General features: G+C 71.6%; 46 protein-coding genes (1 of these 46 running past the window's edge). 26 read left to right on the forward strand and 20 right to left on the reverse strand.

Translation table 11 applies throughout. The annotated features are described in order from the left end of the window. The first annotated feature begins 98 nt into the window (after positions 1 to 98). The 3 genes from AB0N63_RS08000 to AB0N63_RS08010 all read left to right on the forward strand — a co-directional run bounded on the left by AB0N63_RS08000 (position 99) and on the right by AB0N63_RS08010 (position 3,188). Positions 99 to 548: a hypothetical protein gene (locus AB0N63_RS08000; RefSeq protein WP_365525696.1), complete on the forward strand. Its 450-nt coding sequence runs from the start codon at positions 99 to 101 to the stop codon at positions 546 to 548. Positions 549 to 894: 346 nt separating this feature from the next. Then, the gene (locus AB0N63_RS08005; RefSeq protein WP_365525699.1) at positions 895 to 1,575 is read left to right on the forward strand and encodes a hypothetical protein; all 681 of its coding nucleotides are present in this window, start codon (positions 895 to 897) and stop codon (positions 1,573 to 1,575) included. Positions 1,576 to 2,111: 536 nt separating this feature from the next. Further along, the gene (locus AB0N63_RS08010; RefSeq protein WP_365525702.1) at positions 2,112 to 3,188 is read left to right on the forward strand and encodes a site-specific DNA-methyltransferase; all 1,077 of its coding nucleotides are present in this window, start codon (positions 2,112 to 2,114) and stop codon (positions 3,186 to 3,188) included. A gap of 3 nt (positions 3,189 to 3,191) precedes the next feature. Here the strand turns inward: AB0N63_RS08010 and AB0N63_RS08015 are convergent, their stop codons facing one another. From AB0N63_RS08015 to AB0N63_RS08045, 7 genes are all read right to left on the reverse strand, one after another. Further along, on the reverse strand, positions 3,192 to 4,424 hold the full coding sequence (locus tag AB0N63_RS08015; protein WP_365525705.1) for a hypothetical protein: 1,233 nt from the start codon (positions 4,422 to 4,424) through the stop codon (positions 3,192 to 3,194). A gap of 95 nt (positions 4,425 to 4,519) precedes the next feature. Beyond that, positions 4,520 to 5,497, reverse strand: coding sequence for an AAA family ATPase (locus tag AB0N63_RS08020; protein ID WP_365525708.1), 978 nt, complete (start codon positions 5,495 to 5,497; stop codon positions 4,520 to 4,522). Between the two features lie 31 nt (positions 5,498 to 5,528). Further along, positions 5,529 to 6,173, reverse strand: a complete 645-nt coding sequence (locus AB0N63_RS08025) for a hypothetical protein (protein ID WP_365525711.1) — start codon at positions 6,171 to 6,173, stop codon at positions 5,529 to 5,531. 588 nt (positions 6,174 to 6,761) lie between these two features. Continuing rightward, complete coding sequence (locus AB0N63_RS08030) at positions 6,762 to 7,145, reverse strand: XRE family transcriptional regulator (protein ID WP_365525713.1); 384 nt, start codon at positions 7,143 to 7,145, stop codon at positions 6,762 to 6,764. A gap of 485 nt (positions 7,146 to 7,630) precedes the next feature. Next, positions 7,631 to 8,311, reverse strand: a complete 681-nt coding sequence (locus AB0N63_RS08035; protein ID WP_365525715.1) for an RES family NAD+ phosphorylase — start codon at positions 8,309 to 8,311, stop codon at positions 7,631 to 7,633. 299 nt (positions 8,312 to 8,610) lie between these two features. Further along, on the reverse strand, positions 8,611 to 10,884 hold the full coding sequence (locus AB0N63_RS08040) for a hypothetical protein (protein WP_365525718.1): 2,274 nt from the start codon (positions 10,882 to 10,884) through the stop codon (positions 8,611 to 8,613). Then, positions 10,881 to 13,001 (reverse strand): AAA family ATPase, encoded by a 2,121-nt coding sequence (locus AB0N63_RS08045; protein ID WP_365526404.1) that lies wholly within the window; start codon positions 12,999 to 13,001, stop codon positions 10,881 to 10,883. The genes AB0N63_RS08040 and AB0N63_RS08045 overlap by 4 nt, the downstream gene beginning before the upstream one ends. 66 nt (positions 13,002 to 13,067) lie before the next feature. Between AB0N63_RS08045 and AB0N63_RS08050 the strand changes: the two genes are divergently transcribed. Continuing rightward, positions 13,068 to 14,555, forward strand: coding sequence for a hypothetical protein (locus AB0N63_RS08050; protein ID WP_365525720.1), 1,488 nt, complete (start codon positions 13,068 to 13,070; stop codon positions 14,553 to 14,555). 46 nt (positions 14,556 to 14,601) lie between these two features. Here AB0N63_RS08050 and AB0N63_RS08055 read toward each other — a convergent pair whose 3' ends face one another. Beyond that, positions 14,602 to 14,754 carry a hypothetical protein gene (locus tag AB0N63_RS08055; RefSeq protein WP_365526455.1) on the reverse strand — a complete coding sequence of 51 codons (153 nt, stop codon included), beginning with the start codon at positions 14,752 to 14,754 and terminating at the stop codon, positions 14,602 to 14,604. 411 nt (positions 14,755 to 15,165) lie between these two features. On the opposite strand from AB0N63_RS08055, the gene AB0N63_RS08060 reads away from it, so the two are divergent. Beyond that, on the forward strand, positions 15,166 to 15,636 hold the full coding sequence (locus tag AB0N63_RS08060) for a hypothetical protein (protein ID WP_365525723.1): 471 nt from the start codon (positions 15,166 to 15,168) through the stop codon (positions 15,634 to 15,636). A 440-nt stretch (positions 15,637 to 16,076) separates the two neighbouring features. Next, on the forward strand, positions 16,077 to 17,864 hold the full coding sequence (locus AB0N63_RS08065; protein ID WP_365525726.1) for a beta-ketoacyl-[acyl-carrier-protein] synthase family protein: 1,788 nt from the start codon (positions 16,077 to 16,079) through the stop codon (positions 17,862 to 17,864). 99 nt (positions 17,865 to 17,963) lie between these two features. Here AB0N63_RS08065 and AB0N63_RS08070 read toward each other — a convergent pair whose 3' ends face one another. Continuing rightward, positions 17,964 to 19,046, reverse strand: coding sequence for a Ku protein (locus AB0N63_RS08070; protein ID WP_365525729.1), 1,083 nt, complete (start codon positions 19,044 to 19,046; stop codon positions 17,964 to 17,966). A 109-nt stretch (positions 19,047 to 19,155) separates the two neighbouring features. On the opposite strand from AB0N63_RS08070, the gene ligD reads away from it, so the two are divergent. Further along, the gene (gene ligD, locus AB0N63_RS08075; protein ID WP_365525732.1) at positions 19,156 to 20,037 is read left to right on the forward strand and encodes a non-homologous end-joining DNA ligase; all 882 of its coding nucleotides are present in this window, start codon (positions 19,156 to 19,158) and stop codon (positions 20,035 to 20,037) included. Between the two features lie 292 nt (positions 20,038 to 20,329). On the opposite strand, the gene AB0N63_RS08080 is transcribed toward ligD, so the two are convergent. Then, the gene (locus AB0N63_RS08080) at positions 20,330 to 21,169 is read right to left on the reverse strand and encodes a nuclease-related domain-containing protein (protein ID WP_365525734.1); all 840 of its coding nucleotides are present in this window, start codon (positions 21,167 to 21,169) and stop codon (positions 20,330 to 20,332) included. Between the two features lie 101 nt (positions 21,170 to 21,270). On the opposite strand from AB0N63_RS08080, the gene AB0N63_RS08085 reads away from it, so the two are divergent. The 6 genes from AB0N63_RS08085 to AB0N63_RS08110 all read left to right on the forward strand — a co-directional run bounded on the left by AB0N63_RS08085 (position 21,271) and on the right by AB0N63_RS08110 (position 28,435). Further along, positions 21,271 to 21,777, forward strand: coding sequence for a dual specificity protein phosphatase family protein (locus AB0N63_RS08085; RefSeq protein ID WP_365525736.1), 507 nt, complete (start codon positions 21,271 to 21,273; stop codon positions 21,775 to 21,777). A gap of 131 nt (positions 21,778 to 21,908) precedes the next feature. Then, the gene (locus AB0N63_RS08090) at positions 21,909 to 22,727 is read left to right on the forward strand and encodes a hypothetical protein (protein WP_365526407.1); all 819 of its coding nucleotides are present in this window, start codon (positions 21,909 to 21,911) and stop codon (positions 22,725 to 22,727) included. Next, a complete protein-coding gene (locus tag AB0N63_RS08095) occupies positions 22,724 to 24,034 on the forward strand; it encodes a HAMP domain-containing sensor histidine kinase (protein ID WP_365525739.1) in 1,311 nt (436 codons plus the stop codon). The genes AB0N63_RS08090 and AB0N63_RS08095 overlap by 4 nt, the downstream gene beginning before the upstream one ends. A 550-nt stretch (positions 24,035 to 24,584) precedes the next feature. Next, positions 24,585 to 25,214 carry an SH3 domain-containing protein gene (locus AB0N63_RS08100; RefSeq protein WP_365525741.1) on the forward strand — a complete coding sequence of 210 codons (630 nt, stop codon included), beginning with the start codon at positions 24,585 to 24,587 and terminating at the stop codon, positions 25,212 to 25,214. A gap of 364 nt (positions 25,215 to 25,578) precedes the next feature. Beyond that, positions 25,579 to 26,886 carry an FtsW/RodA/SpoVE family cell cycle protein gene (locus AB0N63_RS08105; RefSeq protein ID WP_365526410.1) on the forward strand — a complete coding sequence of 436 codons (1,308 nt, stop codon included), beginning with the start codon at positions 25,579 to 25,581 and terminating at the stop codon, positions 26,884 to 26,886. Between the two features lie 79 nt (positions 26,887 to 26,965). Further along, positions 26,966 to 28,435, forward strand: a complete 1,470-nt coding sequence (locus AB0N63_RS08110) for a penicillin-binding transpeptidase domain-containing protein (protein WP_365525744.1) — start codon at positions 26,966 to 26,968, stop codon at positions 28,433 to 28,435. A gap of 127 nt (positions 28,436 to 28,562) precedes the next feature. Here AB0N63_RS08110 and AB0N63_RS08115 read toward each other — a convergent pair whose 3' ends face one another. After that, entirely contained in the window at positions 28,563 to 29,675 is a 1,113-nt protein-coding gene (locus tag AB0N63_RS08115) for a ferritin-like domain-containing protein (protein ID WP_365525746.1), read from the reverse strand. A gap of 151 nt (positions 29,676 to 29,826) precedes the next feature. Between AB0N63_RS08115 and AB0N63_RS08120 the strand changes: the two genes are divergently transcribed. The 4 genes from AB0N63_RS08120 (at position 29,827) to AB0N63_RS08135 (ending at position 34,249) form a co-directional block, all read left to right on the forward strand. Beyond that, on the forward strand, positions 29,827 to 30,765 hold the full coding sequence (locus AB0N63_RS08120; protein ID WP_365525749.1) for a diiron oxygenase: 939 nt from the start codon (positions 29,827 to 29,829) through the stop codon (positions 30,763 to 30,765). Between the two features lie 272 nt (positions 30,766 to 31,037). Then, entirely contained in the window at positions 31,038 to 31,697 is a 660-nt protein-coding gene (locus AB0N63_RS08125) for a TetR/AcrR family transcriptional regulator (RefSeq protein WP_365525752.1), read from the forward strand. Positions 31,698 to 31,707: 10 nt separating this feature from the next. After that, on the forward strand, positions 31,708 to 31,992 hold the full coding sequence (locus AB0N63_RS08130) for a hypothetical protein (protein WP_365525754.1): 285 nt from the start codon (positions 31,708 to 31,710) through the stop codon (positions 31,990 to 31,992). Between the two features lie 1,165 nt (positions 31,993 to 33,157). Next, on the forward strand, positions 33,158 to 34,249 hold the full coding sequence (locus tag AB0N63_RS08135) for a C40 family peptidase (protein ID WP_365525757.1): 1,092 nt from the start codon (positions 33,158 to 33,160) through the stop codon (positions 34,247 to 34,249). On the opposite strand, the gene AB0N63_RS08140 is transcribed toward AB0N63_RS08135, so the two are convergent. The 5 genes from AB0N63_RS08140 to AB0N63_RS08160 form a co-directional block, all read right to left on the reverse strand. Then, a complete protein-coding gene (locus AB0N63_RS08140; protein WP_365525759.1) occupies positions 34,210 to 35,475 on the reverse strand; it encodes a styrene monooxygenase/indole monooxygenase family protein in 1,266 nt (421 codons plus the stop codon). The genes AB0N63_RS08135 and AB0N63_RS08140 overlap by 40 nt on opposite strands. 137 nt (positions 35,476 to 35,612) lie before the next feature. Further along, on the reverse strand, positions 35,613 to 36,260 hold the full coding sequence (locus tag AB0N63_RS08145) for an ATP/GTP-binding protein (RefSeq protein ID WP_365525761.1): 648 nt from the start codon (positions 36,258 to 36,260) through the stop codon (positions 35,613 to 35,615). After that, positions 36,241 to 36,690 carry a DUF742 domain-containing protein gene (locus tag AB0N63_RS08150; protein WP_365525764.1) on the reverse strand — a complete coding sequence of 150 codons (450 nt, stop codon included), beginning with the start codon at positions 36,688 to 36,690 and terminating at the stop codon, positions 36,241 to 36,243. The genes AB0N63_RS08145 and AB0N63_RS08150 overlap by 20 nt, the downstream gene beginning before the upstream one ends. Positions 36,691 to 36,698: 8 nt before the next feature. Next, on the reverse strand, positions 36,699 to 37,202 hold the full coding sequence (locus AB0N63_RS08155; protein ID WP_365525767.1) for a roadblock/LC7 domain-containing protein: 504 nt from the start codon (positions 37,200 to 37,202) through the stop codon (positions 36,699 to 36,701). Continuing rightward, positions 37,199 to 40,339, reverse strand: coding sequence for a nitrate- and nitrite sensing domain-containing protein (locus AB0N63_RS08160; protein ID WP_365525769.1), 3,141 nt, complete (start codon positions 40,337 to 40,339; stop codon positions 37,199 to 37,201). The genes AB0N63_RS08155 and AB0N63_RS08160 overlap by 4 nt, the downstream gene beginning before the upstream one ends. A gap of 401 nt (positions 40,340 to 40,740) precedes the next feature. Between AB0N63_RS08160 and AB0N63_RS08165 the strand changes: the two genes are divergently transcribed. Next, positions 40,741 to 41,526 (forward strand): hypothetical protein, encoded by a 786-nt coding sequence (locus AB0N63_RS08165; protein ID WP_365525771.1) that lies wholly within the window; start codon positions 40,741 to 40,743, stop codon positions 41,524 to 41,526. 316 nt (positions 41,527 to 41,842) lie between these two features. Here the strand turns inward: AB0N63_RS08165 and AB0N63_RS08170 are convergent, their stop codons facing one another. Then, positions 41,843 to 42,334, reverse strand: coding sequence for a MarR family transcriptional regulator (locus tag AB0N63_RS08170; RefSeq protein WP_365525773.1), 492 nt, complete (start codon positions 42,332 to 42,334; stop codon positions 41,843 to 41,845). Positions 42,335 to 42,616: 282 nt separating this feature from the next. Here AB0N63_RS08170 and AB0N63_RS08175 point away from each other — a divergent pair, with 282 nt between their 5' ends. Beyond that, the gene (locus AB0N63_RS08175; protein ID WP_365525775.1) at positions 42,617 to 43,435 is read left to right on the forward strand and encodes a lysozyme; all 819 of its coding nucleotides are present in this window, start codon (positions 42,617 to 42,619) and stop codon (positions 43,433 to 43,435) included. 298 nt (positions 43,436 to 43,733) lie between these two features. Here AB0N63_RS08175 and lon read toward each other — a convergent pair whose 3' ends face one another. Together lon and AB0N63_RS08185 are read right to left on the reverse strand one after the other, a co-directional pair. Continuing rightward, positions 43,734 to 46,157: an endopeptidase La gene (gene lon / locus AB0N63_RS08180; RefSeq protein ID WP_365525778.1), complete on the reverse strand. Its 2,424-nt coding sequence runs from the start codon at positions 46,155 to 46,157 to the stop codon at positions 43,734 to 43,736. 178 nt (positions 46,158 to 46,335) lie between these two features. Beyond that, a complete protein-coding gene (locus AB0N63_RS08185) occupies positions 46,336 to 47,040 on the reverse strand; it encodes a rhomboid-like protein (RefSeq protein WP_365525782.1) in 705 nt (234 codons plus the stop codon). Positions 47,041 to 47,462: 422 nt separating this feature from the next. On the opposite strand from AB0N63_RS08185, the gene AB0N63_RS08190 reads away from it, so the two are divergent. The 7 genes from AB0N63_RS08190 to AB0N63_RS08220 all read left to right on the forward strand — a co-directional run bounded on the left by AB0N63_RS08190 (position 47,463) and on the right by AB0N63_RS08220 (position 56,878). After that, positions 47,463 to 48,140 carry a spermidine synthase gene (locus tag AB0N63_RS08190; RefSeq protein ID WP_365525783.1) on the forward strand — a complete coding sequence of 226 codons (678 nt, stop codon included), beginning with the start codon at positions 47,463 to 47,465 and terminating at the stop codon, positions 48,138 to 48,140. Positions 48,141 to 48,262: 122 nt separating this feature from the next. Next, complete coding sequence (locus AB0N63_RS08195) at positions 48,263 to 49,000, forward strand: response regulator transcription factor (protein WP_365525786.1); 738 nt, start codon at positions 48,263 to 48,265, stop codon at positions 48,998 to 49,000. 251 nt (positions 49,001 to 49,251) lie between these two features. Next, a complete protein-coding gene (locus AB0N63_RS08200) occupies positions 49,252 to 50,310 on the forward strand; it encodes an ATP-binding protein (protein ID WP_365526412.1) in 1,059 nt (352 codons plus the stop codon). Between the two features lie 281 nt (positions 50,311 to 50,591). After that, a complete protein-coding gene (locus AB0N63_RS08205) occupies positions 50,592 to 54,389 on the forward strand; it encodes a multifunctional oxoglutarate decarboxylase/oxoglutarate dehydrogenase thiamine pyrophosphate-binding subunit/dihydrolipoyllysine-residue succinyltransferase subunit (protein WP_365525788.1) in 3,798 nt (1,265 codons plus the stop codon). Positions 54,390 to 54,562: 173 nt separating this feature from the next. Then, entirely contained in the window at positions 54,563 to 54,742 is a 180-nt protein-coding gene (locus AB0N63_RS08210) for a DUF6104 family protein (RefSeq protein ID WP_014674941.1), read from the forward strand. A 212-nt stretch (positions 54,743 to 54,954) separates the two neighbouring features. Further along, positions 54,955 to 55,848, forward strand: a complete 894-nt coding sequence (locus tag AB0N63_RS08215) for a hypothetical protein (RefSeq protein ID WP_365525790.1) — start codon at positions 54,955 to 54,957, stop codon at positions 55,846 to 55,848. A 1-nt stretch (position 55,849) separates the two neighbouring features. Continuing rightward, the gene (locus tag AB0N63_RS08220) at positions 55,850 to 56,878 is read left to right on the forward strand and encodes a helix-turn-helix transcriptional regulator (protein WP_365525793.1); all 1,029 of its coding nucleotides are present in this window, start codon (positions 55,850 to 55,852) and stop codon (positions 56,876 to 56,878) included. 39 nt (positions 56,879 to 56,917) lie between these two features. On the opposite strand, the gene AB0N63_RS08225 is transcribed toward AB0N63_RS08220, so the two are convergent. Next, positions 56,918 to 57,671, reverse strand: partial view of a zinc-binding dehydrogenase gene (locus tag AB0N63_RS08225; RefSeq protein ID WP_365525795.1) — the 3' portion only. The gene runs 212 nt beyond the window's last position; 754 of the gene's 966 nt are visible here — the last part of the coding sequence; the start codon falls outside the window, past its right edge; it ends in the stop codon at positions 56,918 to 56,920.

The following is a 57,671-nucleotide window of genomic DNA, read 5'->3' on the forward strand; positions in this document are numbered from 1 at the left end:
GAGACGACACTCGGGACCTCAGCCTGCCCCGCCACAGCCCACGGTACGAAAACGGTCCACCGACTCCGTCGGCGGACCGTCATGCAAGATCGAGGTTAATGATCTGCAAGCCCTTAGTCAACGCCATGCAAGCAGAGCTGGAACAGCTACTTCAATCCGTATTTCCCTCCCCTGCCGCGCCCATGGATGCGCTGCGGTCCATGGCGCGCGAGCACCCGGAGGCTGCCATCATGGCCGCCTACCGCGAAGTTGACATGCGACTGCAGTCGTTGGTGCGGAAGACCATTCGCGCAGCCCACGCCAGAGGGGAGGCAGTCGACCGTCCCCGGACGGCCCGAAGTCAACTGGCGCTTCTGATGGCCTCTGGACTGCCTGCTGATGTTGCTGAGGTGATCACGGGGCTTTCACGACTGCGAAACGAAGTGACACACGGTGGCAGCGTGCAAAGCTCGGCTGCGATCGACTACATCAGCGCCTGTGCGGCGGCCCTGAACCTGTTGTCTCTGTACGAGCAACGCCTCATGCCACCCGATGAGGGTCAGTCTTGATCACTTCTTTGAAACGCTCCACTGACCTCGCGAACCCATGGTGCCAGCTCACAGCATGATGCGCGTCCTCGACTGGGGTGAGCCGTAGGTCACGGATCAGCGGGCGGTGAGCATGCACCGTGTCTCCCACGTGCCCGATCGGGCGGCGAACGGCGGGGAGTAGCGGGGAACACCGGAGAATGGCCCGAAAACCGCAGGTCAGCGAACTGGACCGGATCCACGTACGCGATCTTCCAAACTGGTGCTCCAGGATCCGAGCGCGGCGGGGCTTGACTGGATCGATGAAACTCCCCCGACATCGTTATTCGGCTGACTCCTGTAGGGGGCGAATGCCACACTACGTCTTATGGATGAGCTCGATCTATCGCTTTATAAGCAAGTTGGGAAACGGCTAGCGTGGGGAGTCGTAGATAGATGCATCAACAGCGGCGCAATCGATATAGAAGGGATGACCGACGAGGAAGTAGTGAGCGCTGCGCTGTTCGGCATCCTCAATGAACCAAAGTCCCGCGACTCGGCGAACGAACGGGAAGATGCACCCGACGACGAATTTTATTGGGTGACCGATTACTCTGGAGACCTACTCCTCAAGGCGACCGAGGCCATGGATGCCGAGGAGTACTGGTTTTCAATCCTCTTCTACGCCACGTGGGTCGAGCATTGGATAAACAATATCCTGATCAGCCTGAGTCGCCGCTCTAACGTCCCCGAAGGAGTAGCGATGGCGCTGGTCCGCAGCTGTAGCTTCCATCTGAAGGTGAAAGACGTGTGGACGTCATTGGGTGCGACACCAATCGAGAAAGACATCATACGCACCATGACCGACCTCATGGAACTAAGAAATGGGTTTGTGCACTATAAGTGGCAGACTCGAATGGCATCCAGCCAGGAACACGAGGATCAACGGTTGAAGCAAGTGGCATTCGAAGGACAAAAGCTCATTGCAGCGCTGCAGAAAATCGAGGACCAAGTCCTTTTCCTTGGGCGCCGAAAATCACTTCGCGCTCAACTCGGCCTCCACGACTGAGCCCCCCGGCTCTCCGGCGCCCATACAAAGCGCCCATGTGTCGTCAGCACTGCGACGGGGGGGCAGCGCGCGGACCAGCACCTGATCACACTCCTAAGGTGGCGGTCAGCGCGAGTGCTGGCGAATCAGCTACGGAACCGGGCTCGGCGCCTACCGCTGATGAGCGCAGTTCTGCTCAGCCCCCTTCCAAAACCCATGCCCGGCCCGCACGCAGGCATCGGCCAGGCCATGCACGACACCATCCGGTGTCTGCACCGCTTGGTATCCTCTCGAGTCGGGATCTAGGTAGAAGCAAGGAAGGGTGCCGCATGGCCTCTCAAGACACCTCCGCTACGGACGGGGACGCAACGCGCACGGCTGCCCGAGTCGTGCTCCCGCGGACCAGCCGAACGGAGAGCAGTGAGGCACTGTTTGAGGTCGACACCCCCGCTAGGGACGCAGTAGGCGAGCTGGACGCCCGGCTGGCCGTCGCCGACCCTGAGGCACCTGGACGACCTGAACGCCGTGTCATCCAGGGGGATGCTAGGCACATCCCCTTGGATGACAACACAGTTGATCTCGTGGTCACGTCTCCCCCGTACTGGCAGAAGCGTGACTACAAGGTCGCTGGCCAGATTGGCCAGGAACCCGACCCTGCAGGCTATGTGGCAGCGATGATGGACTGCCTCACTGAGTGGCGGCGTGTGCTGCGTCCCACTGGTTCCGTGTTTCTGAATGTGGGCGACACCTGGAAGAACCAGTCTCTCGCAGGCATTCCAGGACGGATTGAAGCAGCAGCCGCAGACGCTGGCTGGCTCATCCGCAATCGGATCATCTGGGCGAAGACTCGGGGCATGCCCGATCCCGTACAGACGCGCTTGGCCAGTCGGCACGAATACATCATTCACCTGACCCCGCAGCGCTCCTACTACTACGATCTTTTTGCGTACGCTCGCAAGTACGGACGAGCAGGCAGCACGGCTAATCCCGGAGACGTGTGGGACTTTCGCAATATCCCTTACGAGGAGGGTAGTTCACTCTGGGATGAGGAAAGCCCGATCTCCAAGGTGGACTGGGACCTCGATAACCCGGGTGACGTCTGGGACATTGATCTTGAGCGCAACATGGCTCGCCATCTCGCGCCATTCCCTAGCGAAATCGTCCAACGAGCAGTCACCTTGGCCTGCCCTCTCGTAGTTTGCACCGAGTGCGGACGCCCCCGCGAGAGGGTCGTGGAGAAAACAGCCGAACTCGACGCTTCACGCCCACAGGCTAAGCGTGCGATGGAGCTTGCGCGAGAGAAGCGACTCACAGCAGCGCACATCGCAGCCATTCAAGCTACCGGTATCTCCGATGCCGGCAAGGCACTCCATGTACAGACTGGAACCGGTCGCAATGCTGAGCACGTGCGCCAGCTAGCAGCGGAGGCGAAGGCGGCTCTGGGCGGCTACTTTCGAGAGTTCACCTTCGCCCCAAAGCGGACCGTGGCTTGGACTGACTGTGGCCATGACAGTTGGACCCACGGCACAGTGCTGGACCCGTTCCTGGGTACAGGCACGACGCTAAACGCCGCATACGACATGAGGCGCAGTGTCATCGGCATCGACCTCAACCCCGTCCCGATTAAGGACTAGCACTCACGAAGCAATGAGCTTGGCGACAGCATCTCCGAAGTTCCTTTCTTCGACTTCGGGATTATCTGCAGCCAAGTTGATTCGGTACTGAAACAGGCTAACCTCGCCAACGTCCCCAACTTTATACATCCCTGCCGTTTGATTCTCCTGAGCTGGATGGACAAGAACCACTCGATCGGTGGCATACCGCAGCGCATACGCGATGACCTGGTCCTCGCCATCACGATCTGAGCGTCGCTTAACGAGCTTATTCTTCACGTCCAGCACGCATGCTACATCTTGACCGTTTTCGCGAAGAATTACGATGTCGGGAGTAGCGAAGGAGTCGGCATAGTCGAGCTTATGCACTTCCGACCCGACATTTCGGTGGTGCGTGAACAAGACGCGCCTGGCCGTAGTGTTGCCATCAGCCACGACTTCGGACCAGCCAGCGCCAGCGCCGTGCATTTCCAAGGTTCGCCGAACATATCTCTCGAACAGATCGTTCATGTCGAACACGATGGAGGGAAGTTGCACTCCCCCCTTGGAACGATCCAGAAATATCTTCCGCTGCAGCAAAGCAGCCCTGGCTACGTCCAAAGCATCTCTGTAATACGCACGAAGGGATGGCAGGTCTCTTCGCCCAGTGACGAAATCGTCGTCCAGGAACCGAAGTGAATGATCCAGCGGGACGCCATCGAAGGCGCCGTAAAGCCTATTCAGCTGCTGTCGATTCCGCTTGACGCTAGGCACTGACGGATCTTGACTCTGTTGAGCTAGTCTCCAGAGTGCATACTTCAGACACCGATTAGCCGCGTTGTCCGCAGTCCGCTCGAAATGGCTCGACCACACCCTATGTGTCACGCCCCGCCCCTGCAGTCGAGCGGTCTGATTGACCAGAAGGCGCCCGGCGGGGAAGCTTGATTCCTCCTCAACTCGTTGATATTCACGAAATAGTCCCCCCTCCACGACTCGCTCCACATGATGGATGAGTGCTGCGGAGTAGAGGTCGAGGAGGAGTTCTTCTTTTGCATCCCCGGTCTCATAAGCACGAATTACAGGAAGCGGCAGGCGACTAGATCCGGAAATCTCCGCCATCCGGGTGAGATTAGAAACGGGAACACGCGGCTCTACGAAGATGGCAACCTTCTCGTTCAACGGGATCAACCCAATGAAACCGCGAGCCTGAAGGCGAAGCTTTCCGCCGCGAAAAGTAACAGTTAGGAAATCCTTTTTGCTAATCTCCGGATTGATCATAAGACCACCAGAGGCGTCCATGAGCTCATTTAGTGCAAGGTCGATCTGGCCTTGTTCAGAACACGGGATTACACGAGGCGTGGCTGAGTACGGCATCACGCTTGTTCCGCGTCGACTTGCCCACCGGCAGATACCTGCACCGAGACCTCCTCGACCGGGTCGCCTTCCTCAGGCGGGAAGATGGCCTGCCACCGACCCTGGACTTCTCGGAAGCCCTGCTGGTCGAGCCTGAACGCCTTCTCCAACAGAAAGCGGAGCTGGTACTCCCAAACCGCACGCAACGAATCTGCGTCGCTGACATCATGAAAGAAGACATGCCCCACAGCGGCGTGCGGATTGGACCGTGCACGCCTGTTGACAAAATCAAAGAATCGCAGCACCCCTTCGGCCAACGGCTCCGGGAGCCCGCTAATTTCCATGAACTGCTGCAGAGCATTCCTGCTCGGTTCCATCGAAACCTGAGCAAACCTCCGCCCGAATGCGGCATCAACCTCATCCACCCCGCGATCCAGGGGATTCATCGTAGCCAGAACCACTAGGTTCCTCGGTACCGAGATTTCCTCACCAGAAGCCAACTTGAAGGGGAGGTCTCGCTTCGAGGTTTCAAGGTAGGTAAGAGCCTCGCCGAAGATCCTGCCGCAGTCACCTCGACTCAACTCATCGATCACCAGAACATAATTATGCTTAGGATCACGCTGGGCTTCCTTGCACATGTAGACGAAGTGCCCATCTTCCATCTTGAAGCCGCCGCCCTCCTTGAGCGGCCTGAATCCCTGCATGAAGTCTTCATACTGATAGGAAGGGTGAAATTGCACATACCTAATCCTAGATGTGTCGCCACGAGTTAGCGCTTTGGCCACCTTATTTGCAGTCCAGGTCTTGCCCGTACCAGGAGGCCCGGTATAGATAATGCCTCCAAACCTTTCCAGAAGCCATAGAGCCTCTACGGCAAGAGGGTCATCGATGCCCACCTCAGGCTCATCAGGGCGGTTCGAAGCATGCCCGGCAGTCGCCGCAGCAATACCAATTCCCAAGTCATCCGCAGTAAGGATACGAATCGGCTTGAGGCTCATCGTTGTCGACAAGGTGATTCCCGTCCCGTCCTTAGTCTTGCGTAACCAGGGGTGTAAATATCTCAGTCATCGGTAGCGCATTGTGTTCCGTCGTGAAAATCACCGCAGCGTCTCCAGAAAGGAACGACCCTTCACCCTGTCGGAAGTTGAACTCAGCGAGAAACAACGAACACAGATGCCATTCGTTAGGGAGACCTTCGTCCGACTTGAAACCGTAGTTGCGCAGCATGAAAGCACTCAGGGCCAGAAGGAGCGCCGGCTCGCCATAGAGCAAGTGCTCCAGCACCAGCGTTGCGCTGTCTTCTTTGAGAAGGAAGTGACCATCGTCACTGACATCCACAATTCGTCTCGGCACTTGCCTAAGGGAACTGGGCGCATAGCTGCCAGCAAGGTTTGCGTTTAGCCAGTAACGCTCGGGCTTGCTTATCTCCTGAAAAAGGGGGCGATAGTAGGGCTTCTTAGGTGGACCGCCAGGCATCGTTAGATACTTGCCCAAATCCGTCCATATGGGCATCACCGGCGTGGGAGCGCCCTCATCAGGGGTCAGCCCGTGCAGGTAGAGATAGGCGAGGAAGAACGGGTGAATCCGGCGGGTGGTCAGCGTATCGATCGCCCACCGGACGACCTCGGTGCTCACCACGTAATCCTGTGTAGTGCTCACTTGCTCGTCAGTCACAGAGATCACTTTAGGGTGGCCGCCGTGAGCTGCGTGGCCCATTTGTGGACTGAAGGTGGCCAGTTGGGTCGCTCCAAGGCCCTGAGCTGCGAACGCTCTCAGGGTGCAAGCCCCCTCCGGAGCCGTGTGCGCAGGTTCGAATCCTGCCGGGGGCACACTGTGTGTGCCGAAGACCCCGCCATCAGCGAGTTCGCTGAGTGCGGGGTCTTGTCGTATGTGCAGGCGGATGCCGCCGGGAGCAGCCGTTTCCTACCGGGCCGCGACCTGGAAGTGTCGTTTCGGCTGCGGCACAGCCGACTTGGCCGGGCTTTCTCCAGCCATTTCCAACAGCTCCGTCGAGGGACGGACGGGACGGCGAACGAGCACCGCTCGACCTGCCGAAGGCCCTGTTCCTCAGCGGTGCCGCCGAGAGGAGCAGGGCCTTCCGTGCGGGTACAGCTGGGCGCGTCCCCGAGCGAGCCCGGGAAGGGGTGTGCGGGTTCGGGCGCTCACGATGTCTGGCCCTGAGTTTCGAGTCATTCGAGTCGGGTGGGGCCCCGAGCGTCCCCCCGGGGAGCGGGCAATACGCCGGCGGCGGCGTAGGTGTTGTCAGAGGTCGCCCTGGCGGTAGGAGCGGGCTGCGGCCATGACTTCCTTGAAGTGGTCGTCGGCGATGGCCTGCAGGGGGGAGCTGTCCTCGAGCTGGGGGTTCATCCCCATCATCCAGGCGCGTGCGACGTGCCGGTTCTCGCACTCCTCGATGTACCGGAAGACCTGGAACGCGGTGCGCAGGCGGAACTCGGAGTCGAAGCGGGGGTTGTTCTGCCCCCGGCACCACCGGCCGACCTGCTTGGCGTCCTCGATGCCGGCGACGTAGGCGACGGTGCGCTGGCTGAACTGTTCCTGAAGGAAGCGGGCGATCTCGGGGATGCCCAGCTCTGCTGTGTCGCGGTGGGCTCGGTCCTCGGCGGTGATCTCTCGCTGAGTGGACATGGTCTCCTCGTTTCCTCACCGCTCGCTGGTGTCGCCTGTGGAGCGGGAGATGTCACGCCGTGCGCGGCGTGAAGGCTGTGTGTGGTGGTGACCGCGGGGGTTCAGCTGGGGCGGGGAGCGCCACGCGTGCTTGCGTCCGGGTCGCTGCGATGGGCAGCACACTGTGTCGGCCTGGAGGAGGCGCAGATGCGCAGGAACGTACTCGGTGCGACGTGCTCTGATCGCGGTCCAAGCCCGGCTAACCGGCCTATCGATCTTCCCAACATCGGTCCCCCTCTTGGCTGTTGGGTCGATGGTACCCGTTTTGCAGCTCTAAAATCCATGGCTTTCCCCGGTGAAAACACCCCTGAATCCCCCCTTCGGTGCCGCTCGAACATCGCTGACCTGGCACTATGCGGGCCACGCGGGTTGCTGAAGTGTGACGCGCGGAACGCCGGGCGGACCTGAACGAGTGATGGTGGATACGTCCAGTTGACGCAACATGCTCACCTGACGGTCAGTCCGTACTCCCGCGCCACTTCCTGCAACTCGGCCGTCTCGGCCCGGATGGCGCGGCGTTCCTCCTCCCTGAGCGGCGTGTCGCGCAGGATCGCCCAGCACTGGCACCCGCCGTACAGCGAGCGGTAGGTGATGCCCTGGTACTTCTGGCCGCCCTCGCTGTCGCGCTGGGCCACCGCCCAGGCGGCGATCTGGCGCGCGATACGGCGGTCCCTGCCGTAGATGTCGCGGTCGGTGAGGGGGCCGGTGACGCCCCACTTGGCGAGTTCCGCCTCCAGCTCGTCGGCCAGCGCCTTCCTGGTGTCCTCGGAGTCGACGTCGAGGAAGGCCGCCTCCGCCGTCGGGACCAGCCGGACGAGGATGCGCTCGTCCCGCCAACTGGAAGGGACCTGGCCGATCCCCATGAGGTCGGAGTTGGGCTCGGCGTCGCTCATGAGGGCGCGGATCACCGGATCGACCCGGAAATGCGCCAGTGCCTCGGCGAAGCAGCCGGCGAGATCGCTGGCGCAGTAGAGCATGCCGTAGGAGAAGAGGCTGAAGCGGCCGGCTGACGAACCGCTGAACGTATCGGGCTCCACCTGGTTGTACCGGACGGGGTCGTGGGCCCAGCCCAGGCGCCACACACCGTCCGGGGGCGCGGGGACGCTGGTGACGGAAGGCGTCGTCATCGGCGGTGTCCTCCGTCCCGGCCGGCCGCCGTGGTGGACGGCCGGGCGTCGCCGTCGGCCGTCACGGGGACCGGACCACCAGGGCGGCCGGCGGATCGGGTTAAGGCAGCGGTCATGGCTCCTCACCGGTTTCGCGTGTTACGGGTGTCACAGGTATGACGGGTGACTCATCGAACAGTCGTGGCCCCCAGGCACTGGGCGGAACATTCTCCCGAACCGCTGCCGCTCCTCAGGGCTGTTGGGGGGAGCGCACGGGGCGCATTCGCAGTGCGTGGGCGCATAGGGCAGGCGCACGGTCCTCAGAGACGGTCGTGATCCAACCGGAAGACGGAGGTCTCCCGCTCACCGGTCGCCAACAGGAGCAGGGCCCCTTCGCGGGTGTGGTCACGGGCGGTCTTCAGGGTGCCGACGGGCTCCGCGGTGACGATCTGGAGCAGCCGCCGGTCCGCGTCCGGGTCCCACAGGTGGATGCTGGTCCTGCCCGCCGCGGCGAAGAGCCGGCGGCCGGAGGGCAGGGTCAGGGACGTCACCGCGGTCAGTTCACCGTCACCGGGGCTGAGCTGTGCGGTCTGCTCGCCGGTGTCGGCCCGCCAGAGTTTGAGGGTCCCGTTCTGGCCCGCGCTGGCCACGAGCGACTCGTCGTCGGGTCCCAGGGCGAAGGCGAGGTCGTTCACGAAGTGCTGTCCGCACCTGATGGTCGGACCGCACTGCTGGAGGGTCCGCACGTCCCACACCCGTACGTTGCCGTCGCTGCCGCCGGAGGCGACCCGGAAGCCGTGCCGGCGGCGGTACTGGGTGGCCAGGCAGCGCACGCTGAACTGATGGTCGGGGAAATGAGCCAGGCGCCGGCCGGACGGCAGGTCCCACACGCACACCCGGCCGTCTGGGCTGCCGCTGGCGAGGAGTTCGACACCGTTCAGCGGCACCATCGTCAGCGCGGGCAGATGGTGCCCGGGCAGCTCCAGCACGGGTTCACCGTGCGGCTTCGCCGGGTCCAGCAGGATGATCCGGCTGTCCTCCAGCGCGACCGCCAGATGCAGCCGGCCCTTCAGCCGGGGCCAGGCCAGAGCGGTCACCGCCTGCCCCTCGTGAACGGTCCGGAGATCGGTGGAGCGGTGGATGTCCCCGACGGCGATCCGGCCGCCCCGGGCCGTGGCCAGGAGATGCGGCTGTGTGGAGGAAAGGGCGCTGGCCGTGATGCGGTCCCGGCGTTCGGGGGCGTCGTGGAAGGTCCGTGCGGTCAGGGGCCAGCTCCGTACGGTGGCATCGGCTCCGGCGGTGATCAGGCGGGGTCCGGCCGCGCCGGTCGGGCAGGTGAGGGCGTTGAGTGCGGCGGTGTGGGCGGGCAGCGGCCTGCCGACGGGTTCGAGACCGGGCAGGCTCCACAGGCGGGCGCTGCCGTCGCCGCACGCCGTCACCAGGGCCCAGCCCTCGTCGACCCGGGTGAGCAGCAGCGAGGTGATGGCCGAACCGCTGCCGGGCGCCCGGTCGACCGTGTCCCCGGAGCGGGTCGCGTCGTGCACGGAGAGGTTCCCGTCCTCGTCGGCCACGGCGTACCGGCCCGGCCGGGGCAGTGCGGCGACGGCGCGCACGCGCGCCCGGTGCTCCGAGAGCAGCCGGGTGCGGCGGCCGTCGTAGAAGTGGACGCTGTCGCGCTGGGCGCACAGCAGCCCCTGGCCGCCACCTGGCATCGGCAGGGGACTCAGCAGAGGGCTGTCCGTGAGGCGGGGGAGCGGGATGTCCACGGGGCGGAGCACGACCGGATGGAGGGCGGCGACGTACCCGTCGCTGAACGCCGCCAGCAGGGCCGGAGTGTGGTGTGCGGGCCGGTGCAGGGCCAGGGAGCTGACCCAGGTCCCCGGCCGGCGCGGCACGGCCCGGAGTTTCAGCCGGCCGTGCAGGGCGTCCACGACGGTGACGGAGCCGTCGCTGCTGCCGGTCGCCACCAGGCCGCCGGGCAGGGCCAGCAACTGGGTGATCTGACCGCGGTGGACGCGCAGCGGTGCGTAGGCGTTGCTGCCGTCGTGGCGCAGGGCGTGCAGGAAGCCGCGGTCGTCGCCGGCCATGACGAGGGCGCGGTCGTACGGGGCGTCGACGGCGGCCAGCGCGGTCACGGCGACCTCGTTGACGAGCCACACGTTGTCCGGGGCGGCCCCCTCGCTCCAGACGGGGGTCACCGGTGACCGGTCGAACGCCTGGGGCTCGGGCACCCCGGCGGGGGTGGCCTGGGTGGTGTGCCGCGCCAGGCGGAGGCTGGTCGCGCGGGACAGCGGGTCGACGTCGCGCACGAACGGCTCGAGCCGGGCCCAGGCCTGGAGCCACTGGCTTCCGGCGGCGTCGGTGGGGTGTGTCGCCAGCAGCCGGCGCACCCCGAGACTCGATTCCCACGGCAGCAGTGCGGGCGGGACATGGGCGTCGTCGAGGACACGGCCCCGCGCGGCGTGCTCGGCCAGGTGCCGGCGCAGGTAGGGGTGCGGCGGCATGGTCGAGTCGTCCGGTACGAGTTCGGCCAGCGCCTCGGCGATCCGGCGGTGGATCTCGCTGTGGCCGCTGCGCTCGATGGGGTCGCTCACTGCTCGCTCCCGGCGTCGGACGCGACGTCGTCGGCCGGGAGGTCGTCGTCGGCCAGGTCGTCGTCGGTGTTCGTCAGCAGGTCCACGAGGGCTTCGTGGGCGGGGCGGTAGACGAGCCGGTTGTCCTCGTGGTCGTGGGCGAGATAGCCGCTGAGCCGGCCGGCGAGAAGTCTGGCGATCATGGTGTCCCATTCGTCGGCGGGCAGCCGGCGCCGCAGGAAGACCCCCGCGACCTGGGGCCAGATGTCCGACCAGGGGACGCCGGCTCCCTGGGCGAAGGCGGCGGCCCGCAGCAACGCCAGGGCGACGTCGCGGGGCAGCCCGTCCTGGTCCTCCTCGACGAGCCGCAGGTCCTGGACGAGCAGGCCGCGGATGCCCTGCCTGAGTCTCTTCTGCCACCTGGGATGCGCGGCCAGCTGTGCCGGATCACGGGCCTTGCGCAGGTGCTCTCCCGCCACCCTGGCGTCGATGAAGGACGGCGCGAGGACGGGGGCGACCAGTCGCGCGGCGGCCCGGGCCGTGCCGCGGTGGCCGCCGGCGCTGATCAGGGCGTGCAGGTACTCCTCGATGTCCCGCCGGGCGTCCTCGCCGTCGGTGCGCTGCACCTCGGCGGTGCGGAAGACCTGCCTGAGCACCTGCAGCAGTTCGTGTTCGTCGCCGGCGGCCGACGGGTCGGGGCGGGAGGAGGGGCGGGTGGAGCGGATGCCGATCAGCAGCCGCGCCGCGGGCCGCGCCGCCGGTGGGCCGTCGTCCGTCCGCTGGCCGGGCACGCCGGGGGACGGCGCGCAGAACCCGCTCAGCGGCGCCAGCACGTCGTGGACGATGCGGTGACGTTCGAAGGCTTCGTCCAGCCCGTCGATCACCAGCGTGACCGGTTGCCCGGCATCGCGCACGTAGTCGTGGAGCTGGCCCGACCAGCGCTGCACCGGGTCGTCGGCCGGCCCCACCGGGGCGGGGCGGACCCGCAGGGCGCGCAGCAGGTCGGAGGCGACCTGGGCGGCGTTGCGGCGGTGTGCGAGGACGGCGGCGGTCACCGACCCCTCCGGGGGGATCGTGTCGGCGGCCGCCAGGTCCGCGGCCGCCTTGTACAGGGGGTCCTCGCGGAAGAGCGGGTCGCTGAGCACGACGGCGCGGGCGATCACGGCGGACTTGCCACTGCCCGTGCTGCCGGTGATGAGCAGGACGCCTCGCCTGCGCCGGGGCCCGAGGAACGTCGCGATGTGCCGGTTGAGGTCGTCCCGCCCCCGGAAGTACCACCCGGCGTCGCTCTCCTGGGTGCGGCCGGTGGCGCGGTCCAGCCAGTAGCCGTCGGCCGCGGTCGCCTGCCGCGGGCTCGCCCCGATCAGGTCCCGGGCGCGCACGTACCCCGGGTTGGGCAGGCAGGGGCTGGGGGCTTCGAGTCCGCTGCCGTCCACCAGGCGCCGCAGGCGGTAGCGCTCGCGGTCGGCGTGGCGTAGCTCGCGCTCGTACTCGGCCATGAACTCCACCACGGTCAGGTACGGGGTGGTGATGCCGGACTTGGTGCGGAGCCGTTCGTACACGCCGCGCAGTGTGGTGGGGAAGCGGCGGACCTCGATGGTGCGGTTGTGGGCGCAGGTGACGAGCACGTCAAGGCGGCTCTTCTCCCGCCGGTCCTGGCCGAGGTCCTTGACCAGGAGGGAGAGTTCGGTGTCGAGTCGGGCCGCGTAGCAGGCGTTGACGATCACCAGGACGTTCTCGACGTGGGAGTCGAGCGCGGCGGCGATGATGTCGCTGGTGCGCACGGCCGTGGCCAGGTAGCGCCCCTGCTCGGTCTCCGGCAGTTTGAGGAAGTGGGTGCCGGAGGTGGCGGCGATGCCGTGTCCGGTGATGAACAGGACCAGGGCGTGGCCCCGCATCCCGCGTACGCCCTCGGTGCGCAGCAGGTCCTCGACGTCGTCGCGGCTCTTGAGGGCACGCGGGGGCACGGCGTGGAACGGCGGCAACGAGCCGCCCGGGCCCCACCACTGGCCGACGACCTCGAGCTGCTCGTCGATGCCGGCCGCGAACTCCTCCGCCTCGTCCTCGTCGTCGTCCTCGTAGTCACGGACGGCGACGGTCAGCAGTGTCCGCGGGCCGACGGGCCGGTCGTCCTCCATTGCGGCCACTGCGAGTTGTTCCTGAACCTCGCCCCCCGTGTGCCCCATCTCACTAGTGTGACAGGCATGATTCAGCGGGCACAGGGCCATCTCCCCACTCACTCCTACGGATTGGAGCCACCGGCACTTCCCGAGGTCACCCATGACGCCGTCGTCGTCGTTCCGGGCATCATGGGGAGCGAGTTGCTGGACACGGGCACCGGCGACGTGGTGTGGGGGCTGGCGAACAGCCGTTGGCTCACCCGTGCCTGGCTGACCCGCTCCGGGCTGGCGCCCCTCCAGCTCACCCCCGACGAACTGGCGGGCCACTACGGCCGCGTCGTCGCCCCGAGACTGCTCAGGACCCCGGTCTGGAGCCCGTTCCTCAACGGCTTCGAGCCCTACCACAAGCTGCTGCGGACCATCGGGAACACCGTCGCGCACCCCGAGGCGGTCCTCACCTTCCCCTATGACTGGCGTCTGCCCGTCGCCGCCCATGCCCGCGCCCTGGCCACCGCGGCCCGCGAGCACCTCACCCGCTGGCGCGCGCACCCGGCCCAGGCGGCCGCCCGGGCGCACGCGGTCGACCAGCGTGAGGCGCGTCTCGTCTTCATCGCCCACTCCATGGGCGGGCTGGTCACCCGTGCGGCCCTCTCCCTCGGCGGTGACGGCGACCTCGCCGACGACACCCGGGGCGTCATGACCCTGGGCACCCCCTATCAGGGGTCCGTGGTCGCGGCCAACATCCTCAACGCCGTCCAGGGCGCGCCCATCCCGCTGCCGCACGGCCGGCTCGCCGCCGCGGCCGCCACCATGCCGGGGGTGCACGACCTGCTGCCGCGCTTCCTGTGCCTGGAGGAGGACGACACCGTCCGTCGCCTCACGCCCGCGGACGTCGCCGATCTCGGGGGCGACAAGGACCTCTTCCAGGCGTCGCAGGACTTCTTCGAGACCCTCGCCCGCGATCCGCTGCCCGGGCTCCGGCCCATCGCCGGCGTCGGCCAGGCGACCGTCCAGTCGATGCGGCTGGTCTCCGGCGTCGTCCACGCCTCCGAGTACTGCTTCCGCGCGGACGGCGACGGGGAACTCAAGCGCGACGCCCACGGGCGCCCCCTGCGGTTCCCCGGCAAGGGCGACGGGACGGTCCACCGACCCTCCGCCTCCCCCGCCCGCAACACCCAGAACATCTCCGCCCAGCACGGGGCACTGGCGAGCGGCTCCCAGGCCCAGGTCGCGGTCTCCTCCTTCCTCCTGGAGGACGACCACCTCGGCCAGGAGCAGGCCGACCGGGTGTTGGGACTTCAGGTGCCCGACTACGTCCGGGCCGCCGCCAGGTGGGACGTGTCCGTCACCGGGACCGACGACCCGGCGGGCGTCACCTGCTCCGTGTCGGCCGTCGACTCCGAGTACAGCAGGACGGCCCGCGTACAGACGGACGGCGACGACCGGCTGCGCGCGACGGTCTCCGTTCCCGACACGGGCCTCTACCGGGTCACCGTCACCGCGGACCACAGCCCCCCGCTCACCCAGCTGGTCTTCGCCGGACCGGGCGGGACCGGGTTCATCGACGAATAAGGGCCTGGGAGACGGGAGGCGGCGGCCGGGGCGGTCGCCGCCCGGGTCAGGCCGCCGGCGTTCCCTCCTTCGGGCGGCGGGGCCCCGGGCGGTCCAGGTGGAGGACCACGGTGGTGCGGAAACGGTGCACCGCGTCGTCCACGCTGCGGATGACGTTCTCGCTCAGGGCTCCCAGAGAGACATTCGAGCCCTTGGTCATCTCATGCACAGATGCCCCACCGATACACAGACCGGACACGGGGGATCTCCCGTCCCGGCCATCTCACGCCACGACGCAGAGTGACGCGCCGCGCACAAGTGACTGCAGTGCTCACGGAGCGGGGCGGAAGGGGTCGTTCGGCGCTCGGCTGCCGACCGGGCCCGTCCGGTGCCCGCGGGCGGCGGTCGGCCGGGGTGTCGTGACAGGGCTGTGACGGGAGGGGTGAGCTGGGCCACAGACGGTTCCGCCTCGGTCCTGGTGGGGTTGGCCGAACAGGCCCGGGCCGGTCGGCGCCGCGCCGGGCGGGTCCGTGTCGGTCGGCGCCATGTCGATGCGGGTCCGTGTCAGTGCGGGTCCGTGTCGATGCGGGTCCGTGCTCGTCCCTCTGCCGCGCGTGAGGACGTGAGGCTCGTGTTCGTCGGATTCGCCGTGTGCGCGCTGTGCGCCGTCGGGGCGGTGATCTCGTTGTTCGGGGTCCTCGCGATGCTGTTGCCGGGGCGGCCCCAGCCGTGGGCGTCGCATCTGCTGCGGCGCGGGGCGCTGTTCGCGGGCTGCGGGGCGGCGGCCGTCTACTCGCTCGGTCTCTTCGGGGTCCTGGCCTCCGAGTCCCAGTTCGACGACGGCGCCGACTCGGTGCCGGCCCCGGCCTGCCGGGACGGCTTCGGTCCGGAGACCGTCCGGGGCCTGAGCCACCACCGGTCCTCCTACCTCCCCCTGCGCTTCGACTGCGTGCGCGCCGACGGCAGCGTCTACTCCAGCGACCCCTCCTACACCTGGATCAACTGGACGAGCCTCTCCCTCGCGCTGGCCGGCGCGCTGCTGGTCATCGGTGCCGGGTACGCCGCCGAGGTACGGGCCCGGAGGGCCGCCGCCGCGGTGTGACGCGACGCCGCCTCCCGGCCCGACGGGCTCGGGTCCGGACTCGGGCCCCTTGCAGTGACCTGGCTCTCAGTCACCTCAGCCATCCCTCCCGTATCGCTCATATCGGTCAACCGGTCATCTCACTCAGGGCGGTGCGCCCGTGACCCGCGTCTCGCCTCGGGCGTCCCGTCGTCGGTGACCTGGCTCTCACCTCGCGGCGGGGGCGCGCGTGCGGACCGCTCTCGGCCTCACGGGCCGAGTGTGCGTGACCCGGCGCACATCCCGATGCGATCCGTGACCCAACTCGCGTACTGTCCGGGCGATTTACGGGTATTCGTACAGACGTCCTGTTTGGGACCCATCTCTATTTCCGTGGTTTTCCGGCCCTTTGCCCGTTTCACTCGTCCTGGTCCGCCTTACGGCAGTTGGGTCACAGGAAGCAGCCAGGAAGAAGTACGGGTATGTCCTATTCATCCGAGATGCCAGAAGTCCCCATGCATCCCCACCCGGTGACCGCCGCCGAGGTCGTCCCCGGCGATCTCGTGGCGCTGACGCGGGAGGCCGCCGAGGCGCGGCAGTGGTGTGTCGTGATGCACACCCTGCCCGAGTCGCCCGAGACGATCCGCGTGACGCTGCGGCCGCCGCTCGGCGGAGCGGACCGCGACGAGGTGTGGCGGCGCGGCCAGGAGGTGGTCGTCGCCGGGCGGCGGATGGACGTGGCGGCCGTGCCGGCCGTGACCTCGCCCCTGCTGGACGCCGTGGAGTTCCGCGACGGGGACACCGTGACCCGGCTGCGGGCCGTCGACCCGGAGGGCGTCGAGGTGACGTACCGGCGGCGGTGGGGCGTCTGGCACCGGGACCTCGACTCCCGGACCGCCGGTACCGTCACCGACGACGTGGTGCGCGGCTGGGCCGCCGACGCCGACCGCGCGGGCCATGTCGTACGCCATCACGCGCGGCCGGCGTGTGAGCCCGCCGCGGTCGCCCCCCGGCGGGTCGTCGTGACCGGCCTCGGGGCCGTCACCCCGCTCGGCGCCGGCGTGGACCAGCTCTGGCGGGGACTGCTCGAAGGACGGCACGGCATAAGGGAGTTGACGGACGGGGAGTTCGCCGAGCTGCCCGTGCGCACCGCGGGCGTCGTGCCGGTGGACCCGGCCGAACTGCTGCCCCGGGCCGCGGCCCGCCGGATGAACCGGTCCGCGCAGTTCGCCGTGCTCGCCGCCCGCGAGGCCTGGAACGACGCCGGGTTCGCCGAGGGCGGCACCCGGGAGAGCGGGCTCGACCCGGAACGGGTCGGGGTCAGCCTCGGCGCCATCCTCGGGGACGCCTCCGTGCTGGTCGGCGGCGACCGGAAGCTGCGCGAGAGGGGGCCGCGCGCGGTGTCCCCGCTCACCACGCCGATGACCGTGCCCTCGCAGGCCGCCTCCCAGGTCTCCCTCGACCTGCACATCACCGGGGAGGCGCGCACCGTCACCAGCGCGTGCGCCTCCGGCACCGAGGCCATCGGGCAGGCGATCGACCGCATACGGTACGGGCGCGTCGACGTCGCCCTCGCCGGCGGCGCGGAGGCGGTCGTCACGCCCGCGATCATGGCGTCGTTCGCCGCGATGCGCGCCCTGTCCGGTCTCGGGCTGGAGGACGGCGTCTCGCCGTCACGGCCCTTCGCCAAGGACCGCGCCGGGTTCGTCAACGGGGAGGGGGCCGGGCTGCTCGTCCTGGAGGCCGAGGAGCACGCGCGGGCCCGGGGCGCCCGGATCTACTGCGAGGCCGCCGGGTGGGGGCTGTCCGCCGACGCCCATCACATGGCCGCGCCCGACCCCAGCGGCGGCGGGGTCGCGCTCGCGCTGCGGCGGGCGGTGCGGGACGCGGGCGGGCACGTCGTCGACGTCGTGCACGTCAACGCGCACGCCACCGCCACGAAGGAGGGCGACCTCGCCGAGGCGGGCGCGCTGCGGGCGGTGCTCGGCGAGGGCGCGCGGGCGGGTGCGGGGGTGCCCGTGACCGCGCTCAAGGGGCACCTCGGGCACATGCAGGGGGCCGCCGGGGGTGTCGAGGCCGTCGCCGCCGTGCTCACCCTGCACAACGGGATCGTCCCGCCCACCGTGGGGTGCGCGGAGGTGGACGAGGACATCGCCCTCGACGTGGTGACCGGCGCCCCGCGCCCGCTGCCCGCGGCGGGCGACCTGGTCCTCAGCAACTCGTTCGGTTTCGGCGGCCACAACGCGGTACTGGCGCTGCGGCGGGTGTAGGGCGACAAGGGGTGGGGGTGAAGGAGTGGGGCGCAGGGATCGGGGCGGCGCGCTGCGCCCGTTCCCCCGGCCCCCGGAACCCGGGGGCCGGAGCGCCCCTCACGCCGTGCGTTTGCGGGCCGCCGTCTTCTTGGCGGGAGTCTTCTTCGCCGTGGACTTCTTGGCCGTGGACTTGGCGGTGGACTTGGCGGTGGACGCCGTCTTCTTCGGTTCGGGCTTCGCCGTGGTCTTCTTGGCGGTCGTCTTCTTCGCGGTCGACTTCTTGGGCGCGGAGCGGGCCGGCTTCTCCTCGGCGGCGCGGGAGGTCTTGCGGCGCGGGAGGTGTCTGACCTCGGCCTCGGACTCCGGCTCGGACGCCGCCTCCTCCCCCTCCCCCTCGGCGGTCGCCTCCGCCCCCCTTTCCTCGCCCCTGGACCGCTTGGCCGCCCGGACGCTCTTCTCCAGGGCCGCCATCAGGTCGAGGACCTTGCCGCCGGGGGCCGGTTCCGGGGTCTCGGGCGGCGTCTCGCCGGCCGCCTTCGCCGCGATGACCTCCTCCAGCGCCTCGCGGTACTCGTCGTGCAGCTCCGACAGGTCCACCTCGCCCAGGGTGTCCATCAGGGCGTCCGCGAGGTCCAGCTCCTGGTCGCGTACCGTCACGTCCACGTCCGGGGCCACCCCCTGCGGGGCGCGGATCTCGTCCGGCCACAGCAGGCCGTGCATCGCGATCACGTCGTCCACCACCCGGAGCATCCCCAGCCGCTCCCGGCCGCGCAGCGCGAACTTCGCGATCGCCACCCGCTTGCTGCGCTTGAGGGCCTCGCGCAGCAGGGTGTACGGCTTGGCGGCGGGGGCGCCGCTGGCGGCCAGGTAGTAGGCGCTCTCCATCTGGAGCGGGTCGATCCGGTCGGCCGGGACGAACGCCACGATGTCGATCGTCCGCGCGGTCGGCAGGGGCAGATGGGCCAGGTCCTCATCCGTGATCGGGACGATGCTGCCGTCCGACTCCTCGTACCCCTTGCCGATCTCCCCCTGGCTGACCTCGCGGTCCTCCAGCTCGCACACCTTGCGGTAGCGGATGCGGCCGCCGTCCTCCGTGTGGATCTGACGGAAGGAGATGGTGTGGTGCTCGGTGGCGTTCATCAACTTGATCGGAATGCTGACCAGGCCGAACGAGATGGCGCCGTTCCAGATGGATCGCACTGCAGCACCTTCCGGATCGAGACGGTACGGGAGGTAGGTCCGAGGCGTTTCGGACGGCTTGGCAGGGAATGCGAGAGCTTGTCATCAGTTGTCGTGGTTTTCTTATCGTATGGCACCGATCACGGAGGTGGAGGGGCGACGGGTCGCGCTCAGCAACCTGGACAAGGTGCTGTATCCGGCGACCGGTTTCACCAAGGGCGAGGTGCTGCACTACTACGCGACCGTCGCCGATGTGCTGCTCCCCCATCTGCGGGACCGGCCGCTGTCCTTCCTGCGGTATCCGGACGGGGCGGACGGGGAGCGCTTCTTCGTCAAGAACGTGCCGCCGGGTACGCCCGAGTGGGTTACGACGGCGGAGGTGCCGCGGTCGGCGGGGGCGGCGCGGATGGTGGTGGTGCAGGACCTGGCGAGTCTGATGTGGGCGGCGAACCTGGTGACCGAGTTCCACACCCCGCAGTGGGTGGTCCAGGCGCCCGGGGAGGCGGACCGGCTGGTGTTCGACCTCGATCCGGGGGCGCCGGCGACGGTGGCGGAGTGCTGCCGGGTGGCGCTCTGGCTGCGCGAGCGCCTGGCCGCGGACGGGATCTCGGCGTGGGCGAAGACGTCCGGGTCCAAGGGGCTGCATCTGGTGGCTGCGGTGCGGGGGGCTTCCAGCGAGCGGGCCTCGGAGTACGCGAAGGGGCTGGCGGTGGAGGCGGAGAAGGCGATGCCGGAGCTGGTGCTGCACCGGATGACCCGGAGTCTGCGGCCGGGGAAGGTGTTCGTGGACTGGAGCCAGAACGCCGCGCGGAAGACGACCGCGGCGCCCTATACGTTGCGGGCGCGGGAGGTGCCGACGGTGTCGGCGCCGGTCACGTGGGAGGAGGTCGCGGGGTGTGAGGGTGCGGACGGGCTGGAGTTCCGTGCGGAGGACGTGATGGGGCGGGTGCGGGAGGCGGGGGATCTGATGGCGGCGGTGCTGGATGTCTCCGGGGCGGCGGAGTTGCCCTGAGCCGGGGCGGGGTCGGTGGGGCCGTGCGGTTCAGGGCCACGGCGTCGCGGTGGTCCTGGGGTCGGGGCGCTCGCCCACGCTTGAGGGTCGCCTCCTTCCCCGAGCTCTTCGAGCAGGGAGGACCCCCGGCCCACCCGTGCCGTGCCGGGGGCACCTCCCAGGCCCTCGAGGCACTGGCACCGGGGAGGCACGATTGCCCGCGGCTGGGTGCGGAGGAGACGGCACGCGCGCCCGCAGCCACGTGAGAGGGAGGCGGCGGGGGTGCCCGGCCGGGTGGAAGGACGCGCCGGGCTCACACCCTCTCCCACGTTCTTCTGTCTCTCGCCATGGCGTGCAGGGCTTCTACGTCCGTGGGTTTCAGGGTGCCGCCGAGTCTCGCCAGGGTGGGGAGGGCCTCGGCGGTGAGGATGCGCAGGGCCCTCGGCGGGGTGGCGATGCTGAGGTCCGCGGGGTCGGTGAGGGCCAGGAGGGGGCGGACCTCGGCAGTGAGGGCGTAGGACGCGCGGTCGGCGAGGGCGCGCAGCCGCCGCAGCAGGGGTTCCGGGGCGCGCCGCCCCAGCGTGACCGCCGGGTCGGCGATCCGCACCCGCTGCTTACGGGCGTACACGCTGTGCACGGCGAACAGGCCGCCCGGCCCGATCGCCAGGTGGTGGACGCGGTCGCCGCCGGGCAGCGGGATCGAGTGCAGGGTGCGCCAGCCGGCGCCGTCGAGCCGGTCGAGGGCCTCGCCGACGGTCTGCTCGGCGGTGAGCGCCCGGCGGCGCGGGTCCGGGCGCAGCCGGTGTACGGGGGCCGGGTCGCGGTCGAGGGCGATCAGCAGCGCCTCGCCCGGGCGGTTCGGCGCGAGGTCGTCGTCCGGGTGCAGGCTCAGCCGGGCGAGGTCGGCGGCGGTGGGCACCGGCGGCGGGCCGACCGCGACCGGGCCGGCGAGGAAAGGGTCGAGGGCCTGGAGCACGTCCTCGCGGTCGGACTCGCTGAGGACGTAGACGCGGGCCGCCTCGCGGTCGTACCAGGCAACGCTCCGTCCGTCCGGGCGGCAGACGTGGAGCCGCTCCTGGCCGTGGAGCCGGCCCGGTATGACGCGCAGGCCGTCCGGGCCGGTCGTTCCGGGTCGTCGACGTGATCCGCTCATGCACCATCACCCCTACGACCATGGGAACAGGCGGGGTGCTCCCGGGGCAAGAAGGCGGCTACCGTTGAGGAGCGGTGGGGAGCGGAGTGGGGGAGGCGCCGGTGCGGACCCGCGGGAAGCAGCCCGACGTACCGGCCCCGGACAGCCCGTGGAGCGAGATCGTGCCCGGGCTGTGGATGGGCGGGCACGAGGTGCGCACCCGTTCCGGGCAGCGGGAGACCGTCGTCGTGCACGACGAGTTCGATCTCGTGCAGACCCTGCTGAGGCTGCCGGGGCACGGCCCCGACCCGGGTGTCGAGCACCAGGTGTGGCCGATTCCCGACGGTCCGCTGGACGGGACGCAGCTGGCCGGGGTGATCCGGCTGGCCGAGGCCGCCGGCGACGCGCTGGACGCGGGACGGCGGGTCCTGGTCCGCTGCTGGTCCGGCTACAACCGGTCCGGGCTGGTCGTGGCGCACGCCTTGGTGCACCGGGGGTGTTCCGCCGACGAGGCGATCCGGCTGATCCGCGCCCGCCGCTCCCCCTGGGCCCTGCACAACGAGCTGTTCGTGGACTATCTGCGCGCGGGTCTCAGCACGGTCCGGCTGCTGGAGGAACTGGCCGAATAATCGTTTCGTCATCCTGCGTACGCTGCATGGGGCGGCGAAGGCGGCGCCACCCGCACAAAAAGGACTTCCGTACGAATAAGGTGTACGCGCCCCGCCCGCCCCCGCCGACCGTCACCCATCGGAGAGCAGTCATCCGCAGCCGCCGTCCCGCCCTGGTCACCGCCCTCGTCGCCCTGCTGCTGGGCACGGCGGCGGCGTGCGGCGACGCGGGCGGCCTGGAGTCGGCCGGCGGCACGCCGACCGCGATCAGCCCGGCCCGGCTCTGGCCCACGCTGCGCCCCGCCGCCAGCCCGGCGTGGCCCTACGACGAGGTCCAGATCGAGACGGTGAAGGGCGTCACGGCCCCCGGGAACGACATCCGCAAGGTCGACCCGGTGGCCGTCGTACGGGCCGAGGTCGCCGCGCATCCGGCCGACTACACGGCCGCCAAGGCCCCCTACCGCGAGGCCGCGACCCGGTTGGCGGACTGCGGCAAGGCCGGGGAAGCGGGGCGGCGGTGCCCCGTCATGAAGCCGTACTTCCGCGATCTGACCGGGGACGGGCGCGACGACATGACGCTCGGCTTCCGGCTGTATCCCACCAACCAGACCGCCGTACGCGTCTACACCTTCGAGGGCTCCAAGCTCGTCCAGGTGTTCGCCAACGACGACGCGGTCATCGGCGTGGAGCTGGCCGGGCGAGCGGTGATCATCCGTTCGCCGGCCGGGATCGCCGGATACGAGTACCGCACCACCTGGTCCTGGGACGCGGACCAGCGGGCGATGGTGTTCTCCCGCGACGAGTTCCTGCGCACCGGGCGGCGCAAGCCCACCCGGGCGCACACCCCGGCGGCCACCGCCAAGCCCTCGCCGGTACCCCGCCCGACGCCCACCCCGGACCTCACGCCCTCCGATCCGACGCCTCCGGGCGCGCCGGGCGCGTCAGGCGCGTCCGCCGAGAGCGCCGGATGAGGGTTCCGCTGCCCGGGTGGACCGGGACCCTCGCCATGAAGTCCGCGGCCTTCATCACGGTGATGTGCTGCGCGCTCGCCGCGCTGCTCGGCATCCTCGTGCACGTCTCGGTGACCGACCAGACCGTCGGCCAGGCCCGCACGCTCGCGCTGTCCCGGCTGAAGGACGCGACGAGCGCGTTCGAGAACGGCGACACGCTGCTGCCCGGCGCGGGCGTGGACCCGACGGGGCTGCCCGAGCCGCTGCGCCGGCTGGCCGCGCGGGGACAGCGCGGCACGATGGTCGGCCGGCACCACGGGCGGCCCACCATGTGGGCGGCCGGGCCCGCCGACCACGGCCGGACGCTCGCCGTCGAGGTCGACTACTCGCAGCAGGCACGCACCATCGCCGGCCTGGACGGGGCCATCCTGTGGTCCTCGCTGCTGGCGATCGGGGCGACACTGCTGGTCGGCGCGTTCGCGGTGACCCGGGTGACGCGGCGACTGCACGCCACGGCGCGGGTGGCCCGGCGGATCACCGCGGGCGACCTGGACGCCCGCGTCGACGACCCCCTGACCCGGGACCGTTCCCGCCCGCAGGACGAGGTGGCCGCGGTCGCCGCCGCACTGGACTCGATGGCGTCCTCGTTGCAGAGCAAACTGCTGGCCGAGCAGCGGTTCACCGCGGACGTGGCGCACGAGCTGCGCACCCCGTTGACCGGACTGCACGCGGCGGCCGAGCTGCTGCCGCCGGGCCGCCCGACCGAGCTGGTGCGCGACCGGGTGGCCGCGCTGCGCACCCTCACCGAGGACCTGCTGGAGATCTCCCGCCTGGACACCGGGCGGGAACGGCTCGACCTGGACGCCGAGCACCTGAGCGCGGTGGCCGAACGGGTGGTGCGCGCGGCGGGCGGCGGTGCGGGCGACGGCACCCGGGTCGAGGTGGTGCGGGACGCGTACGTGGAGACCGACCGGCGGCGGCTGGAGCGGGTGCTCGGCAACCTCGTGGCCAATGCGCTGCGGCACGGGCGGGCGCCGGTGGTGCTGACCGTGGACGGGCCGGTGGTCAGCGTGCGCGACCACGGCGACGGCTATCCGGAGTACCTGCTCGCGCACGGACCGCAGCGGTTCCGCACCGAGGGCGGCGCCACCGGGCACGGGCTGGGACTGACCATCGCCCTGGGCCAGGCGGAGGTGCTGGGCGCCCGGCTGGACTTCGCCAACGCACCGGACGGCGGGGCCGTGGCGTCCCTGACGCTGCCTCAGCGCCCGCCGGACGTCGGGACACCGGAGGACACGGGCCCTCGCCAACCCACCCTGCGAGGGTGACGGCCGGGAACGCGAGTCCTCACCGACCCATCCCGCGAGCACGACAGCCGGGAACGCGGATCCTCGCCAGCCCACCCCGCGAGCACCACAGCCGGGAACGCGGATCCTCGCCAGCCCACCCCGCGAGCACGACAGCCAGGAACGCGAGTCCTCACCGACCCACCCCGCGAGCACCACAGCCGGGAACGCGGATCCTCGCCAGCCCACCCCGCGAGCACCACAGCAGGGAACGCGGATCCTCGCCAGCCCACCCCGCGAGCACCACAGCCAGGAACGCGAGTCCTCACCGACCCACCCCGCGAGGGTGACGGCCGAGGACGCCGGCTCTCGCCGTCCCGTCCTGCGGCAGGGGCGGCCGGGGGCGTGGGTCCCCGGCGGCTCCTCCTTTCTCCGTCACTCTCCTGACGGTCCCCTGACGCCTCCTCACGTGGGGACGCGCGGCCCCGTCGGCGCTGTGCGGCGGGCATCGCGGGGGTGGCCCTCCTAATGTGGCGTTTAGTCAGATTCGTCCGCTTACGGCGGGCTTCGCCACCTCAGGTGGAGGTTCTTCATGTACCTGCGTTCTCCCCTCACCCGGCTGGCCGTGGCGGCGGCGGCCGGAGCCCTGGCGGCCGCGGCGGCCGTCGTGCCCGCCGTCGCCGACGCCGGCCGGGGCGGCGCCTCGGGTCCCGCCCCGGCCGGGGGCCCGGCCGCCGGCAAGGCCACGCCGACCGCGAGCAGCATCCCGGCCACCCCAGCGGCCCCCGCCGCACCGGCCGACGCCGACGAGGGCTCCGCCACCCCCGGCACGACCGGCGCGAACACGGACTCGCAGAGTGCGGCGGCGAGCCCGCAGGCCACCGCCCCCGCCACGTCGTCCTCGCCCGCCACTCCCTCCTCACCCGCCGCCTCCGCGAGCCCGGCCGCTCCCGCGGCCCCCGCCGACCCCGCCTCGTCCGGCACTCGCTTCTACCGGGGTCGCGTCACCGCCCGCGGCGGTCTGGCCCTGCACTCCCGTCCGGACCGGGGCAGCCGGGTGCTGCGGGTCGCGCGGCAGGGCGAGGACGTCTGGATCTACTGCAAGACGCCCGGCCAGAACGTGCAGGGCAACAACATCTGGTATCTGCTCGCGGACGGCACCTGGGCGTGGGGCGCGGCCCGCTACATCGACAACATCGGGCCCGCGCCGCGCTGGTGCTGATCCACGCGACGGGCGGGGCGGCCGCCTCCGGCAGGTCCCGGCCATGACCGGGGCCGGACCCACCGGAGCCGCCGGCCCGGCCGGGCTGCCCGGGACCGCCGGAGCCGCCGGCCCGACCGAGGTTCCCGGAGTCGCCGGACCCACCGGCCCGAGTGGGAGGTCCGGCACCGTCCGCACGCCCGGAACCCCCGGGCACACCGGACCCACCGGCCCGGCCCGGACGCCGGTGCCCCACGGGACGACCGGCCCCACCCGCACCCCCACGCCGTCCCGCACCCCCACGCCGTCCGGCGCCCTCCGGGCCGCCGCGGTCACGGCGGCCGTCCTCGCGGACGCCGCTCCCCCCGCCCCGGCGGCCGCCGCCCTGCTCCCCCGGCGGCGCGGGGTCGAACTCGCCCTGATCGTCGTCGCCGTCCTGCTGTCCGTGTACGGCTACTGCGCCGTCGGCCTGACGAAGTACGGCGCCCTGCCGCCCGGCGCCGCCGGCTACGGCGCCGGGCTAGGTGTGCTCGCGCTGCTCGCGCACGGCGCGGTGCGGCTGCGGGCGCCGTACGCCGACCCGCTCCTGCTGCCGATCGGCGTACTGCTCAACGGGCTCGGCCTGGTGCTGATCTACCGGCTCGACCTGGAGACGCCGGGCGAGCGGGCCGCTCCGGCGCAGCTGGTGTGGTCCACCCTGGGGGTCGCCCTGTTCATCCTGGTGGTGCTGGTCCTGCGCGACCACCGCTGGCTCCAGCGCTACTCCTACGTCTGCGTCGTCGCCGCGCTCGCCCTGCTCACGCTGCCCATCCTCTTCCCACCCGTCAACGGCGCCCGGATCTGGGTGCGGTTCGGGGCGTTCTCCCTCCAGCCGGGCGAGTTCGCCAAGGTGCTGCTGGCGGTGTTCTTCGCCGCGTACCTCGCCGCGAACCGCAGCGCGCTCGCCTGCACCGGACGCCGGGTGTGGCGGCTCCAGCTGCCCACCGGGCGGGTGCTCGGGCCGGTCGCCGCGATCTGGCTGCTGAGCGTCGGGGTGCTGGTGCTGGAACGGGACCTCGGGACCTCGCTGCTGTTCTTCGGACTGTTCGTCGTCCTGCTGTACGTGGCCACCGGGCGCACCGGCTGGATCGCGGTCGGGCTGCTGCTCGCGGTGGCCGGCGCGGTCGGCGTGGGGCGGCTGGAGCCGCATGTGCACGGCCGGGTGCAGGAGTGGCTGCACCCGTTCGCGACCATCGAGGCGGGGCGGGGGCCCGGCCAGGTCGCCCAGTCGCTCTTCTCGTTCGCGGCCGGCGGGCTGCTCGGCGCGGGGCTGGGGGCGGGACACTCGATCCTGGTCGGCTTCGCCGCCAAGTCCGACTTCATCCTGGCCACCGCCGGGGAGGAGCTGGGGCTGGCCGGGCTGTCGGCGGTGTTCCTGCTGTACGCGCTGCTGGTCGAGCGCGGCTACCGGGCGGGCCTCGCGCTGCGCGACCCGTTCGGGCGGCTGCTTGCGGTCGGGCTGGCCTCGCTGCTGGCGCTCCAGGTGTTCGTGATCGCGGGCGGGGTGACCGGGCTGATCCCGCTGACCGGCATGGCGATGCCGTTCCTCGCGCAGGGCGGCTCCTCGGTCGTCACCAACTGGGCGATCGTCGCCCTGCTGATCCGCGTCAGCCATGCGGCCCGCCGCCAGTACGACGGGACGGCGCCGCCGTGAGCCGCCGTACGGAGACGGGGCGTGGGCGGGGCGGGGCGGGGAGCGCGGGACGCGCCCGCACCGGTGGAGGGTGGTTCCGGTGACCCGGTGCGTTCGGCATGCCGCCGGCTTCTGTGTGCTGCTGCTGGTCGCGCTGCTGGTCCACACCGCCTGGCTCCAGCTCGTCCTGAGCCCCTCCTACGCCGGCAACCCCGCCAACCGCCGCACCGCCATCGCCCGTTACGAGCAGCCGCGCGGCCAGATCCTGGTCGGCGGCCGGCCGGTGACCGGGTCCCGGGACACCGGCGAGCAACTGCGCTACGAACGCACCTACGCCGACGGCCCGCTGTACGCTCCCGTCACCGGCTTCGCCTCGCAGCGTTACGGAACGACGTTCCTGGAGCACGCCGAGGACCAGGTGCTGTCGGGCACCGATCCGATGCTGGCCGGGTTCCGGCCGTGGAACGACTTCACCCGCGCCCAGGCGCCCGGCGGCAACGTCGTGACGACCCTGAACGCGGCGGCGCAGCGGGCCGCGTTCGACGGGCTGGGTGCGCGCAAGGGCGCGGTCGCGGCGATCGAGCCGGCCACCGGCCGCGTCCTCGCCCTGGTGTCCACCCCTTCGTACGACCCGGCGGAGCTGTCCGGCAACGGCCCGGCGGTGGCCGCCGCCTGGGCGCGCCTGAACGACGATCCCGAGCAGCCGATGCTCAACCGGGCGGTGCGCCAGACGTATCCGCCGGGCTCGACCTTCAAGGTGGTCACCGCGGCGGCGGCGCTGGACGCGGGGCTGGTGACCGACCTCGACGCGCCGACCGACTCGCCGGACCCGTACCCGCTGCCCGGCAGCACCGCACGCCTGGTCAACGAGGGCGAGGGCTGCGAGAACGCCCCCCTGCGCTACGCCTTCGAGTTCTCCTGCAACACGGTCTTCGCGAAGCTCGGCGTGGACGTGGGCGCCGACGCCATGCGGACCGCGGCGCGGGGGTTCGGCTTCGACGACAGAGAGCTGCGCATCCCGTTCTCGGTGACGCCGAGCACGTTCGACGCGCCGGCGGACCGGGCGCAGCGCGCGCTGTCCTCGATCGGGCAGTTCAACACGCGGGCCACGCCGTTGCAGATGGCCATGGTGGCGGCGGCGGTCGCCGACGACGGGCAGTTGCGGATGCCGTATCTGGTGGAGCGGACCACGCGCCGCGGCGGTGCCACCGTGTCGGCGGCCGGTTCGCGGCCGGTGCGGCAGGTGATGCGGCCGACCACGGCGGAGCGGCTGCGGGAGCTGATGTGCGGTGTGGTCGAGGAGGGCACCGGCCGCAACGCCGCGATCCCGGGGGCCGTGGTCGGCGGCAAGACGGGGACCGCGCAGCACGGCGTGGGCAACCGGGGCACGCCGTACGCCTGGTTCGTCTCCTGGGCGCAGGGCGACCAGGACCTCGCTCCTCGGGTGGCGGTCGCGGTGGTGGTGGAGGACGCCTCGGCGCGGCGCGGGGACATCAGCGGGGGCGGGACGGCGGCGCCGATCGCCAAGGCGGTGATGGAGGCGGTGCTGCATTCGCCTCCGGCGGTGTGAGGGTGGAGTGCTGCGGGGGTTCGTTGCGGGGTCCGGTCCGCTCCGGGGTCCGTGTTGTGGTCCGCTCCGGGGTCCGTCTTCCGGTCCGTCTCGTGGGGGCACGGCGCCCTGTCGCGCGGGGCGGGGGTCAGTCGCTTGCTGTGCGGCCTGTTTCGATCGTCTGTTCCACCTCGGCCGCCCGTTCCTGTTCCTCCGCGGCGAAGCGCTCCGCGTCCAGGCGTTCGGCCACTTCCTCGTCCTGGGTCATCAGCAGGTCCAGGTCGCGGTCGCCCAGCTCCAGGACGCCCATGTCGACGTAGGCCTGCTGGAGGCGGCTGCCCCACAGGCCGATGTCCTTGACGCAGGGCACGATGCGGCTGAACAGCAGCTTGCGGAAGAGCCGGAGGAACTCTGAGCGCTCGCTGAGTTCGTCGGCCTCGGCCCTCGGGATGCCGAAGTTCTCCAGGACCACCGTGCCGCGTAGCCGGTCGCGCATCAGATGGCAGCCCTCGATGACGAACTCCTCGCGTTCGCGCAGTTCGGCGTCGGTGAGCTGCTGGTAGTAGTCGCGCAGCGCCATGCGGCCGAAGGCCACGTGCCGGGCCTCGTCCTGCATGACGTAGGCGAGGATCTGCTGGGGCAGCGGCTTGTGGGTGGTGTCGCGGATCATGCCGAAGGCGGCCAGCGCCAGGCCCTCGATGAGCACCTGCATACCGAGGTACGGCATGTCCCAGCGGCTGTCGCGCAGGGTGTCCCCGAGCAGCGACCTGAGGTTGTCGTCGATCGGGTAGAGCAGCCCGATCTTCTCGTGCAGGAAGCGGGCGTAGATCTCGGCGTGCCGGGCCTCGTCCATCGTCTGGGTCGCCGAGTAGAACTTGGCGTCCAGGTCGGGGGCGGACTCCACGATGCGCGCCGCGCAGACCATCGCGCCCTGCTCGCCGTGCAGGAACTGGCTGAACTGCCAGGCGGCGAAGTGCCGGCGCAGTTCGCCCTTGTCGCGGTCGGTCATCCTGGACCAGTACGGCGTGCCGTGGAGGATCATCGCCTCCTCGGGGGTGCCGAGGGGGTCGTACGGGTCGACGTCCAGGTCCCAGTCGATGCGTTTCTGTCCGTCCCACTGCTTGTCCTTGCCCTTCTGGTAGAGGGCCAGCAGCCGGTCGCGGCCGTCGTCGTACTCCCAGGCGAAGCGGGCCGCGCCGGTCGCGGGGACCCGCCAGTGCGGCTCGCCCGGGTCTGTGGCGTACAGGTCGTGGGTCGCCATACTCCGCAGGCTCACACGGGGCCGCCCGGGCAACAAGTCGTGCCGGAGGGATTGACGGCCTTGCTGACGGGCAGTCTCATAAGAGGCGTGAACTGACCGCCGGGTAACGAGCCGATCCGGCCACACTCCCGTACGACGAGGTGGGACGCCCATGACGACCGTGACGGATGCCGACGCGCTCGCCGGACTGCGCGACGCGCTCGGTCTGCTCAAGGACCGGGAACAGGTGGCCGAGCGGCTGCTGGACTCGTCCGCCAAGCACTCCTTCGACCCGGACGAGGAGCTGGACTGGGAGGCCCCCTTCGAGGAGGGCAAGTGGTTCTGGCCCCCCGAGCTGGTGTCGCTGTACGGCACGCCGATGTGGAAGAAGATGAGCGAGGAGCAGCGGCTGCTGCTCTCCCGGCACGAGGCCGCCGCGCTCGCCTCGCTCGGCATCTGGTTCGAACTGATCCTGATGCAGCTGCTGGTCCGGCACGTCTACGACAAGGCGGCGACCAGTGCGCACGTCCGGTACGCGCTGACCGAGATCGAGGACGAGTGCCGGCACTCGAAGATGTTCGCCCGGATGATCACCCGCGGCGGCACGCCCTGGTACCAGGTGTCCCCGATCCATCAGCACCTCGGCCGACTCTTCAAGACGGTCTCCACCACGCCCGGGTCCTTCACCGCGACCCTGCTCGGTGAGGAGGTCCTCGACTGGATGCAGCGGCTGACCTTCCCGGACGAGCGGGTGCAGCCGCTGATCCGCGGGATCACGCGCATCCACGTCGTGGAGGAGGCCCGCCACGTGCGGTACGCCCGTGAGGAGCTGCGGCGGCAGATGCTGACCGCTCCGCGGTGGTCGCGGGAGTTCACCCGGGTGACCTCCGGAGAGTTCGCCCGGGTGTTCTCGGTGGCCTTCGTCAACCCCGAGGTGTACACGAACGTCGGCCTCGACAAGCGGGAGGCCATGGCGCAGGTGAAGGCCAGCGGGCATCGGCGTGAGGTCATGCAGACGGGCGCGAAGCGGCTGACCGACTTCCTGGACGACATCGGGGTGCTGCGGGGGGTCGGGCGCCGGATGTGGCGGTCGTCGGGGCTGCTGGCGTAGGGGCGCCGCCGGCCCCGGGAACGCCCTGGGTGCGTTGCGGTTCGGGGCTGTGGCGGTACGTCCGGCCCGCCGCCCACGGACATACGGCCCTGGGTTCCCTCCGGTGAGGGAGGAGGGACCGCAGTGCTGGGCGCGCATACGGACGTACCGCCACCGCCGTACGGCGTCCGCGGGCCGGCGGGGCCCGCCGCCGTGCGGCCCGCCTTCGTCGCGCGGCGGGTGCGGGGCGGTGGCGGGGACGGGCGGGGTGGGCAGCGATTACGCTGCCCAGCATGAGCCCTGCCGCATCCACCCCCGCCTATCGAAGGCTCAGCGTCGAGGAGCGGCGCGCTCAGCTGCTCGAATCCGCGCTGTCCCTCTTCGCGCACCGGGCGCCCGAGGAGGTCTCGCTGGACGACGTGGCGGAGGCGGCCGGGGTGTCGCGGCCTCTGGTGTACCGGTACTTCCCCGGCGGCAAGCAGCAGTTGTACGAGGCCGCGCTGCGCTCGGCGGCCGAGGAACTGCGCACCTGCTTCGACGAGCCGCACGAGGGGCCGCTGCTCCCCCGGCTCTCCCGCGCCCTGGACCGTTACCTGGCCTTCGTGGACGGCCACGACGCCGGGTTCACCGCGTTGCTCCAAGGTGGCAGCGTGGTGGAGACGTCCCGCACCAGTGCCATCGTGGACGGGGTGCGCCGGGCCGCCGCCGAGCACATCCTCAGCCATCTGGAGGTCACCGAGCCGGGCCCGCGGCTGCGGATGACCGTGCGGATGTGGATCACGGCGGTGGAGGCGGCCTCGCTGATCTGGCTGGACGAGGGCAAGCAGCCGCCGCTGGCGGAACTGCGGGACTGGCTGGTGGAGCAGTTCGTGGCGGTGCTGTCGGTGACCGCGAACCGCGATCCGCAGACCGCCGCGCTGGTGGGACGGCTGCTGTCGCCGGCGGATGGCTGACACTGGGACCGTGAAGAGCGAAGACACCCCTTTCGAGGGCGGCCCCATGGACGGGCGGGTGCTGCCCGTGCTGGTGGGACCCACCGGGCACCCCCCGAAGACGTACCGCGTCCCGGTCCCGGACCCGGCGGGCGGCCCGCCCACGGTCCTCGTCTACCACCGGGTCCCGCGTGCACAGAGCAGGCGGCTCGGGCTGCACCGGGGGTGGAAGTACGCGTACGACCCCGAGGGCGAACGGGACGGCGGCTTGAAGTGGCCATGGTCCCGGAAACGGCCCCGCGGGCAAGCCGGGTGACACGGGCGGGTGAGCATGTTGCGCCGTAGGGAGTACGGCGGGCACACATCGTCGGTTCATACGTCGAATCTCACGGTGTGAGGCGGAGAAGCCGCCCCGCACCGGAGGTGATGACGTGTCAGGAAGGTTGCCGCGCCTGGTGTGCACGGCGGCGATGGCGGCCCAGGCGGCACTGACCACGGCGTCGGCCGCGGCCCACCCACCCGTGGCCCAGGCGGCCCCGGCCGCCGTCCCCGGCCGTCCGCCCGCGGCGAAGGCCCAGCCGGCCGACACACGGGCCACGAACGGGCCACAGCCCGCGGCCGGGCAGCGGGCGCCCTCGGGGACTCGGTCCGGTGCGCGGACTCCGGCCGATGCGGGGACCCGGGCCGCTGCCGGGGCGCGGCCCGCCGCCACTCCCCCGGCCGCAGCGGCTCCGGCGGGTGCCCCAGCTCCAGCCGCCGGGACTCGAGCCATCACCGGTACTCCGGCCGGTGCGGGGACTTCGGCCGGCGCCGCGCCGCAGGCGAACGCACGGCAACCCGCCGACGGCAAGCACCCCGCGCCGGAAGCACGGCACGCGCCCGGAAGGCCGCCCGCCCTCGGACCGGGAACCGGCCTCGGCCCGAAGGGCGGTTCCTGGCATCCCCCCATGGCCGCACCGACGGCCCCCGCCGGGCAGCCCACGGCGTCACGAACGCGGCCCACGCCCCGCACGGGGAAGGCCTCCGCCCCACCCCACGCCCCGGCCGGGCGGCCACAGACGTCAGAGCCGGCAGCCGGCGCCGGGCAGACCCCCTCCTCGGGGACGCGTCCCGCACCCGCAGGAGCGGCCGCCGGGCAGCCGCCCACCGCGCGCCCGACGGCCCCCACCGAGCAGGCCCCCGCCCCGGAAACCCACCCCGCCCCCGCGCAACCGCCGACGACACGACCGACGCCCACCACCAAACAGCCCGCCGCGGCGCACCCGCAGCAGCCGGCACCCGCGGGTTCGCCTCCCGCCGGGCAGACCCCCGTGGCGGGAGCACAGCCCGCGGCAGGGGCGCCATCCCCCGCCGGACAGTCGCCCCTGGCCGGGGCCCAGCCCGTGGCCCCGGCGGCGGGCGCCTCCGGAGCGCGGCCCGCGTCCCGGCCACAGCCCACCCCGGGGGCGCAACCCACGACCGGGGTACAGGCCGCGACCGGCGTGCAGCCCGTTGCCGGAGCAGTCGGCGGTGGTGCCCAGTCGGCCACCGTGGCCGGGCTGCTCGGACGGCTCGGGCAGTTGTACCGGGAGACCGAGCAGGCTTCCGAGCGGTATGACGCCGCCGGAGTGGCGCTGGACCGGCAGCGGGCCGAGGTCGCGCGGCTGGACGGGGCGCTCGCACGGGCGCGCACGGCGCTGGACGGGAGCCGGGCGGCGGCCGGGCGGCTGGCCCGGCAGCAGTACCAGGACGGCGGCAGCGGCGACCTGTCGCCGTACCTGCGGCTGCTGCTGGCCCGCGATCCGCAGCACGCCCTGCAACAGGGGCACGTCGTCGGGGAGATCGCGCGTGAGCGGGCCGGGACGGTGGAGCGGCTGACCGGCGACGAGAAGCGTGCCGCCGCCCTCGCCCGCCGGGCGCACGCCGCGCTCGACGCCCAGCTCGACATCGCCCGGCGGCAGCAGCGGGCCAGGGACGACGTGCGGGCGAGGCTGGCCGCCGTCGAGAAGCTGCTGGCCTCTCTCAGCAGTCGACAGCTCGCCGCGCTCGCCGAGTTCGAGCGGACCGGGATCGTCCAGGCACAGCGCAGGTTCCTCGCCTCGGGCGTGCTCGGCACAGGGCGGCCGCCCACCGCGCGGGGCGAGGAGGCCGTGCGCTACGCGGTGCGGCAGCTCGGCAAGCCCTACCGGTGGGGCGCCGCGGGCCCGCTCGCGTACGACTGCTCGGGGCTGACCTCGCAGGCGTGGGCGCGGGCCGGGACCCCGATCCCGCGCACCAGCCAGGAGCAGTGGGCCCGGCTGAAGCGGGTGCCGTTGAGCGAGCTGCGGCCGGGCGACCTGGTCGTCTACTTCCCCGAGGCCACGCATGTGGCGCTCTACCTCGGCGACGGCTTGGTCGTCCAGGCACCCCGCCCCGGCGCGGCGGTGAAGGTGTCGCCGCTGGCGGCCAACCCGGTGCTGGGCGCCGTGCGGCCCGACCCGGGCGGCACGCCCCTGCGGCGGTATGTGCCACCGCCGCTCCCGCAGGGCGCACTGGACGGGCCGGACGACGGGTTCTACGCGGCGGAGCCGGCCGAGGCGACCTCGCCGAGGTAGGCCTCGGCCTTGTCCGGCTCGAAGAAGAAGTTCTCGAAGTCGGCCGGGTCGTTGAAGCCGTTGGCGAACCGGTCGGCGATCGGCTGGAGCTCGCCCGCGGCGCCGAGCAGGTTCAGCACGTGCTCCGGCGGCGGGGCGAGCATGGCGTTCGTCCACTTGGTGACGTGCTGCGCCGTCTTCCAGTAGCGGTCGAACGTCTGCTGCATCCACTCCTCGTCGAACGGCTGGTCGCCGTGCTCCAGGATCGAGGCGAGGTAGGCGGCGGCGCACTTGGACGCCGAGTTGGAACCCTGACCGGTGATCGGGTCGTTGGCGACGACGACGTCCGCGACGCCGAGGACCAGGCCGCCGCCGGGCAGCCGCCCGATCGGCTTGCGCACGGTCGGGGCGTAGCGGCCGGCGAGCGTGCCGCCGGCGTCCGTCAGCTCCACCTTCGTCGCCCGCGCGTACTCCCACGGCAGGAAGGTCTTCATCAGGTCGAGGGTCAGGGAGAGGTGCTCGGCCGGATCCTTGACGCCCTTGAAGACGTCGAGCGGGCCGCCGGGTATGCCCTCCCAGAACAGGATGTCGGCCCGGCCGGACAGGGTGTACGTCGGCATCACGAACAGTTCGCCGACGCCGGGCACGAGGTTGCAGCGGACGGCGTCGAACTCCGGGTGCTCGGGGCGCGGCCCGAGCCCGTGCACGTACGCGACCGCCAGCGCGCGCTGCGGCTCGCTGTACGGGGACCGCTCGGCGTCCCGCTCGAACATCGAGACGAGTTCGCCCTTGCCGGCCGAGACGAGGACGAGGTCGTAGGCGCGGGAGAAGTAGTCGAGGTCGCCGACGGCCGCGCCGTGCACGACGAGCTGGCCGCCGCGCTGCGCGAACGCCTCCATCCAGCCGGCCATCTTGACCCGCTGGTCCACCGACTGCGCGTACCCGTCGAGCCGGCCCACCCAGTCGATCGCCCGCTGCGAGGGGCCCGGGTCGAAGGAGCCGGGGGCGGCGACGGAGACGCCGAGCCCCTCGATCTTCGGCGCCTGGGACTCCCAGAAGTTGAGCTGGAGGTCCCGCTCGTGCTGGAGCGCGGTGTGGAACATGCACTGCGTCGACATGACCCGGCCGGAGCGGATCTCGTCCGCGGTCCGGTTGGACATCAGGGTGACCTCGTAGCCGTGCGACTGCAGGCCGAGGGCCAGCTGGAGACCGGACTGGCCGGCCCCCACGACGAGTATCTTGCGCATGCGGTGGTACCTCCTACGGCTTGGGAACGGCTCGCGCGGCGTGCGGCCGGGCTCGCGGCCGCTCGGGAGCGGCTCGCGGGCCCGGCACGTCCGGAGCCCCGGGAGCGCCCGGGGGCTCCGGGGCCGGGCTCCGGTGACTACTCGGGGGTCTCTTCGAGTGCGTGGCCCACCAGGGCCAGCAGCGTCTCGATGGCCGAGACCCGGCGTCGCGCGTCCATGATCATGACAGGTATGTGCGCGGGGATCGTGAGCGCCTCCCGGACGTCCTCCGGCTCGAACAGCTCGCTGCCGTCGAAGTGGTTGACCGCGACGACGTACGGCAGCCCGCAGCTCTCGAAGTAGTCCAGCGCCGGGAAGCAGTCCTTCAGCCGGCGCGTGTCGGCGAGGACCACCGCGCCGATCGCGCCGCGCACCAGGTCGTCCCACATGAACCAGAACCGCTGCTGGCCGGGCGTCCCGAACAGGTACAGCACCAGGTCGTCGTCGAGCGTGATCCGGCCGAAGTCCATGGCGACGGTGGTGGTGACCTTGCCGGGCGTGGCGGTCAGGTCGTCGGTCTCGGCGCTGGCCTCGGTCATCAGCGCCTCCGTCTGGAGGGGCGTGATCTCCGAGACGGTGGTCACCAGCGTGGTCTTGCCCACGCCGAAGCCACCGGCCACCACTATCTTCGTGGCGATCGGGGCGCGGGTGCGGTCCGTCTGCCAGGGCCGCAGCGTCTCGTCGGTTTCGTCGAGCGGGGAGACGCCGGTCGCGAAGGCGGCAGCGTCAGAGACGGCGGAGTCCACTCAGCACCCTTTCCAGCAGAGCGCGGTCCGGACGGCCGGTGCCGTGACCGGTTCCGGTTCCGTACACACGGATCTTTCCCTGGTCCGCGAGGTCGCTCAGGAGCACGCGGACCACACCGAGCGGCATCTTCAGCAGCGCGGCGATCTCGGCCACCGTCCGCATCCGGCGGCACAGTTCGACGATGGCCCGCATCTCGGGCATCACCCGGGTGGTGAGCGGTCCGTTGCCCAGCTCCCGGCGCTCCTCCCCCGCCTCCAGCGCGGCCGTGCTCGCCACGAACGTCTCCACCAGGAGGACGTGGCCGAAACGGGTGCGGCCGCCGGTCAGGGAGTAGGGGCGCACGCGGGCGGGCCTGCGGTCGCCGCCGCGCACCGGGAGCTGCTGTTTGGGCGCGTACTGCCGGGGCACGCCGCCCATCGGACTGCTCATGGCATGGCTCATCGCAGGCTCCCGGCCGACTCGGACTCCAGGGATTTCCGCAGCTCGCTGCGGAGTTCGGGGGTCAGGACGTGGCCGGCGCGGCCGACGAAGAGCGCCATGTGGTAGGCCACCACGCTCATGTCGCACTCCGCGGAACCGTGCACGCCGAGCAGCGAGCCGTCGCTGATCGACATCACGAACAGGCTGCCCTCGTCCATCGCGACCATGGTGTGCTTGACCGCGCCGCCGTCCATCAGCTTGGCGGCGCCGACGGTGAGGCTGCCGATGCCCGAGACGACGGTGGCGAGGTCGGCGGCGGAGCCGCGCGGGCCGGTCCGGGGCGCGGCGGGCGAGCGGCGGGCCGCCTCGTTGCGGTCCTGGTCGGAGGAGAGCAGCAGAAGGCCGTCGGAGGAGACCACGGCGACCGATTCGATGCCGGGGACCTCCTCGACGAGGTTGGTCAGCAGCCAGTGCAGGTTGCGTGCCTCTCGGCTCAGTCCGAAGGTGCTGGGAGCGGTCAACTGCTTGCCTCCTCGACGGTGCCCCCCGTGGATTCCTCGGCGTGCGCGCGGGTGGCCGCCGGGTCCGGCCGCCGGTTCTGGCCCGTCCGCTCGGCGATCTCCGCCTGTACGTCCCGCTGGCCCGCCAGGGCGCCCCTGCGGAATCCGCCCAGGCGGCGGCGGAGGGCGTCGGCGTCCACGGATCCGGTGCGCTGGCGCGGGGCCTGGGTGGGGGTGCTGATTCTGGGGGTGCGCTTGGGGAGACCCTTGGCGGTGAGCTGGTCTTCCTCGGCGCGTTCGTGCACGTCGGCGGCGTCGGCTCCGCCGTCGGCCGAAAGCCTGTTCTCCGCGTCCTCGGAGCGCGGCCGTACGGGGGCCGTCCCGGCGGCGTACGGCGCGGACGCGTGCCCGTCGCCCGCGGGCCCGGTCCGCTCCCGCGCGGGGCGCGGTGCGGGGTCGCCGGGGGCGGGCGCGGTGTGCGACTCGGGCTCGCTCGCGTCGTCCGCGGCGCGCGGCCCCGTCCCGGCCTCGTCGGACGCCGGGGACGCCGGACGCGACTGCGCGGGGAACGCCCCCGGCGCGGGGTGCGCCTCGGCGGAGGTGCCGTCCGGGGCCGGGTGCGACGGGGCGGAGCCGGACGCGGTGTGTGCTCCGGTGCCGCCGTGCTCCGAGGTCGGGGCCGGCGACGGGAGCAGCAGCTCCATCGTCGTCTCCGCGGGGGACTCCGGGGGCGCGGACGTGGGCGTGCGCGCACCGGCCGGGGCCTGCGCGGGGGCGGGCGTACCCGTGTCGGCCGGGGGCTGCGCGGGTGCGCCGGCGGCGGAGTCCGCCGGCGGCGGCGTGCCCTTCGCCGCCTCCGACCGCCGTACGGCGGCCTCGGCCTGCTGGACGAGGGGGTCGCCGTCCTTGGTGCGGGCGTGCAGGACGTTGGAGTTGGCCTCGGCGTCCGCGCCGGGCAGCGAGACGGTGCCGGTGGTGGTGAGGGACGGTCCGGCCGTCGGCACCGCGGCGGCCGGCGCGGACGCCAGCAGCGGCTGGGGCACGACGACGACCGCCGCGATCCCGCCCTGCTTCTGCTCCCTCAGCCGCACCCGTGCGCCGTGCCGGTGGGCGAGACGGGCCACCACGTACAGGCCGAGGCCGAGGCCGTCCTCGCTCTCGTGGTCGTAGGCGGCCTCGGGGTCGAAGTCGGCGAGGCGGGCGTTGAGCCGGCTCAGCCGCTCGGCGGCCATGCCGATGCCCTCGTCCTGGACGGAGAGCATGATCTCGCCGTTCTCCAGGAGCCAGCCGGAGACCTCGACGGGCTGGTCGGGCGGGGAGAACGAGGTGGCGTTCTCCATCAGCTCGGCCAGCAGGTGGGAGAGGTCGTCCGCGGCGAACCCGGCCACATGGGCGTGCGGCGGCAGCGCCGCGATCCGCACCCGCTCGTACCGCTCGATCTCGCTGACCGCGGCCCGCACCACGTCCACCAGCGGCACCGGACCGGCGTGCTGCTGGACGTGCTCGGAGCCGGCCAGCACGAGGAGGTTCTCGCTGTGCCGGCGCATGACGGTGGCGAAGTGGTCGAGCTTGAAGAGGGTGGCGAGCCGGTCGGGGTCCTGCTCGCGCTCCTCCAGGCCCTCGATGACGGCGAGCTGACGTTCGACCAGGCCGAGGGTGCGCAGGGCCAGGTTGACGAAGGTGGAGCCGATGCCGGTGCGCAGCCGCTCCACCTGGGTGGCGGCGGCGTCGAGTTCGGCGCGCAGTTCCTCGCGGGCGTCGGCCATCTTCTGCCGCTGGCCGATGAGGTGCTTGCGGTCGGTCTCCAGGGTGGCGATCCGCTCGGCGAGCGCGGCGGCCCGGGCGTGCAGGGCGTTGACGGAGCGGACGACCTGGGCGAACTCGTCGTTGCGGCCGGTGAACCGGATGGCCTCCTCGGCCGTCGCGTCCTCGGCGCCGGCCAGCCGGGCCGACCCGAGCCGGAGCACGGCGAGCGGGCGGGTGAGGGTGCGGGCGAGGGCGGTGGCGACGCCGATGGTGAGCAGCAGCAGCGCGCCGAGCAGGGCGACGCGGATCTCCAGCGCGGTGACGTCGTCGTCGCGCAGGGCCTCCAGGTCCTTGGTGCGGTGGTCGTAGAGGGAGGACTCCGCGCCGCGCATCAGGTCGACGCGGGCGCTGAGCGCGGCGTCCGCCTTCCCGGCGTCGGTGTCGAGGTCGTCGCCGTCGAGCGTCGGCTGCGCGGTGAGCTTCTTCAGATAGTCCTCGCCGCTCTTCGCCTCGGCTCCGGTGACCGTGGAGTCGTAGGAGTCGCGGGCCGTCCCGGGCGCGGTGTCGCGGAACTCCGCGAGGGCGGCGTCCGAGCGCACCCGGGCCTGCTGGGCGGCGGCGCTGAGGGCGTCGCGCTGCTTGGCGCCGGCGGCCGAGGAGGTGGGCTCGCGCGTCGTCAGCCCGGTGAGGGGGTCGTAGACGGAGCGCGCGGAGTGCGGCACGTTCAGGGCGGCCAGCAGCAGTCCACGGGCGGCGGCGGCCTGCTGGACGGCGGTGTCCAGCTCGGCGAGCGCGTGCGCGCCGGAACCGGCCCGGGCGGGCATCTGGTCGGCCAGCTGTTCGGCGAGCTTGTGGAGTTCCGCGATGGTGGCGGAGTACTCCTGGTGGACCTGGAGGGCGCCGGTCTGCCCGGTGAGCGCCGAGCGGCGCACGGCGGCGACGCCGTTCAGGTCGCTGCGCAGCCAGGAGGGGATGTCCGGGTCGGTACGCAGCTCGTCGACCTGGCGGTCCACGCGGGTGCTGCGCTGCTCGGAGGGCGCCTTGGACTTGGGTCGGCCGGCGGCGACGTAGGAGGTGACCTCGTCGCGTTCGTCGGCGAGCGAGTGGGCCAGGACGAGGGCGTCCTGGGTGCGCCCGGCGAGGGTCACCAGGTCCTGGGAGTCGCTCAGCTGCCCGGAGGCGGCGATCACGGAGGGCGCGCCGGCCGCGGCGACGGCGGCGGTCACGACGGCGACCGCGGCGATGAGCCGGTTGCGCACATGCGTGGGGCGGCCCTTGCCGACCGGGACGGCGGGGGCGGCGGGGGCGGCGGAAGCCACGGGGGGCGTGCCGGGCGGCTGTGCCGGTCCGCCCGCGGTGGCCGTCTGCTTGCCTGTGCGCCGAGGCCGCTTCTTCTGCACCGGTGCTCGCATTCCTGTACTCGTGTACTCATGGGCCCGGGTGGCGCTCCGTCAGCTGGTACGACGGGTGCGCGCACCCTCCCCGGCCTGCGCTGTCGCGCGTGCGGGGGACCTGCGTCGGTTTCCGACCCTCCCAGTGCCGGTGGGCAGTGGTCCCGCATCATCCGACCGGCCACCCGAAGGAGTGAACATCGGAGGGGAGTTGGCGAGCAAGTTCCTCCGGCCTGTGCCGGGGCCGGTTCCGGGGGGCCGGTTGGACGTCTGCGGCAGGCTTTGGCAGGATTCGCCGCTACGCCTTCCCGGATCCTGCCAATACCCCCGAAAACCGGCGGTTGACCTGCGTTGCCGCGATGTTTCGCAGGTGGTTGCCAGGTTTCGGCGGGCCATGTGAAGGGCTGGTGCAGACTGGCCGGATGCGTACTGAGGTTGTTTCCGAGCCGGGCCTTCCCGATCGCCCCAACGAGGACTTCGCCGCCGTCGCACTGCCCGCCTCCGGGCAGGGCGGCTGTCTCGTCGTCCTGGACGGGGTGACGCCGACGGAGGAGACCGGGTGTCTGCATTCCGTCCCCTGGTTCACCGCCCGGCTCGGCGGCGCGCTGACCGAACTGACCGTTTCCTGCGCAGATCTGACGCTGACGGAGATTCTCTCCCGGGCGATCGCGCGGACCGCCGAGGCCCACGCGCTCACCTGTGACCTTTCTCACCCGCGCACGCCGCAGGCAACCGTGGTGCTCGCGCGGTGGTCCGCCCACACCGTCGACCATCTCGTCCTGTCCGACTCGGCACTGCTGCTGGAGACCGCCGACGGCTCGGTCCTGCCCGTCCTGGACGACCGGCTGGCCCGGCTGCCCCGTGCCGCGCTGGCCACCGACGAGCTCGTCGACGCCACCCTGCGCAACAAGGAGGGCGGCTTCTTCACCGCGGCGGCGGACCCCTCGGTGGCCGAGCGCGCGGTGACGGGCAGCGTGCCGCGCGACCGGGTCCGCGCCCTGGCCGCGCTGACGGACGGGGCGGCGCGCTGGACGGAGAAGTTCGGCGAGGGCGACTGGACCCAGTGCCTCGCCCTGATCCGCAAGGAGGGCGCGCGGAGGCTGGTGGACCGCGTACGGGAACTGGAGCGGGCCGACCGCGACACCCGCACCCACCTCGGCCGCAGCAAGACGCACGACGACGCGACGGTGGCGTTCGCGGAACTGTGAGGGGTGAGCCGCCGGGACGGCCCTGGGCAGACGCCGGGGCGGCGCCTGCGGGCGGGGTGACGGGCGGCGGCATCGAGCGCGTGACCGCGCGACGTTTCGGGCAGAGCGTCGGCACGGCGCCCCGAGCGCGCGGCCGCGCGGCGAGTCCGGCGGCTGTCGGCGCAGCGGTCCCGTACGGGGCGGGTCCGGCGGTGGCCGGCCACGGCGGCCCCGAGTGCCCGGCCGAGGCGACGAGCCCCGGGTGGGGCGGCGGCGTGGCGGGCCGCTTCCCGGCTCGTCCCCTGCCGCCTGCCGCTCGCGGCCTGCGGCTCCGCGGTTACTTGTCCACGACGCTGTTCAGCTCGTGCAGCAACCGGGCCAGTTCGGCGACCTCGCGGCGGTCCCAGTGGGCGAGCTTGCGGACGTAGCGGGCGCGGCGCGCCTCCCGTACCTGGCCGACCCGGCGACGGCCGTCGGGGGTGAGGGCCACCAGCCAGGCCCGCCCGTCCGCGGGGTCCGGCTCGCGGGCGACGAGCCCCAGCTCCTCCAGGGCACGCAGTTGCCGGGACATGGTGGCCTTGCCGACGCCGATGTACGCGGCGAGCGCCGTGGCGCGCTGGCCGCCGCACTCGTCCAGCCGGGCCAGCAGCCCGTACGCGGAGGGCTCCAGCTCGGGGTGGACCTCACGGGCCATCTCGCCCTGGCTCGCCCGCGCCCGGCGCAGCAGCAGCGTCAGTTCCCGCTCCAGGGCGAGGAAGGCCCGGTCTGCACCACTGGGCGACGAGCCCGGTTCGTCCGCGGGTACTCCGCTGTTCGCGTCTTCGTGCACGTCAGCCCCTGCCTGAAGTTTCCCGGTCCTGAAAGTTTCCGCCATCCGCCGCCATCGCCGCAGCTCCGTCAGTATTCCGCAGGCGTAGACCAACGGCGGACCCCGGACCCCCTTCCCAGCCCCGGGTCTACGTGCGTAGCGTCTCCCCCAGAACAGTGAATGGCATGCTCACGCCAGCACCGTCACCGGCGGGTCTTCCCTGATCCGCTCTCCCCCCGTGCGACCGTGGGCCGTGCCCGCTTTATCCCCCACCGAGCAACACCGAGCTTTCGGAGGCACGTCATGCCCGTGCACAGATCCGGAACGGCCCGCGCCCGGCGGCTGACCGCAGCGGGAATCCTGCTCGCGGCGTTCTCCTTCCTCCTCACGGCGCCCTCCTCGGCCACCACGACGCCCGCCCGCGGCTCCGCCTACATGGGCATGGGCGTTCTGGCCCACGACGGCCAGAGCGGCACACCCACGACCGACAAGGCCGCCCAGACCGAGGGCGTCGACGTCGCCGGCTACCAGGGCAACGTCGCCTGGTCCACCCTCTGGAACAGCGGCGTCCGGTGGGCCTACACCAAGGCGACCGAGGGCACGTACTACACCAACCCCTACTTCGCGCAGCAGTACAACGGCTCGTACAACGTCGGCATGATCCGCGGCGCGTACCACTTCGCGACCCCGGACACCACCAGCGGCGCCACCCAGGCCAACTACTTCGTGGACCACGGCGGCGGCTGGTCCAAGGACGGCAAGACCCTGCCGGGCGCCCTCGACATCGAGTGGAACCCCTACGGCGCCGCCTGCTACGGCAAGTCCGCGAGCGCCATGGTCAGCTGGATCGCCGACTTCCTGAACACCTACAAGGCCCGCACCGGCCGCGACGCCGTCATCTACACGGCCACCAGCTGGTGGACCCAGTGCACCGGCGACTACGGCGGCTTCGCCGCGAACAACCCGCTGTGGATCGCCCGCTACGCCTCCACCGTGGGTACGCTGCCGGCCGGCTGGGGCTACTACACGATGTGGCAGTACACCTCGTCCGGCCCGACCGTCGGCGACCACGACAAGTTCAACGGCGCCCTGGACCGCGTGCAGGCACTCGCCAACGGCTAGCCCTCGGCCGCCGGGGGCCCGGGGGACGCCCCCCCGGACAAGCACGGCAACGGCGCCCTGGACCGCGTGCAGGCACTCGCCAACGGCTAGCCCTCGACCGCCGGGGGCCCGGGGGGCGCCCCCCGGACAAGCACGGCAACGGCGCCCCGGCCCTCGCCAACGGCTGCCCGCGGCTCTTCGGCCCCGTGGCCGATCAGCCCGGGCCGATCGGCTCCACGACTCCGCGCAGCCGCCGCGCGCGGGTGAAGGCCCGGGCCCCGCAAGGGGACCCGGGCCTTCGTACATCCGGCGGCGTCCGTCACGCCGCCGCCGGAACCTCCCTCTCCGCACCGTTCGTCGCCGGCGCGAGGGCCAGTTCCAGGACCTGGCGGACGTCGGTGACGGCGTGGACGTCGAGCTTGTCCAGCACCTCCGCCGGGACGTCGTCCAGGTCCGGCTCGTTGCGCTTGGGGATGATCACGGTGGTCACCCCCGCGCGATGGGCGGCGAGCAGCTTCTGCTTGACGCCGCCGATGGGCAGCACCCGCCCGGTGAGCGACACCTCACCGGTCATCGCCACGTCCGTGCGCACCAGCCGCCCGGACAGCAGCGAGGCCAGCGCGGTCGTCATCGTGACGCCCGCGCTCGGACCGTCCTTGGGAACCGCGCCCGCCGGGAAGTGGATGTGCACGCCCCGGTCCTTCAGATCGCCCACCGGCAGCTCCAGCTCCGCGCCGTGGCTGCGCAGGAAGCTCAGCGCGATCTGCGCGGACTCCTTCATCACGTCGCCCAGCTGACCGGTGAGCGTCAGCCCCGCGGCGCCCGTCTCCGGGTCGGCCAGCGACGCCTCGACGTACAGCACGTCGCCGCCGGCCCCGGTCACCGCCAGGCCGGTCGCCACGCCGGGCACGGCCGTCCGGCGCTCGGCCGGGTCCTGTGCGGACTCCGGCACATGGTGCGGCCGGCCGATCAGGTCGCGCAGATCCCCGCCGGTGACGGTGAACGGCAGCTCCCGCTCGCCCAGTTCGTGCTGCGCCGCGATCTTGCGCAGCAGCCGGGCGATGGACCGCTCCAGGGTGCGCACGCCCGCCTCGCGGGTGTACTCGCCGGCCAGCCGGCGCAGCGCGCCCTCCTCGATGGTCACCTCGTCCGCGAGCAGACCGGCCCGCTCCAGCTGGCGCGGCAGCAGGTGGTCGCGGGCGATGACGACCTTCTCGTCCTCGGTGTAGCCGTCCAGCCGGACGATCTCCATCCGGTCCGCCAGCGCCTCCGGGATGGCCTCCAGGACGTTGGCGGTGGCGAGGAAGACCACGTCGGACAGGTCCAGCTCCACCTCCAGGTAGTGGTCCCGGAAGGTGTGGTTCTGCGCCGGGTCGAGGACTTCGAGCAGGGCCGCGGCCGGGTCGCCGCGGAAGTCGGAGCCCACCTTGTCGATCTCGTCCAGCAGGACCACCGGGTTCATCGACCCGGCCTCCTTGATGGCGCGCACGATCCGGCCGGGCAGCGCGCCGACGTACGTACGCCGGTGGCCGCGGATCTCGGCCTCGTCGCGGACGCCGCCGAGGGCGACCCGGACGAACGTGCGGCCCATGGCGTGCGCGACGGACTCGCCGAGCGAGGTCTTGCCGACGCCGGGCGGGCCGACCAGGGCGAGCACCGCGCCGCCGCGCCGCCCGCCGATCACGCCGAGGCCACGCTCGCCGCGGCGCTTGCGCACCGCCAGGTACTCGGTGATGCGCTCCTTCACGTCCTCCAGTCCGGCGTGCTCGGCGTCCAGCACCGCCTTGGCGCCCTGGATGTCGTAGGCGTCCTCGGTGCGCTCGTTCCACGGCATCTCCAGGACCGTGTCGAGCCAGGTGCGGATCCAGGAGCCCTCGGGCGACTGCTCGGAGGCGCGCTCCAGCTTGTCGACCTCCTTGAGGGCGGCCTCGCGGACCTTCTCGGGCAGGTCGGCGGCCTCGACGCGGGCGCGGTAGTCGTCGGACTCCTCGCCCTCGCTCTCCCCGTTCAGCTCGCGCAGCTCCTTGCGGACGGCTTCGAGCTGGCGGCGCAGCAGGAACTCGCGCTGCTGCTTGTCGACGCCCTCCTGGACGTCCTTGGCGATGGTCTCGGCGACGTCCTGCTCGGCGAGGTGGTCGCGCAGTTGCTGGGTGGCGAGCTTGAGGCGGGCCACCGGTTCGGCGGTCTCCAGCAGCTCGACCTTCTGGTCGGTGGTCAGGAACGGCGAGTAGCCGGAGTTGTCGGCGAGCGCGGAGACGTCCTCGATGGCCTGGACCCGGTCGACGACCTGCCAGGCGCCGCGCTTGCGCAGCCAGGCGGTGGCGAGGGCCTTGTACTCCTTCACCAGCTCGGCGACCTGACCGGGCAGCGGGTCCGGCACGCTCTCGTCGATCCGCGTGCCCTCGACCCACAGGGCCGCGCCCGGCCCGGTGGTCCCGGCGCCGATCCGGATCCGGCTCCGGCCGCGGATCAGCGCGCCGGGGTCGCCGTCGGCGAGCCGTCCGACCTGCTCGACGGTGCCCAGCACTCCGGTCTTCGCGTACGTGCCCTCGATCCGGGGCACCAGCAGCACCCGCGGCTTGCCGGGCTCGTCCCGGGCGGCGGCCTGCGCGGCCTCGACCGCGGCGCGCACCTCGGAGTCGCTCAGATCGAGCGGGACCACCATCCCTGGCAGCACGACCTCGTCGTCGAGGGGCAGCACAGGCAGGACGATCGGCGTGAACGGCATGGACTCAGCAGCCATGATCTCCCTTTCGGCAGTCAAGTTGAGCTATGCCGACTCAATGCGTGGGCGCCCATGATTGTTCCCCGACTCTTGTTCGCTGTGAGCGATCAGCCGGGAACGGAGCGGAAACAGCAGGTGAGAGCGGTGCCGGCAGGGCTCCGGCCGGCGCACGGTCAGCCGTCCGCGCGACGCCCGTTCAGCCCCGTCCGCAGGACCCCCCGTCAGCCCTCCGCCCCCACGGCCCGTCGGCCCCCGCTCGCCGCCCGCTCCACCGCCGCAGCGCGGGCCAGGTCGCGACACCGAGGGTCACGGCGATCAGGTGCCCCGCGCTCGTCATCGGGTCGGCGAAGGTGAGCAGGTCCGACAGCGCCGCCCCCACGAACACCGCGAGCACGCTCCAGCGCGCCCAGGGCCGCAGCAGCCCCGCCAGGGCGCCGAGGCTCGCGGCGACGCCGAAGCTGATGCCGTAGTCGAGGCGGTGCAGCGAGCTGTCGGGCAGTCGCCCCGCCAGGACCGCGAGCCCGACGGGGACCTCGGTGGCGAGGGTGGCCAGTACGTGCCCGCACAGGAAGACGCAGGCCGCGCGCACCGCCCCTATCCGCCGCTCCAGCCCGGTGAGGACCAGCAGGAAGCACAGGGAGTACGGCGAGGCGATGCCGCCCGCGATCCACAGCGCGCTGCCCGCCAGCACCGGCAGCGGCGTCCGGACGAGGTGGGCGACGTCCGTGCTGGAGCCGCGGTACACGGCGTCCATCACGTCGGGACCGGCGTACCGCGCGACGGCCGAGGTGACGACGAGCAGCGTGCCGTAGGCGAAGGTGAAGGGGGTCGCGGCGGGGCGGGGCAGCAGGCGGGCCAGGCGCGGACGGCAGCGGCGCGCAACCCCGGAGGCCGCGGCCACCGGCCCGGCGGTACCGACGCCCCCGGCGACCTCAGGGACTGCGACGACTCCGACCGCCTCAGGACCCCCGGCGGCCCCGGTGTGCGCAGAGCCCCCGCCGGCCCCGACGGTCGGGGGGACCGCCTCCGGCGGCACCCCGGACGGCTCCGTCCTGGGCCGTTGGCGCGGCACGCCGTCCAGCAGGGGCGAGGTCACGGCCTCGTCCGGGGCGGTCCGCTCCACGGCAGGGCTCCTTTCCGTCGGACCCAACCCTTCGCACCGCGCGCACCCCTGTCTATGACCGACGCCACCCGGTGGCCGATTCACAGCGGCCTCATGGCTCACTCCCGCCGCGCGGCGAACTGCGCGGCCTGCGGCGGAGCTCGCCTCCCGTCACCCGTAATTCGCGTGGCCGCCGTGATCAGTTGGGGCAGGATGACACCATGACCGCCTCGTACGAGACCCCTGTGGTCCTGGACCGCCGCGAGGGCCCCTACGGCGAGGTCGTGCTGCGCCGGCACGGGGCGCTGCTCCAGATCATCGCCAACGGCTGCTTCCTGATGGACACCTCCGACGGCCGCTCCGAGCGGCTGCTCGTGGACGCGGCCCGCGCCGCGTTGGACGACCGCCCGGCGCCGCACGTGCTGATCGGCGGGCTCGGCGTCGGCTTCTCGCTGGCGCACGCCGCCGCCGACCCGCGCTGGGGCCGGATCACCGTGGTCGAGCGGGAGCCCGCGATCATCGACTGGCACCGCGACGGCCCGCTGTCCGGACTGACCGCGCCGGCGCTCGCCGATGCGCGCACCGGCATCGTCGAAGCCGATCTGCTCGCTTACGTCAATGAGACATCGGACACTTTCGACGCGCTCTGCCTCGACATCGACAACGGCCCCGACTGGACCGTCACGGAGGGCAATCGGGGACTGTACGGGCCGCCCGGACTCGCCTCCTGCGTACGGGTGTTGAGGCCCGGCGGAGTGCTCGCCGTGTGGTCGGCGCAGCCGTCTCCGGAATTTGAAGGAACCTTGCGGAATGTCGGATTCCAGCAGGTGCACACCGAAGAGATCCCGGTTGCCCGGGGCGTTCCCGACGTCGTGCATCTCGCCGTCAGACCTGGATAGCAATGCGACGGTGACTCCCCGTACGCTGCATCCCTGGCGCCGATCATTCAAGCGTCAATCGCAACCATGCGCAGTCGAGGAATCACCCCACGGATTCCGGAAGCACACCTCAGGGGCGGGCGATGGAGCAGACACACACCTCGCACAACGGCACGACGGCCGGCCCGGGCGCACAGCGCCGGGTCCTGGTCGTCGAGGACGATCAGACCATCCTGGACGCCATCGCCACCCGCCTGCGGGCCGAGGGATTCTCGGTGCAGACCGCGGGCGACGGCCCGGCCGCCGTCGACACCGCCGAGGCCTGGCAGCCGGATCTGCTGATCCTCGACATCATGCTGCCCGGCTTCGACGGCCTGGAGGTCTGCCGCCGGGTGCAGGCGCAGCGCCCGGTTCCGGTGCTGATGCTCACAGCGCGCGACGACGAGACCGACATGCTCGTCGGGCTCGGGGTGGGTGCCGACGACTACATGACCAAGCCGTTCTCGATGCGGGAGCTGGCGGCGCGCGTGCATGTGCTGCTGCGCCGCATGGAGCGGGCCGCGCTGGCCGCCGCGACGCCGCGCAGCGGCATCCTGCGCCTGGGCGAGCTGGAGATCGACCACGCGCAGCGCAGGGTGCGGGTGCGCAGCGAGGACGTGCACCTCACGCCCACCGAGTTCGACCTGCTGGTGTGCCTGGCGAACACCCCGCGCGCGGTGCTCTCCCGCGAGCAGCTGCTGGCCGAGGTGTGGGACTGGGCGGACGCCTCCGGCACCCGGACCGTCGACAGCCACATCAAGGCGCTGCGCCGGAAGATCGGCGCCGAGCGGATCCGCACGGTGCACGGCGTGGGTTACGCGCTGGAGACGCCGACCCCATGAGCGCGGGGCGGCCGGCCGCACGGCGGGACCGGCGGGAACTTCCGTTCGGGCGGCGTCGCGAGAGCGCGCGCCGGGAGCGGCGGGCGGCCCGCGACGGCGAGCGCGGTGCGGGACGTGGTGACGGGCGCGAGGGCGCACACCCGGTTGCGGACGGGACGGTGAACGGCTCCCCCGCCCGGGTCCGGCCCGGCTTCCCGGTCCTGGGCGACGCCGGTTCCCCGGCCGGGCGCCGCAGCGGCTTCCGCGCGCGGATCAGGCTGGGCTTCTCGGTCAAGACCAAGCTCGGCGCGCTGGTGGTCATCTCGGTGCTGATCACGACGGGGCTGTCGATGATCGCGGTGCACACCCGGACCGAGCTGCGCTTCATCATGGTGTTCTCGATGATCGCCACCCTGCTCATCACGCAGTTCGTGGCGCACTCGCTCACCGCGCCGCTGGACGAGATGAACGCCGTGGCCCGCTCGATCTCGCACGGCGACTACACCCGCCGGGTGCGCGAGAACCGCCGGGACGAACTCGGCGACCTGGCGCAGACGATCAACCGCATGGCGGACGAGCTGGCGGCGCAGGACCAGCAGCGCAAGGAGCTGGTGGCGAACGTCTCGCACGAGCTGCGCACCCCGATCGCGGGCCTGCGGGCGGTGCTGGAGAACATCGTGGACGGGGTCACCGAGCCCGACGCGGAGACCATGCGCACCGCCCTGAAGCAGACCGAGCGGCTCGGCCGGCTGGTGGAGACGCTGCTGGACCTGTCCCGTCTGGACAACGGCGTCGTGCCGCTGAAGATGCGCCGGTTCGAGGTGTGGCCGTATCTGTCGGGGGTGCTGAAGGAGGCCAACATGGTCGCCTCCGCGCGCGCGGAGATGGCCTCCGGGTCCGGCAGTCACACCCGTACGGACGTCCATCTGCGCCTGGACGTCTCCCCGCCCGAGCTGACCGCGCACGCCGACCCGGAGCGGGTCCACCAGGTGCTCGCCAATCTGATCGACAACGCCGTCAAGCACAGCCCGCCGCACGGCCAGGTGACGGTGAAGGCGCGGCGCGGTCCGCAGCCGGAGTCGCTGGAGCTGGAGGTCCTCGACGAGGGACCCGGCATCCCCCGCTCCGAGTGGCACCGTGTCTTCGAGCGCTTCAACCGGGGCCAGGTGAGCCGGCCGCACGGTCCGGGCAGCGACGGCGGGACCGGGCTCGGGCTGGCGATCGCGCGCTGGGCGGTGGATCTGCACGGCGGCCGGATCGGGGTGGCCGAATCCGAGCGGGGCTGCCGGATCCTCATCACCCTTCCAGGGCTTCCCTCAGTTCAAAGTTGACGTAAAGTTCGAGCCGGAACCACAAGATCCACGAGCATCCGGGCAGACGGACACGTGTGATCAGGCAGGGGACCGCGCCCCGTACGGGCCGGACCCGGGTCCCCCCTTCCCGCGCTCAGGCGAACCACGCTTGTTTCCCGCCATTTCAAGCCCCGAAACACAGCTTTCGATGTGACTTACGCGACGATGAACCGGCCCGACCTGACCTTCCCCCTCCGGGAGGCGTAGCCTTTATTCCCGCTGTCCATCACCTTGTGAAGCGGAAGAGGGCGGTTGCCGCCGTGTCGCCACAGTCCCCCAGTAACTCGAGCATCTCCACCGAGACCAGCCAGGACGGGAAGAACCCCGCGGCGGCCTTCGGTGCCAACGAGTGGCTCGTCGACGAGATCTATCAGCAGTACCTCCAGGACCCGAACTCCGTAGACCGCGCCTGGTGGGACTTCTTCGCCGACTACAAGCCGGGGGCCGCCGCGGCTGACTCCTCGGCCCCGTCGGCTCCCGCGGCCGCGGGGGCCGCGGGAGCCGGCACGACGTCCCAGGCGGCGCCCGCCGCGCAGGCTCCGGCGGCTGCGGCCCCGGCCGCGCCCGCAGCCGCCCCGGCGCAGCCCGCCCCGGCCCCGGCCACCGCCCCGGCGAAGGCCCCGGCGCCCGCGAAGGCCCCGGCGCCCGCGAAGCCGGCCGCCAAGGCCGAGCCCGCCGCCGCGTCCCCCGAGGGCCCGGAGTTCGTGACGCTGCGCGGCCCGTCCGCCGCGGTCGCCAAGAACATGAACGCCTCCCTGGAGCTGCCCACGGCCACCTCCGTGCGCGCCGTCCCGGTGAAGCTGCTGTTCGACAACCGCATCGTCATCAACAACCACCTCAAGCGGGCCCGCGGCGGGAAGATCTCCTTCACGCACCTGATCGGGTACGCGATGGTGCAGGCCATCAAGGCCATGCCGTCGATGAACCACTCCTTCGGGGAGAAGGACGGCAAGCCGACCCTGGTCAAGCCGCCGCACGTCAACCTCGGTCTCGCCATCGACCTGGTCAAGCCCAACGGCGACCGCCAGCTCGTCGTCGCGGCGATCAAGAAGGCCGAGACGCTGAACTTCTTCGAGTTCTGGCAGGCCTACGAGGACATCGTCCGCCGCGCCCGCGACGGCAAGCTGACGATGGACGACTTCACCGGCGTCACCGTCTCCCTGACCAACCCCGGCGGCCTCGGCACCGTGCACTCCGTGCCGCGCCTGATGCCCGGCCAGTCGGTGATCATGGGCGTCGGCTCCATGGACTACCCGGCGGAGTTCCAGGGCACCTCCCAGGACACCCTGAACAAGCTCGGCATCTCCAAGGTCATGACGCTCACGTCGACCTACGACCACCGGGTCATCCAGGGCGCCGCCTCCGGCGAGTTCCTGCGCCAGGTCGCCAACCTGCTGCTCGGCGAGAACGGCTTCTACGACGAGATCTTCGAGGCGCTGCGCATCCCCTACGAGCCGGTCCGCTGGCTCAAGGACATCGACGCCAGCCACGACGACGACGTCACCAAGGCCGCCCGCGTCTTCGAGCTGATCCACTCCTACCGGGTCCGCGGCCACGTCATGGCCGACACCGACCCGCTGGAGTACCGCCAGCGCAAGCACCCCGACCTGGACATCGTCGAGCACGGCCTCACCCTGTGGGACCTGGAGCGCGAGTTCGCCGTCGGCGGCTTCGCCGGCAAGTCGATGATGAAGCTGCGCGACATCCTCGGTGTGCTGCGCGACTCGTACTGCCGCACGGTCGGCATCGAGTTCATGCACATCCAGGACCCCAAGCAGCGCAAGTGGATCCAGGACCGCGTGGAGCGCCCGCACTCCAAGCCGGAGCGCGAGGAGCAGCTGCGCATCCTGCGCCGGCTGAACGCGGCGGAGGCCTTCGAGACCTTCCTGCAGACCAAGTACGTCGGCCAGAAGCGGTTCTCCCTGGAGGGCGGCGAGTCCGTCATCCCGCTGCTGGACGCGGTCCTCGACTCCGCGGCCGAGTCCCGCCTGGACGAGGTCGTCATCGGCATGGCCCACCGCGGCCGCCTGAACGTGCTGGCGAACATCGTCGGCAAGTCGTACGCGCAGATCTTCCGCGAGTTCGAGGGCAACCTCGACCCGAAGTCGATGCACGGCTCCGGCGACGTCAAGTACCACCTGGGCGCCGAGGGCGTCTTCACCGGCCTGGACGGCGAGCAGATCAAGGTCTCGCTGGCCGCGAACCCCTCCCACCTGGAGACGGTCGACCCGGTCATCGAGGGCATCGCCCGCGCCAAGCAGGACATCATCAACAAGGGCGGCACGGACTTCACCGTCCTGCCGGTGGCGATCCACGGCGACGCGGCCTTCGCGGGCCAGGGCGTGGTGGCCGAGACCCTGAACATGTCGCAGCTGCGCGGCTACCGCACCGGCGGCACGGTCCACATCGTCATCAACAACCAGGTCGGCTTCACCGCCGCTCCGGAGTCCTCGCGCTCCTCGATGTACGCCACCGACGTGGCCCGCATGATCGAGGCCCCGATCTTCCACGTGAACGGCGACGACCCGGAGGCCGTCGTGCGTGTGGCGCGGCTCGCCTTCGAGTTCCGCCAGGCGTTCAACAAGGACGTGGTGATCGACCTCATCTGCTACCGCCGCCGCGGTCACAACGAGTCGGACAACCCGGCCTTCACCCAGCCGCTGATGTACGACCTGATCGACAAGAAGCGCTCGGTGCGCAAGCTCTACACCGAGTCCCTGATCGGTCGCGGCGACATCACCCTGGAAGAGGCCGAGCAGGCGCTCCAGGACTACCAGGGCCAGCTGGAGAAGGTCTTCACCGAGGTCCGTGAGGCCACCGCGCAGCCCGCCGTCCCGGCCGCCGCTGACCCGCAGGCCGGCTTCCCGGCCGAGGTCGACACGGCGATCTCCGCCGAGGTCGTCAAGCGGATCGCCGAGTCCCAGGTCAACCTGCCCGAGCACTTCACCGTCCACCCGCGTCTGCTGCCCCAGCTCCAGCGCCGGGCGGCGATGGTCGAGGACGGCACCATCGACTGGGGCATGGGCGAGACCCTCGCCATCGGCTCGCTGCTGCTGGAGGGCGTCCCGGTCCGGCTGTCCGGCCAGGACTCGCGCCGCGGCACCTTCGGCCAGCGCCACGCGGTCCTCATCGACCGCGAGACCGGCGAGGACTACACGCCGCTGCTGTACCTCTCCGACGACCAGGCCCGCTACAACGTCTACGACTCGCTGCTCTCCGAGTACGCGGTCATGGGCTTCGAGTACGGCTACTCGCTGACCCGCCCGGACGCGCTGGTGATGTGGGAGGCCCAGTTCGGCGACTTCGCCAACGGCGCCCAGTCGGTCATCGACGAGTACATCTCGGCCGCCGAGCAGAAGTGGGGCCAGACCTCCGGCGTCACGCTGCTGCTGCCGCACGGCTACGAGGGCCAGGGCCCGGACCACTCCTCGGCCCGGATCGAGCGTTACCTCCAGCTGTGCGCGCAGAACAACATGACGGTCGCGATGCCGACCCTGCCGTCGAACTACTTCCACCTCCTGCGGTGGCAGGTGCACAACCCGCACCACAAGCCGCTGGTGGTCTTCACCCCGAAGTCGATGCTGCGCCTGAAGGCCGCCGCCTCGAAGACGGAGGAGTTCACGACGGGCCGCTTCCGCCCGGTCATCGGCGACGCCTCGGTCGAGGCGAACGCCGTGAAGAAGGTCGTCTTCTGCTCCGGCAAGGTCTACTACGACCTCGACGCCGAGCGGAAGAAGCGCGGCGTGACGGACACCGCGATCATCCGCATCGAGCGCCTGTACCCGCTGCCGGGTGCGGAGCTCCAGGCGGAGATCAAGAAGTACCCGAACGCCGAGAAGTACCTGTGGGCCCAGGAGGAGCCGGCCAACCAGGGCGCCTGGCCGTTCATCGCGCTCAACCTGATCGACCACCTGGACCTGGCGGTCGGCGCGGACGTGCCGCACGGCGAGCGCCTGCGCCGCATCTCCCGCCCGCACTCCTCCTCCCCCGCCGTGGGTTCCGCCAAGCGGCACCAGGCGGAGCAGGAGCAGCTGGTGCGCGAGGTGTTCGAGGCGTAGCCGCTGCCGCGGGCGTCCTCGTCCGCGGGTCGCGCGTGACCGGGCCGCATCCCCAGTGGGGGTGCGGCCCGGCCGCTTTCGTCATGGGTGGTGCGGGCCGGGGCGTCCCGGGTGCCAGGGCGCCCGCGGCCCGGCCGTTTCCGCAGGCTTTCGGCGCACTTATCCTTGGGCGCATGTACTTCACTGACCGTGGCATCGAAGAGCTGGAGAAGCGGCGGGGCGAGGAGGAGGTCACCTTCGAGTGGCTGGCCGAGCAGCTGCGGACCTTCGTCGACCTGAACCCGGACTTCGAGGTTCCGGTGGAGCGGCTGGCCACCTGGCTGGCCCGCCTGGACGACGAGGAAGACGAGTAGGGCCGGGACGGCCCGGTGCCGGCCGGCCCGGGCCCGGTACCGGTGGCGGGTCCGGTGCCGGCGGGGCCGGCGGCCCGTCCGCGGGGCGCTCCTTCGGGGGGCGCCCCTTTCGTGTGTCTTGACTTTCCGTGTCCGCGATATATCGTGTCTGGTGGTGGACACGATATGGCGTGTCGCGTCACCGTTCCGGTCCGTCCCAGGAGGTCAGCACCATGTCCGAGTGGTCCGTGGGGGAGCCCAGGAAGCTCACCTTCGACAAGCCCGTGACCGAACTGCACGTCCGCGTCGTCAACGGCACGGTGAACGTCGTGGGCACGGACGACGACTCCGCCCGGCTGGAGGTGTCCGAGATAGAGGGGCCTCCCCTCCTGGTCACCCAGCAGGGCGGCACGCTGACCGTCGCCTACGACGACCTGCCCTGGAAGGGCTTCCTCAAGTGGCTCGACCGCAAGGGCTGGCGGCGCAGCGCCGTGGTCTCCCTGGCCGTCCCGGCGAGCACGCGCGTCGAGGTCGGGGTGGTCGGCGCCGCCGCGGTGGTCTCCGGGATCGACGGCCGCACAGAGGTCAGGGGCGTCACCGGCGACACCACGCTGGTGCGCGTCACCGGCCCGGTGCGCGCCGACACCGTCTCCGGCAGCGTGGAGGCGCAGGCCCTCTCCGGGGACCTGAGCTTCCACTCGGTCTCCGGTGACCTGACGGTGGTCGAGGGCGCCGGCTCCTCGGTGCGGGGCGACTCGGTGAGCGGCTCGATGATCATCGACATCGATCCGGCGAGCCGCCCCACCGACATCTCCCTGACGAACGTCTCCGGTGAGATCGCCATCCGGCTGCCCCACCCCGCGGACACCCGGGTGGAGGCGAACACCGCGAGCGGTTCGGTCTCCAACGCCTTCGAGGACCTCCGGGTGAACGGCCAGTGGGGTGCCAAGCGGATCACCGGCCGGCTGGGGACGGGCCAGGGCAGGCTGAAGGCGACGACCGTCTCCGGCTCCATCGCCCTGCTGCGCCGGCCGCAGGCAGCGGACGACTTCGGGGACTCCGCTCCGGGCGGGACCGGCCCCACCGACGGCCCGGCCGACGGCACGACCGACAAGAAGGTGCTCTGACATGCCTCCCGTCTTCGCCCATGGACGTCTGCGGCTGTATCTGCTCAAGCTGCTCGACGAGGCCCCCCGCCACGGCTACGAGGTGATCCGCCTCCTGGAAGAGCGTTTCCAGGGGTTGTACGCGCCCTCGGCGGGAACCGTCTATCCGCGGCTGGCCAAACTGGAGGCCGAGGGCCTGGTCACCCACACCACCGAGGGCGGCCGCAAGGTCTACGCCATCACGGACGCCGGCCGCGCCGAACTGGCCGACCGCAGCGGTGAACTGGCCGACCTGGAGCTGGAGATCCGCGAGTCGGTCGCCGAACTCGCCGCCGAGATCCGGGCCGATGTGCGCGGCGCCGCGGGCGATCTGCGCCGGGAGATGCGCGCGGCGGCGTCCGCGGCCCGGCAGGGTCCGGCGAAGGGCGGCTGGGAGTCCGGGAGCGGCGAGGCCGGTGGCGCGGGCGACGAGAATGAGGCCTGGCGGACCGCCAAGGAGGAGATGCGCCGGGTCAAGCAGGAGTGGAAGGAGCAGGCCCGGCGCGCCAAGGACGAGAGCCGGCGGGCCCGTGAGGAGGCCCAGCGGGCCCGGCGTCAGGCCAAGGAGGCGCAGGAGCGCGCCCGGGCCCAGGCACAGGAGGAGTTCCAGCGTGTCGCCCGGCGCCTCCAGGAGCAGGTGCAGGACCACTTCGCACGGGGCGACTGGCCGACGGGGGTGCGCGAGGGGCTGACCGAGATCGCCAAGGAGTTCGGCGACTTCGGCAAGAACTTCGCGTTCGGTCGCCCGTCCGCGGGCGAGGCGGCGGGGCGCGCCGAGTACTCCCAGACCCCGGAGGACTTCCCGGCCGCCTGTGAACCCTCGTGGGCGCACGAGGACTTCACCGGCGACCCGGCCCGCGATCTGGACCGGCTGCTGGACCGCTTCCGGGACGACATCCGGGACGCGGCCCGGGACCAGGGCATCACGGCCGATCAGCTGCGTGAGACCCGCCGCCATCTGTCGACGGCGGCGGCCCACATCGGCGCCCTGCTGCGCGGCCCGAAGGTCTGAGAGTCACGCGGCCCGAGGATCTGGTGGTCTGACGGGCGCTCAGGACGAGCTGAGGACGATCTTGCCGAACTGGTCTCCGGAGGCCAGCCGTTCGAAGCCCTCGCGGGCGCGGTCGAGCGGCAGCACCTCGTCGATGACGGGGCGAACACCGGTGGCGGCGCAGAAGGAGAGCAGGTCCTCCAGTTCGTCCTTGGTGCCCATGGTGGAGCCGACCACCTTGAGTTCCAGGAAGAAGATCCGGGTCAGCTCGGCGTGGGAGGGGCGGTCGCCGCTGGTCGCGCCGGAGATGACGAGGGTCCCGCCGGGGCGCAGCGACTTCACCGAATGGGACCAGGTGGCCGCGCCGACGGTCTCGATCACGGCGTCCACACGCTGCGGCAGCCGCGCCCCGGCCTCCACCGCCTCCACGGCGCCGAGTTCGAGAGCCCGCTTGCGCTTGGCCTCGTCCCGGCTGGTGGCGAAGACCCTGAGGCCGGCGGCCTTGCCGAGGACGATCGCGGCGGTGGCGACACCGCCGCCGGCGCCCTGCACCAGCACCGAGTCACCGGGGCGTACGCCCGCGTTGGTGAACAGCATCCGGTAGGCGGTGAGCCAGGCCGTGGGCAGGCAGGCGGCCTCCGCGAAGGAGAGTTCCTTCGGCTTGGGCAGGATGTTCCAGGTGGGGACGGCGACCTGCTCGGCGAAGGTGCCCTGGTAACGCTCGGTCAGGATGGAGCGGGGCTCCTCGGGGCCGACGCCGTGGCCGCTCTGTCCGATGACGGAGTGGAGGACGACCTCGTTGCCGTCCTCGTCG

This window comes from Streptomyces sp. NPDC093260 (assembly GCF_040683715.1).
In the GTDB taxonomy this organism is placed as follows: Bacteria; Actinomycetota; Actinomycetes; order Streptomycetales; family Streptomycetaceae; genus Streptomyces; species Streptomyces sennicomposti.

Bases quoted from the DNA above. Each gene is read 5' to 3' on its own strand.
- AB0N63_RS08210 (WP_014674941.1), top strand. From the start codon at position 54,563: ATGTACTTCACTGACCGTGGCATCGAAGAGCTGGAGAAGCGGCGGGGC.
- AB0N63_RS08125 (WP_365525752.1), top strand. From the start codon at position 31,038: ATGAGCCCTGCCGCATCCACCCCCGCCTATCGAAGGCTCAGCGTCGAG.
- AB0N63_RS08120 (WP_365525749.1), top strand. From the start codon at position 29,827: ATGACGACCGTGACGGATGCCGACGCGCTCGCCGGACTGCGCGACGCG.
- AB0N63_RS08045 (WP_365526404.1), bottom strand. From the start codon at position 13,001: ATGGAGGACGACCGGCCCGTCGGCCCGCGGACACTGCTGACCGTCGCC.
- AB0N63_RS08000 (WP_365525696.1), top strand. From the start codon at position 99: ATGATCTGCAAGCCCTTAGTCAACGCCATGCAAGCAGAGCTGGAACAG.
- AB0N63_RS08055 (WP_365526455.1), bottom strand. From the start codon at position 14,754: ATGACCAAGGGCTCGAATGTCTCTCTGGGAGCCCTGAGCGAGAACGTC.
- ligD (WP_365525732.1), top strand. From the start codon at position 19,156: ATGGCACCGATCACGGAGGTGGAGGGGCGACGGGTCGCGCTCAGCAAC.
- AB0N63_RS08195 (WP_365525786.1), top strand. From the start codon at position 48,263: ATGGAGCAGACACACACCTCGCACAACGGCACGACGGCCGGCCCGGGC.
- AB0N63_RS08150 (WP_365525764.1), bottom strand. From the start codon at position 36,690: ATGAGCAGTCCGATGGGCGGCGTGCCCCGGCAGTACGCGCCCAAACAG.
- AB0N63_RS08065 (WP_365525726.1), top strand. From the start codon at position 16,077: ATGTCCTATTCATCCGAGATGCCAGAAGTCCCCATGCATCCCCACCCG.
- AB0N63_RS08030 (WP_365525713.1), bottom strand. From the start codon at position 7,145: ATGTCCACTCAGCGAGAGATCACCGCCGAGGACCGAGCCCACCGCGAC.
- AB0N63_RS08020 (WP_365525708.1), bottom strand. From the start codon at position 5,497: ATGAGCCTCAAGCCGATTCGTATCCTTACTGCGGATGACTTGGGAATT.
- AB0N63_RS08100 (WP_365525741.1), top strand. From the start codon at position 24,585: ATGTACCTGCGTTCTCCCCTCACCCGGCTGGCCGTGGCGGCGGCGGCC.
- AB0N63_RS08175 (WP_365525775.1), top strand. From the start codon at position 42,617: ATGCCCGTGCACAGATCCGGAACGGCCCGCGCCCGGCGGCTGACCGCA.
- AB0N63_RS08140 (WP_365525759.1), bottom strand. From the start codon at position 35,475: ATGCGCAAGATACTCGTCGTGGGGGCCGGCCAGTCCGGTCTCCAGCTG.
- AB0N63_RS08190 (WP_365525783.1), top strand. From the start codon at position 47,463: ATGACCGCCTCGTACGAGACCCCTGTGGTCCTGGACCGCCGCGAGGGC.
- AB0N63_RS08220 (WP_365525793.1), top strand. From the start codon at position 55,850: ATGCCTCCCGTCTTCGCCCATGGACGTCTGCGGCTGTATCTGCTCAAG.
- AB0N63_RS08005 (WP_365525699.1), top strand. From the start codon at position 895: ATGGATGAGCTCGATCTATCGCTTTATAAGCAAGTTGGGAAACGGCTA.
- AB0N63_RS08160 (WP_365525769.1), bottom strand. From the start codon at position 40,339: ATGCGAGCACCGGTGCAGAAGAAGCGGCCTCGGCGCACAGGCAAGCAG.
- AB0N63_RS08080 (WP_365525734.1), bottom strand. From the start codon at position 21,169: ATGAGCGGATCACGTCGACGACCCGGAACGACCGGCCCGGACGGCCTG.
- AB0N63_RS08165 (WP_365525771.1), top strand. From the start codon at position 40,741: ATGCGTACTGAGGTTGTTTCCGAGCCGGGCCTTCCCGATCGCCCCAAC.
- AB0N63_RS08015 (WP_365525705.1), bottom strand. From the start codon at position 4,424: ATGATCAATCCGGAGATTAGCAAAAAGGATTTCCTAACTGTTACTTTT.
- AB0N63_RS08115 (WP_365525746.1), bottom strand. From the start codon at position 29,675: ATGGCGACCCACGACCTGTACGCCACAGACCCGGGCGAGCCGCACTGG.
- AB0N63_RS08095 (WP_365525739.1), top strand. From the start codon at position 22,724: ATGAGGGTTCCGCTGCCCGGGTGGACCGGGACCCTCGCCATGAAGTCC.
- AB0N63_RS08035 (WP_365525715.1), bottom strand. From the start codon at position 8,311: ATGACGACGCCTTCCGTCACCAGCGTCCCCGCGCCCCCGGACGGTGTG.
- AB0N63_RS08215 (WP_365525790.1), top strand. From the start codon at position 54,955: ATGTCCGAGTGGTCCGTGGGGGAGCCCAGGAAGCTCACCTTCGACAAG.
- lon (WP_365525778.1), bottom strand. From the start codon at position 46,157: ATGGCTGCTGAGTCCATGCCGTTCACGCCGATCGTCCTGCCTGTGCTG.
- AB0N63_RS08050 (WP_365525720.1), top strand. From the start codon at position 13,068: ATGATTCAGCGGGCACAGGGCCATCTCCCCACTCACTCCTACGGATTG.